This window comes from Desulforhopalus vacuolatus, from assembly GCF_016918505.1.
In the GTDB taxonomy this organism is placed as follows: Bacteria; Desulfobacterota; Desulfobulbia; order Desulfobulbales; family Desulfocapsaceae; genus Desulforhopalus; species Desulforhopalus vacuolatus.
On record NZ_JAFFPZ010000004.1, the window covers coordinates 1 to 57,671 of the forward strand.

Here is a 57,671-nt window from a genome sequence, read left to right on the forward strand (position 1 = left end):
TACGGTTAGTTTCTGCAAGTAGATCAGCATTTCAGAATTGCTGAAAAAAAAGAGAGTCCTGACCTAACCATGCCGAGAGCATCTGTGGGTATTAGGAATAATATTTTCACAAAGTGCGAAATATAAGCTGACAGGATCTTTGTCCTGCCTTTTCCGTGACGCTCACCACCTTGACTCTTCATCAACCCAGCTCACGGCAATTTGGCAACTTCTTCTGGAAATCTTCGACACGGAGGGCCTTCCTCCATCTTTCCTGCAGTTACGAGCAAAATTCCTGCTCTCATGGCACACACCACCACCCGGCATACGGATCGCGTACCAGCGCGGTTTGGCTGATATGGGCAGGAGACCCGGGGATATACAGCTTGAGATTATGCGTGAAAAACCTGTTCTGCAGTGCAATTATCATCCACTTGACCTTACTCATCCGCCACTCGTCTTTCCTGGAGTTACCCGTTTTAACGGCGTGGTACTTATAGATGCCTCGCTTCAGGCTACCCTGTAGTAGTTGCCGAACCCGGATTCTCGGGTTCTTCTACCGTTTCTAAAGAATTTCCCATAGCCGTCTCATTATCCAGCCGTTATTGAACGAAATATACTGTTGCTCTGAGTGATTAAATAAAATTCCACCACCCGCGCAGATGTTTGCTTTTGACGAAGATGACAAAATAATCAGCGTAACGGGTAAATCGCAGATTACGCTGTTCACGCTCATGATCGATCTCGTCCAATACTCTATTCAAGAGCAAGGGAGAAAGAGGTCAACCCTGTGGAGTACCTTCCTCGGATTCCTCAAAAATACTACCAATTAATACTCCGGTGGTAAGAAATGCTCGTATCAATTTCAGTAATCTTTTATCATGAATTGTGGTAGCCCTCTGTGTCAGGATACTTTTTACTTTAAAAAATCAGTATAAAGCCAGGGGCACCACCCTATCCAACATCTGTTTCAAAATTATGTAGAGAATTTAAAACCTTGAAATATACCGGCGTATCTCGCACAACATTTTAAAAAAAGTGGTGCTGCACGCCGGTGGGTTGCGACATTTTCTACCTGATATAACCATTGGCTCAGCTTCTGCTTTGGGCTCGTGATCAGCCTGGCAGGAGTCCGCGCTTTGGCAACCCTGGTGGAACCAGATTCGTTGGCAAACCTGAGCGAGAGGCACAGGATGTTTTTCTCATTTGTCGACGTTTTGTTGACGGGCGGAGTAATCGCTGGCGGCAGCGCGGCCATCGACAAGATCGGACGAGGTATCAGCCAGTTCTTCAACCTCAGCTCCGTAACCGACTCGAAGGCTCAGGCGAACCCTTCCGCCAGTCAGTAACCCCTGCGGGTTTGCTGTCACCTGGGACCACCAGATGCTTTCGGTGATGAATGACGAGAGGTAATCCGACTCTGTGTACAAAATGTAAATGGTATTACACCTCAAAGGATCGGATGAACAAAACCCGAAAGCCGTACAAAAGAGATTTTAAATAACTATCAGGTGAACTGAATTATAGGTAAAACGTATGCTTACAAAACCGACCTATGAAGAATTACAAGAAAAAATTGAGGGGTTAAAGAGAGAACTGCATAAGAGTGAATGCAGTACTCGAAAAATACAATCACTCGCTAAGATTGGTAATTGGGAATGGGATATAGAGCATCAATGTCTCTTCTGGTCCGACGAGATATACTGCATTTTTGGTTTAGAACCTGCCTCTTTCAAACCTTCTCCAGAAGTTTTTGAAGCTGCTGTTCATCCAGATGACCTGGAGGGATTCTTACAAAAACGCAAAAAAATGTTACGTGAAAAAACGAATATCAGTGTTGAACATCGTATTGTTTTGCCTGACAGCTCAATTCGCTATGTAAATGAACGTACACAGCAAATAATTAATAAACAAGGTGAAGTTTACCGTGTTATTGGTACAGTACAGGATATAACAGAGAGAATTCAGTCGGAAAAAGCCCTTAAAGAAAGTGAGGAAAAATATCACGCTTTGTTTGACAACAGTTTAGAAGCAATATTTTTAACTGCTCAAGACGGTAAGATATTTACGGCAAACAAAGCAGCATGTGAAATGCTCAAAATGTCTGAATCGGAAATTATATCTTACGGAAGAAATGGCGTAGTTAATTTAAATGATCCCAGGATTCATTCAGCATTGGAAGAACGACGCAAGAAGGGTAAATTTAGGGGAGAGCTCACCTTTAAAAAAAAAGACGGAAGCATTTTTCCCGTTAATGTGTCATCTGCAGTATTTCAGGACAGTTATGGAAATGAAAAAACGTGCATCTTTTTTCGTGACATAAGCAAGCGTAAGCTGGCTGAACAGGCATTGGAACAAGAAAAAAAACAATGGGAGATAACTTTTGATTCCGTTTGGGACTGGGTATCTATAATAGATAAAAATCATAACATAATCCGCTCAAATACCCCTCCTGAAAATTTTATAAATATTGAACCAGAAAAAATAAGTTGTATGAAATGTTATGAAATATTACACAAAATAAATTTTCCTATCCCTGACTGTCCATTAAAACGTGCTGTTAAAAGCCACCATCGTGAAAATATGGAAATTTATTTAAAAGACAGCGACCGATGGGTCAATGTCACAGTTGATCCTATTCGCGATGGAAGCAACCAGGAATTGTTTGTTCATGTCGTAAGAGATATTACTGAAATAAAAAATAGAGAATATGAAATATTATCTGCTCGAAAAGCAGAAGCCTTCAGCATCCTGGCTGGTGGGATTGCACATGATTATAACAACCTTTTGTCTGTTATTTGGGGAAATATTTCATTTTTAAGAGAAGAAATAACAGATGGTGTACACCAGAAATTCCTGGATGATACTGAAAATGCCTGCAGGCAAGCGAGAAATCTGACGCACCAATTTATCACTCTATCCGAAGGGGCTCTATTTAATAAAAATCTTAATTTTGTCGAAGATATCCTGAATACGGCCATAAAAAAGACTGAAAATACAAAAAACGTTAAAATCTCAGTTCATCTCCAAGACAAAATTCCAGCTATTGAAGTTGATCCTTTTTACTTGGAAATTGCCTTTCGAAATATTATACAAAACAGTCTGGAAGCAATATTAGATGATGGGAAAATAGAAATTCAGGCAGAAATAGAAACTTTTACTTCCGAAGATGAAATAAATTCCAAACGCCTTAAGTTATCCTTTACAGATAATGGCAGAGGGATACCAGAATATAATTTGGAAAATGTTTTCGACCCATATTTTACAACCAAAGAAATGGGGGCTCAGAAAGGGGCTGGATTAGGACTTTCTGTTTCCAAATCTATCATAAAAAAACACGGTGGAGACATACAAATATATTCTAAGATCAATAATGGATCCATGGTGACCATACGTCTTCCAGTGCCTGAGTTAAAGATGAGTTCATCAGCATCAGGCTCGAATACGGTGTCATCAACAGAAAAACCAATCATTTTAATAATGGAAGATGATCCTTCGAGAAGTAAACTGTGTTCTCTAATGCTTCGATGTTTAAACTGCACAGTTATTACAGCGAATTGTTTAAGGGAAACGATAGAAAAATATTTAGATGCGGTCAAAGATAATATAAAGATTGACTTGATCCTTCTAAATCAGAATATAACAGGTGATACTGGCGGTGTACAAACCCTCATAGAACTGCGGAAAAATGGTTATGATAACGAAGCTGTTCTTGTCACAGAATCACCTGATATCCCAGCAATGTTCAATTTTAGAAAATATGGATTTGATGCAATACTTTTTAAGCCATATACAAAAAAGGAACTTAAAGAAATCATAAGTCAATTTTTATTAATTTAAACATTTTTCTGCAGCTTGGATTTAAAGATAATTAGTGAGATATATGAAATTCAGTTCCGATGGCTTTTAGGGCCAGTTATCTCAAGCGTTATCTGTACCCAAAATTTACTAAGGAGAAAAAATGATATTCATTTACAGCTTAGAGCGGTATGAATTTATTCTCTTGCTGATTTTTTTTGCTGTTGTTGCAGCTGTTTGTTATTATTTTGCTGTAAAATCTCGCAAAACATACACATGTCCTGAATGTGGAGAGAAAGTAAAAGTTGAACAGATGGAAACTTCACGATGTGGCATGTGTGGTTCCCTCTTAAAAAAAGACAAAGAGGAATAGAAAATGGATAGAGTAGAACTCCTTTCCGGAACTCGGCCTGATATAAAAGGCGGGAAAAGTAAAATTATTATTACTGGAGCTGATGGTTTCGATGGCTACGAAATAATGGAATATAAAGGAATGGCCTGGGGAATATCTGTTCGAGCAAAAGATCTGGGGCAAGACTGCGCAATGGGCTGTAAACAGTTTACAGGTGGTGAACTTACCTCCTATTCACAGCTCGGTGAAGAATCTCGCCAAAGAGCCATTGATAAGATGCTTCAAATGGCCAACAGGCAAAATGCAAATGCTGTTGTTCATGTTGAGTTTGAGCTGACAGGGGCAGCTCAAGGTGCCTCTGAGGTTGTTGTCCACGGAACAGCAGTAGTCATTAAGCCTATTATTAATTATGTTCCAGCAGGTGCTATTGGTAACATTCTTGCTGATATGCAAGAAAATTTCGAAAAGAACCAAATTCTTGTAAAAAGCAAAAAATGAACTTAGCTGCCAGGGCATATTTAAAGTGGTTATGGATATCAAAAACATATCCTTTTCTATGGGCACATAAGCCGCTCTGTAATCATTTCAAAGAAGATACAATATTAATCAGAAATATTTACTTGTGTAGAAGCTGTTTTTTTACCTATCTGGGTATCTTTACAGGCTTTTCCCTTACTGTATTTACATCAATATCAGCAAATATAATTTCTGGAATTTTGGTATCGATATTATTCATAACACTACCGTTATCACATCCAGCAATTTACAAATCAACACCTCGACGACTGAGAGATATATTACGCTTTAACTTAGGTCTCGTTATCAGTTTCTCGCTATTATTACTTATCTGCCATCACAAATTCTATCTTCCAATAATATCTATCGGAATTTCCGTAATATTTTGGAAATTTTACTACAAAAAAAGGAGTATTCGAAAAATAAAATTCTGTGAAAAATGCAATGAATACCGAGCGAATTCCATTTGTTCTGGTTATCAACTGCAAGCAAATTTAATACGAGAATACGAGGATGAAGCGACAGCATTCCTCTATAAAATAGGATATACCCCAAAGATATCACAAGAAAAAGAGTAACAATAAACAGATAACAATGGGTTCAACGCCGACCTGCACTGTATCTTGTTATACCATTATTTCTATTAAATTACCCCCCGTCTTGTATCCTGTTTATTCATTCATGGTTACAAACGACAAAAGGAACCACGAATGGACACGGATAAACACGAATTATTACTGAAAGATGAGGTTTATCAGATTGTGGGATGCTGCGCCATGGCGGTGCTGAACACGCTGGACCATGGATTACTGGAAAAACCAGATGAGAATGCCCTTGTGGTTGAATTCGGTCTGTTGCCTGCTTTGAGGTAATTGATATATGAGAGCGTAAAACGCTCAACCCCGACTTTCGGATGACTCCCAAAGTTGAGTAATACTCCTGGGGCACTGTACGGCTTAACTTCGGATACAAACGTTTTCGTTTAATGCGTTGTTCCTGTTCGTGAAAATTCGTGTCCATTCGTGGTTACAAAATGTAAATGGTATTACATCACGCTGCTTTTTTCCTTGTCACCTTGATAATGAATTTTTGTTGCTGCCTGTCAACAGCCAACAGGTAAGCCACCAAATTGCGAGTTGCTTACTTCATTTAAATCAAAAAGGGAGGTTGAATTATGAGTGATGACAGTTTTACGGAGGTCACCAATCAATCCTATTTCCAAAGAATTGGCGGTGCGTTCAAGGGAATCGTTATCGGAATTATCCTTATCCTGGTCAGCTGCTTTCTCCTTTTCTGGAATGAGGGGCGGGCGGTCAAGCGATACAAGACCCTGGTGGAGGGGAGCAAAACTGTGATCAGTGTCGCCTCAGATATTGTGGATGCTGGTCATGAACAACAACTGGTTCATCTCACGGGCATGGCCACCAGCGACGAGACTCTCACTGATCAGGAGTTGGGGGTTTCAGCCGCATCTGTGATCAAGCTCAAACGTACGAGCACTCTATTTCAATGGCAAGAAAAGTCGAGCACCAGGACCGAGAAGCAGTTAGGCGGTGGTGAACAACAGACCACTACGTACACCTATTCAAAAGTATGGGCTGAACAGCTTATTGATTCTTCGTCATTTAAAAAAACTGAAGGCCATCAAAATCCTGCAAACATGCCTTTTCAGAGCCGCCAATTGACGAGCCTGCAGGTTTCCGTGGGCAGTTTTTTTCTTTCCCCATCCCTCATCTCCAACATCACAAACTATGAATCCCTGACCGTCGATGGTAGTCTGGCTCTTCCTTCAGCCTGGGAAGGCAGGAGCCGGGTTATGAATGATGGCTTTTATCTTGGGGCGGATCCTGCCAACCCGCAGGTTGGTGATATCCGTATCAGTTATCAGGTGGTCAAACCGCTGGAGGTAAGTGTCATTGCCAGGCAGGCTGGGAACCATCTTCAGTCTTACCAGGCCAAAGCCGGAGATACTATTGAGTTGTTAGAGTTGGGAGTACATGACGCCCAGACCATGTTTGAGCAAGAACAGCAAAGTAACACCATTCTCACGTGGCTGCTGCGGGCCGGGGGCTTTTTTCTGATGTTTATCGGGATCAGTCTGATCGTCAAACCACTGTCAGTCCTGGCAGACGTTATTCCTGTTCTGGGTTCCCTGGTCGCGGCCGGGACTGGCGTAATCACCTTTCTTCTTGCGGGGATACTCTCTTCATTGATTATAGCTGTCGCCTGGTTTGTTTTTCGACCCCTTATCGCTATCCTGGCCCTTTCCATGGCTGGCGTCCTTATCTTCCTGGTCGTGAACAAGATGAAAAAAGGAAAAAGCATTCAGGGGGCGTCAGGGTCACTTTGATCAGGGTCGAAACATGCCAGGTATTGTTTTTTATAACGTAATGTTTTTCTAAAAAGAGCCGTTTTAGTTCTTAGAGAGATTCTTTTTGAAAATTATGAAAAACAGATGATCTATAACAAGCCAATTAACGCTAACCGCAAATATCGGAGGTTTAACCAGGCTGAGCAATGCGCATCAATTTTCTATAAAGTCCAAATTTAATATTTTGCATTATCCGACAGATTATCGCAACGTTACATTTACAACTCATAATTGAAAGGAGAGTTTTATGAAAAGGATAAATCACCGGTTTTTTATTTCTCTTGGCACTTTTTGTGTTTGCTTCTTATTTTTCACTATTCCGGCATATTGTGATGGGTTACCTCTTGAGCTTCGCCACTCTGGGGATCGTTATACCGTTTACAACAGAGGAGAATGCACTATTTACAAACTTCATGTAAAAAGTGTCCCACCAAAAAAAGAGGGAGTGGTAAACTTCTTTTCAAGACTTGGAGCTGAAGTAGTAAGTATAGGTTCATTTTCAAAGACTTTAGATAATATTGAAAAAGGGGAAAGCCTTTCTTTCAACAGATCTGAATTGACGAGTTCTAAAGGAGAAAAACTTATTACCGATTTTGTAATTGGTAGCCTTATTTTCGAAGGAAGTACCTGTGGTGAATGTGGTCTCACTATAGAGTTTGAGGCAGAATAGTCTTTTTTAAAATATAAGGGAATGCTATGGTAAACACACCTTAAGAACGTGTGCCATGCCCGGCATACAACCAATCATTTTACTGGATTTCGCCAACAGCGCAAAACCAGTGTAGACAACGTTATATTGCAAAAACATAGAGAGGTAATATGAAAACAATCGGTCTTTTAGGTGGAATGAGTTGGGAAAGTACTATTGGATATTACAAAGCAATTAATGAAGGCATTAAAAATGCTCTTGGAGGTCTGCATTCAGCAAAAATCGCTATGTATAGTGTCGATTTCGATCCAATTGAAAAATTACAACACGATGGTGATTGGGAAGGTACTGCAAAAATACTTACTGAAGCAGCTAAAAGCATACAATCTGCTGGAGCTGATTTTTTACTTATCTGTACAAACACCATGCATAAAGTAGCTCCACAGATAGAAGAGTCTATTAATATCCCTTTAATTCATATAGCGGATGCAACGGCTGAAGTTCTTGTGAAAAAAGGAATTAAAACTGTGGGATTATTGGGAACTTCTTTTACAATGGAGCAAGATTTTTATAAGGGGAGGTTAAGTGAAAATTATGGTTTAACCGTTCTGACTCCTGATGCACCAGATAGAGAAATAGTTCATAACATTATTTATAAAGAACTTTGTTTAGGGAAATCACTGCCAGCTTCTAAAGCTGAATATTTACGAATTATTGAGTCTTTAGATAACCATGGTGCTGAGGCTGTGATTCTTGGTTGTACTGAAATTGGAATGCTGGTCGACCAAACTGACACTGAAGTGGAACTTTTAGATACAACATATATTCATGCGCAGAAAGCTGTTGAATGTGCGATATAACAAGTTATGCAACAAGGTCAAACATTACTGCTCTGAATATCTTTCTGTATTACTTTCCCGAATTTCTTCCTCCGGTGGTTCCTTACAACCATAAAAAAGATACTCAGAGCTCTTTTTTTTAATCTATTTTTATCGACTTTAATCAGATTTCTGGGCCAGATAACGTTTGATCAATGTTTCTTTTTCTCTACCATTTTCAGGTTAGAATTTAGATGATTATTGATTTCTTGTATATTTTTTATGTTTTTCTATGCGGTTATTTTTGAAGGATATGATTTATGAACTTTGTTAAGAATTTCGATCCCAGGGGCTCACAACTTTTGATAATTATTTCAGCCATTCTTGTGATAAACCTTGTGCTTACAAATTCTATTTCTTATGTAACAATGAAGAAAAATATTAAAAAATCTATCATTGAAAATGATCTGCCTGTTCATTCCGCATTGGTTTATTCAGAAATAAAGCAGGAACTGCAACCTCCAATAATTGCTTCAGCCACTCTTGCAGATAATTTTTTCCTCAAAAAATGGTTAAAAGAAGGTGAGAAAGATCCTGAGTTTATCAACAGATATCTGGAGTCGATTCGTAAACAATATGGAGGAATGACCTGTTTTTTGGTTTCAGAGAAGACAAAGACCTACTACAATATGCAAGGTGCTTTTCCTATAGCAGAAAATGATGTCGATGCTCAGTGGTATTTTGATTTTCGCAATGAGGGTAAGCAGAGATCTATAAACTGTTCTATAAATGTTGATATGGACAATATGCCAACAGCTTTTATTAACTACAGGATTCTAAGTAAAGATGGAGAAACTCTGGGGGTTTCAGGAATTGGTTTGCGTCTTTCTACTATTCCGAAACTGTTGAGTCGATATAGTAAAGATCTTGAACGTGACATATACTTTGCCAGTTCAGAAGGTAAGATCATCGCCCGATCATCCGATGCCATAATAAAATCAGAGAGTCTTTCGGGTGTTGTAAATCTTCGAGATTCATTAGAAAAAATATTGTCGGATGAAAACAGCATTTATGAATTTAGTATTGGTAATGAACCTTTTATCATGCAGTCCATGTATCTCCCAGAACTTGGCTGGTGGTTAATAAATATTCAAAGGGAATCAATTACCCTGAACAAGATGAATCGAATGATCTATTCGGTTATTGCAATCAATATTGTAACAATACTATTAACATTATTGTTGGTCTTTTTTTCAGTAAATATCTTTCAAAAGCGTTTAAAGAGTATGGCAATGACAGATGCACTGACCGGTATTTCCAATCGGCAGATATTTGAACTCTCTCTAAAGAAAGCCTTTATTCAATATAAACGCAGAAAGCTACCTTTTTCTCTTCTTATAATAGATATCGATTTTTTCAAAAAAATAAATGATTCTCTGGGACATCTGGAAGGTGATCAGGTTCTGATCAAAACTGTTGAAACGATTAAAAATAATATTCGTAAATCTGACGAATTCAGTCGCTGGGGAGGTGAGGAATTTATTGTTCTTGCTTCTGACTGTAATCACTCACAGGCTATCGATTTGGCGGAGAAGATAAGATCATCTATTGAAGACAGTAATATAGCTCGGTACCCAGATGGAAGCGTATTGACAATCAGTATCGGTGTGAGCGAAATAAAAGAAAATGATAACAGTTCTTCTCTGATTCAAAGAGCAGATTATGCATTATACACAGCAAAAGAAATGGGGCGGAACTGTGTTATATTTAGTAGTTCCGGGACGTAAAGATATTACGTATTTACACCATTCCTATTGAGTTGTGACCTCACTAAATGCCATTTTCATTTTCTATTGGCGAATTGAAAGACAGGGGGACGGGAGACAGGGAAAAGCAAAAGGCGGAACAGCGAAAAACTTTTTGCCAACGAATAAAGGCAAAAAAAATTACTCATCTCTACGCAGCCTTTTTCTTTTTTCTTTATCCCTTTTCCCGCCTCTCTCAAATGTAAATAAGATCCTTGTATTTGTCGGAATGTAAAAGATGGTACGTTCCTGTAGCTTTTGTGCAAACAGTCCCCTGACTGTTTGTAAGTATTGCCTGCATATATATTTTGGGGCCTTTCTTTGACGTTATCCGACATGTAACATTTAATTTATTTCCATCTATATATGCCGGGTGCAAAAAATCGATGTTAAGATGAGATGTAACCGCCATTTCTTGTGTGAAAACATAGCTGGTCCACCCCATGATTTCATCAAGGAGACCCATTTGAATTGCTCCATGGAGAATGTCACCCTGGCCAACGAAATGCTGAGCAGGTAAATATTCTGTATATACCTCTTCCTTCTCTTTATCCCAATAGAATTTAAGCTTTAATCCCTCATTGTTACTCCTTCCACAAAAGAAGCAATCATTATCAGGATAGGGATTCTGTATTTCTTCTTTCATTAAATGCTCTCCATATAATAAACAAGGGGCTGTTTGTTAAAGACCAACATTGATTTCATCGGCGAGATTCCTTCTCCCGCCCTTCCCGCTTGTAAATTACAAAATATTTATTCTCAAATGCTTTTGCCTTCCTTCGCGTTCTTCGCGGTAAAAAAATGTCCTACCGCCTTTTGCTTTTCCAACGATTCCGGTCTAAAGGCTACCTTGAATAATCAGTCTTTCGCCCATCTTCTTCGTTACAGTAAAAAATTTATCCTCGGAATATCAATCATATACCTGCGGTAAATTTCTTCCTGTGCCTCGAATATGAACGAAATACAAGATTATTCAAGATACCCTAAAGAACAGATTTCCCTGGGTGCTGCAGGTAAAAAGAGCGAGAAACATAATGTTTTCCGCTCTTTTCAGGTCAAGAGAAGGAGAGATTCGATGAAAGTGTACCCGAAAGTCAGGCCGCTGGCTTTTTACCAAACCATGAATGTATCCAGATACCGCTGAGTATATAGGAGTAAAGCCATGTGCCCAATATAATAAAAATAAAGGCCTTGATAATGTTCAGTGCCGAGCCGTCGAGTGAAAAAGCGGGAACATAGGCGAACAGCAGAGGACCAAGATAGAGAAACTTGGCAAACTTGAAGGAGGCAAAGGCGGTCTTCCACATATTGGCTTTGGCGATAGTAGCCCCGGCAAAGGCGGCAATACAGACCGGCGGGGTAATATTGGAGTCCTGAGACAGCCAGTAGACGATCATGTGGGCAGCAAGCTCATTGACACCCAGATGGGTCAGGGCCGGGACCGCAACAACGGCGGTAATGAGATATGCCGCTGTAACCGGAACCCCCATACCGAGAACCAGCGAAGCCAGGGCAATCAGCAGGATGGTCATGAGCAGCGAGCCGCCAGCGAGTTCAATGACGATATCGGCAAAGGTCAGAACCAGTCCGCTGTAGGTCAGGACACCGATAATAATACCGATAACACCTACCGTCGCACCAATTTTGAGACTGCTCTCGGCACCGCTGCGGGCTGCTTCGAGGAATTTTTTCGGGCCGATCCGGGTGTCTTTACGAACCCATGAGACGACAATACAGGAGATCAGGCCGAGAATGGCGGAATAGCCGGGTGAGTAACCAAGCAGCATGAATATGGTGATAACAACAAGGGGAATGGTGTAGTACCACTCCGCCTTTAAAATCGCCATGGGGCTGTTTTTCGATTTTTCGCCGACGATATTCAGTTTTTTTGCTTCGTAGTGAACCATGACAAAAACACTGAAAAAATACATCAGGGCCGGAAACAGGGCAACGAGCATGATATGCGAGTAAGGTTCTCCGGTCAGTTCCGCCATGATGAAACCGCCAGCACCCATGATCGGCGGCATGAACATTCCGCCGATCGATGCAGCAGGCTCAATGCCGCCAGCCTGGTGTGGTTTAAAGCCAGCCTTTTTCATCATCGGAATAGTGAAGGATCCGGTTGAGACGACGTTGGCGATGGCGCTGCCGGAAATGGAACCAAACAGGCCGGAGGCGATGACCGCAACCTTGCCCGGACCGCCGATCTTATGTCCCACAGCGGCCAGCGGGAAATCGATAAAGAATTTCTGGGCGCCGCATTTTTTCAGAAAGGCGCCGAACAGGACAAACAGCAGGATGTAGGTGGCCAGGACATTGGCCATGATGCCGAAGATGCCGTCGCTTTTATAAAAAATCGAGACGCACAACTCCGGGAAGGTCGCCCCGGCGTGCGAAATGAGATCCGGCATGTAATCGCCGTAGACGCCATAGGCAAGCATGACAACGCCGATCATGACAAAAATATTACCAACGACCCGCCGGGCCAGTTCAATACTGACCAGGACACCGGCGATAGCAATAACCGTATCAAGATGTGTTTCGGCTCCAGTGCGGTAATTGATGGCTTCAAAGTTGTAAATCCAATAAGAGATGGTCACAACCGAGACACTGATCAAGAGATAATCGACCACCCGCATTACTGTCGATTTTGATTTGTACAACAAAAAGACAAGGATGTAGGTGATAAGGACGTAAACCCCCCGATGATACTGGGTGGATGCCGGTGAGATTACGGCTGCATAGGAGTAGAAAAGCAGAAGAATGAGGGCACAGACATCAAACAGAATCTGTTCAAAACGATTCAATTGTTGATACACGGGAAACCTCTGGGCGGTTGAGGATTGATGTTGCAAGCTGGGAAACACAGAAGAATAAATAAAATTGTGAGCCGAATTTATTCCCTGTTCCCGATGCGCGAATTGAGCATCAGCCGCATATTTGAGGCAGGGTTGGAAAAGCACAAAAACACCCTGCCTCAAATACCCTTTAGCCTGCAGTCAGATCAGATGACCCCTTTCTCTTTCCAGAACTTGATTGCACCCGGATGCATTGGAGTAACGATGCCATCGATTCCATTTTTAACCGACATGGCTTTAAAGGTTTTCTTCTGTGAAACCATGTGGGCCAGGCCTTCGTCGGTGAAAATTGCCGCGAGCATGTTGTACACGACGTCATCGGGAACGTCTTTGTTGGCAACCCAGAGGGTCGAATCCTGAAAGGACGGCGTGTCGGTCTCAACACCTTTATAGGTTCCTGCCGGAATGGCGATTTTTGTGAAGTAGGGGTATTTTTTGTAGAAACCGGAAGCTTCGGCGTCGGCATTCAGATCGATCATTTCAATATCGTTGGTCTGGGCAGCCATGATCACGGCTCCCGACGGGAATGCGGTAAAGAGCCAGAACGCATCAAGCTGATTGTTGCCAAAAGCGGCCGCAGCATCGTTGTAGCCCATGGCATTACGCTTGATTGTGTCCCAGACGCCCATGTGGCGGAAAAAGAGCTCACAGTTGGCAAAAGCACCGGAGCCGGCATTACCGACGCCAACTCTTTTCCCGACCAGATCCCTGGTTGACTTGATTCCGGAGCCCTTGCGTACAATCAGTTGTGCGGGGGCGCCATAGAGAAAGGCGACCGCACGGACATTGGTGTACTTTTTGGTATCATTTTTCATCTGGCCATTGGCACCGAGGTAGACGTGCCCGGAATAAATAGTGGCAAAGTCCATTCTGCCTGAATTGACCTTACGCAGGTTCTCCACCGAGCCTGCCGAGGATTGTGCCTTGACAGTGACGTCCTGCATATCCTTGATCGGCTTATACACCTGGATCGCATTGGCCACGGTCTGGAATGTGCCGCCAGCCGGACCGCCACCAAATACAATACGTTCCCTGGCGATGGCCGGAACACTGAAAACGACGGTTGCTGAGATAAGCAGTGCTAAAATTTTGACGATTTGTTTCATCTGCTGCGTCCTCCTGCGTGGGGGGTGATGAAGTCCTTTTTTCAGTGCAACGCTGTCGCTATGAAAAAGACTTCAGATAAATACTGTAAGAGCAGGGAAAGGGATAAAAATTTTATCCTCGGCGGGAAGCGTCAGGCTCCAAGGTAAGCGCTAGGCTCCGATATCAAAAGTATACCTGCGGTAAATTACATCCTGTACTTCGAATAATATGAACGAAATGCAGGCTGTTTCAAGGTGCCCTGCAGTCATTGTCCCCAACAAAAACGGGATGTCGGTTATGACCGCGCTGGACGATATGATGAGGTGTATTTGGAAGAAGTATTCGTAATGGGCGAGGAATGCTGTATCCGCTGCAAACTCTCGACAAATAATTCTGCCTCTCTTTTTCGGACCACAGCATTGATAAGACAACGCTCCTGTTCAGAAAAATAAAAAGCCGAACCACCTTATTGAAAAGCAGCACGGCTGTCATTTTTGACCCGTGGCTTTCTGTCCCTGCCTTGCGACAGGTTTAGCTTTCTCTAAGCTTTCTCTATATCAACATAAATGATATATTAATGAAATTAATAAGATACCAGTTTCTAACGAAAAGAGTCAAGAAAGAATGATCTCAAGACTGGGAAATAAAAAAATATGATGTTGATTTTACGATATTTTCTGTGTAATTTCAAGTGATTACGCAGCAGCGAAAATATCAATACTGAATGTATCCCTGCCGTCAGTTGCCGTAGTCTCCGCCCCCTTTCCCCTTCCCTGTAATACCATTTATACTAATTCCATTTTGTATGGTGAATTCAAAGGCAGGTGGGACGGGAGGCAGGAGACGGGAGACGGGAAAAAGCAAAAGGTCTTTGTAGAGACGCCCAATTTGGGCGTCTTCAGCACAACAGGTGGTTCATCTCACAACAGACGTTTCTGCAATGAAATTATCATCCTGTTTGTCCATTGGTAATCGCCAAAAAAGATGTCCACGCAGTCGCGTTCTCTGGTTGGTAAAAAAATATAATTGGGATAATGACTCTGTCAGATCATAGAGAAAGTCTCAGCAGTCATAATGACGAGAGCATATCGAAAGGCCTTTCCTAAAATTACCCAAAAAGTAAAAATATACAAATTAAGGTTAAAGCCTCCTGCCACCATTGTTAAAGGATCTCCCACTACTGGCACCCATGAAAAAAATAAAATAGGAGATCCCCATTTCTGGTACATTCTTTCAATATTTTGTCGTTTCTCAGAATCCACTTTAAGATAACGTGAAAATATAAAATTCGCGCCGTACTTGCCAACATAGTAATTTGTTGCAGCACCAAGGGTATTTCCTGTCGTTGCTGTCGCAAAGATGGCCCATGGATTACTGCCAGAAAGAGTCATAGCTGCTACGAAAATTTCAGAACCAAGAGGAATGAATGTTGCTGCTAAAAAGCTGACGATAAAAAGACCCAAATATCCAGAGTGAAAGACTACATCTTCTATCAATTTACACCATTTCTATTAAGTTATGCTCGTTTTACATCCTGTTTATCCATTGTGGTTACAAACGACAGAAGGAACCACGAATGGACACGTATAAACACGAATTATTAATCATTTATAATCGCCAAAAAAGATGCCCACGCAACTGTATAGACATTTTTTTTGGCGATTATGAAGGGATACAGGCTGTAAAATTGATCTCATTGTAGAAACGTCTGTTGTGCTGGAGACGCCCAGATTGGTCGTCTCTACGGAAATCTTTTGCTTTTTCCTGCCTCCCGTCTCCCTGCCTTTGAATTCGCCAATAGAAAATGTAAATGGTATCACTATATTTTAAGGGTACCTTGAAGAATCATTCTTTCAAGGTACCCTTATCCTTAAACCAGCTGCCATACCCATTTTATCCCGAGGAACACTGTGACACCCAGGGCAGTGGCACCGCCAATGTTGAGAAGAATACCGTTCTTATTTTCCTGTGCAAAGGATCTGTCATTGAGCAGTTTCATGAAAATACCCACAAAAAGGGGCGTGCCCACAAACGCCAGGGCAAGCATAATCATCAGAAGGTTGATTGGTTTTCCAGGAAGAAAGGCACCAGGCAGAGCAATAAGACAGCCGATCAAAATGATCAGCCGATACATCTTATCCTCAGGTACCATCTTCCGGTTCATCTGATCTCCAACCACGTAGGCGGCCGCAATAAAGGTGGGCATGATGGTGGAAAATACAGCACACCAGATACCCAGGCAGAAAAACCCATAAGCATAGTCTCCCAACAGGGGTTTAATGGCTTCGGCCATCTCAAACAGGTTCGCTACCTGTATACCTGCAGGATGAAGAACGCTGGCCCCCGTCAGGTAAATGGCAGTACAATACAGACCGAATGCCCCGAGAAGGGAAACCGCCGTATCAGCCAGAGCCAGCGGTAAATCTTTTGTTGTCCATCCCCGCTCATGAACGGTATAGGTCTGCATGGAAAGAATGGTCACATGAATTGAACCGCCCATGATGGCGGTCATCATCAAAACTTCAGCCTTGCCGAAATGGGAAAGGTCTGGAATCAGCCCGGTTAATGCAGCTCCAAGATCAGGTTTGGCAATAAACAGGGTGGCGACAAAACAGATGACCAGCAGTGAAACAATGAGTTTGCAGAAAGTTTCAATGATTGCATACCCCCCGTGGGCCACCAGTCCATAAAACAGAGCGACAAACAATATTCCCCACAGCGGGCTTTCTATGCCTGTAACGAAGCCGGTAACAGCAACCAGGACTTTTAAAAGCACTACATTGCACAGCCAGATGACGATCAAGGCGTCCAGGGCCACAAAAGTGGCAAACTCTTTTCCCCATTTTTCCCGGACAATGCCCACGATACCCTGCCCTCCGATCAAGGCGGTTTTTGCTGCCATGTACTGGCAGACAAAGGCCAGAACCACACTGAGCACTATTACCCATAAAAAGTCGTATCCAAAGGTACCACCAGCCTTGGCCACGCTCAAAGTGGTGCCTGGACCGGCGGCCACGGCGCTGATAATCCAGGCAGGCCCAAATGAGAGCGCAATTCGTTTAAACCGGGGAAGAGAACGTATGTTTTCCATGTCTTTTTTCCTTATTTTAATGCAAAATTTACAGGGTAATGGGTATCTTGAATAATCTTGTATTTCGTTCATATTCGAGGCACAGGAAGAAATTTACCGCAGGTATATGATTGATATCTCGACGTCTCGTTCCTCGCTTTGTCGGAGGATAAATTTTTTACTGTAACGAAGAAGATGGGCGAAAGACTGATTATTCAAGGTAGCCTGATATATTCGGCACGAAGCCGGGAAGTGATGGCAGGCAGGTCAAGGGTGTACAGGACGTCTATGAAATTTGAAAGAAACGTGCCAGGACCTGCTGATTTTTCAGCAGCAAGCTCGCCTGCAATGCCTGCAGTGGCACAGGCTGCTGTTGCCGCCTCAAAAGGAGTTCGACTCACAGCATAAAAGGCAGCGGTCATTGCAGACAGGATACATCCGGTTCCTGTGACTACATTCATGAGAGGTGAACCATTTTTTAAAATCAATGCCTGAGAGGCATCTGTGATCATATACTCTTTCCCGCTGACCAGAAGGCAGGACGCGTGTTCCTTCAGCAGTTGCCCACTCTTTAATTCCAGACCCGGCCCCTGGCCCCCGGCGGTATGCTCCCCCGTCCGGCCATGGTTGATAAGGATTTTCTTTGCCTCGGCCGCACTCACGGCATTGTTTTCCCCCTGGGGGGATGAATTGTCATCTGTAAGAGAAGAGAGTTCAGAGATATTGCCCCGAATAATTTTATGGGGCGCGACAGCCGACAATCTTCTGGCAATCTTTGTCCTGTATGGGCCAGCTCCGGCCCCCACAGGATCGAGGACAAGAGGTTTGTCTGATGCTTCGGCCAATTCCATGAGGGTTGCCATGGTCTCAACCCGCTCCCGGGTCGGTGTGCCGATATTCACGCACAGCCCATCTGAAATCCCGGAGATGTACTCAAGGTCTTCAGTGGCCCAGGACATGGTAGGAGCGGCTCCCATGGCCAGCAGGACATTCGCCGTCTGGTTCATGACCACGAAATTGGTCACCACATGGATCAGAGGCCGCTGTTTTTTAAGTTTTAGGCAGAGTTGATAAATTCTGACTGCGAGGTCTTCCGGGTTGTCCATTTTCTCCCCTTTTATGAAAATTCAAACCAGAACTCTGAGTCAATGGACCAGGGTGCCGGCAGATAAAACAACAACGGGGGGAGGAAGCCATGCAGAACATACCAGCAAGCATAATAGGAAAAAATGAAGTGAATGATACATGATCCGCTTCCCTACGTCGGTATTACCCGCATCAGGTTCCAAGGGTCAGGACGTTTCGGTCCTTCTCAGCTGTTAAAGCTCCCCCAGCAAAAAAACTATGTCGTCTATATTCCCTGTGGTGGATCGATTTGTCAACCGTGTACAAGAAAAAAAGGAAAAAGGAGGCAGGAGGCAGGAAAAAGCAGGGCAACAACACTTGATAACATCCGTTGTGGAATGAGACTGTTTCGAGGTGCTCTTATGAAAGACGGAACAGCGAAAAAAGGCATTTTATTCTTGGCTCATGTTGCGTTTCGGGGTCGTAACCTGGTAAAATACCATTTTTCTTTTAACAACGACTGAAAAGAGTTCAACACTATGAAGGTAAAGAATGTGGTAAACGCTTTGACGAAGTGCAATATCAATTTTTTAGATTACATCTAAGAGGTTAAGAGTGTCTTTCAGCAATCTTTTTAAATACTTGACCTGCAGAGTCTTTGCTCCCGGTGCGATACTGCGCTCTACTTATGAAGCTTTTCAGGAACTCCTGGAGTATGACACCCTGACCCATAAGGAGATGGCAGAATTGGAGGCTCTGTACTATCAGGGAACAAAAGAAGATTTCAGCAGCATACGGAATCGATATGAAAAATTTTCTGCAGATGTTCTGGGTATGGTGGAAAGTCTGGAAAGAATGACTCCCGGATCCCATGCCAGCCTGAAAAGCTATTATAAAAAGTTTGACTTTTACAGCACATTTCTCCTTGCCCCTCCCCCGCTTGATACGGATCCTCCCTATGTGTGTTCTCTTCAGGAAGGGGTTGGCAGGGAAGAACTTGTCGGAGGCAAAGCTTCTCAACTGGCAACATTGGGATCAGAGCTCAATCTTGATATTCCTGAAGGCTTTGTGATTACAGTGAACAGCTTCAATTATTTCATAGAGTACAACGACCTTCGCAAACCCGTTGATGATATTCTCTGTGACATTAAGAGCCGGGAACCCCGCAGCCTGGAGGAGGCCTCTGTCCGACTCAGCAAATTGATCAAACATGCTGAGATTCCTCCTGATATCAGTAAAAAAGTGACTGCTGCCTGGAAACATTTTGCCAGTGGATTTGACGATCCCCCACTTGTGGCTGTGCGCAGCAGCTGTCTCAATGAAGACGGACCCTGTTCTTTTGCTGGACAGTACCTGACTCTGCTCAATGTTGCCGGTGATAATATCCTTGATGCCTGGCGCAGGGTGATCAGCAGCAAATACACCCCGGAAGCCCTGGCGTATCGCATCTCTTCCGGCCTCGGAGATGAGGAGACAGGAATGGCGGTGCTGGTCCTTGAGATGGTTGCCGCAAAGACCAGTGGAGTCTTGTATACGGCTGATCCCTCTGGAGAGGGAGAACAGGATATTTCCATCCATGTTGTTCGTGGGGAAGGAGACGCACTGGTCAGTGGGCGTATTATTCCTGAATCCTATGGGTTGCATGAAAAGAGTGACAGCTCCCCAGGAGGTACAAAGATATTAACGGACCATGAGATTGACACTCTTCGACAAATGGGGCAGATCATTGCTGATCATTTTCATTCCCCAAGAGATGTTGAATGGTTAATTACACAACAGCAACATCTTGTCTTTCTCCAGTGCCGGCCCCTTGGTGTGCAGCATTCCATAACAGCTTCTGAAAAAACAGCACCTCTTGAAAATAAAGGCCGTCTGCTGTTCAAGGCTGGTGTGACCGCAGCGATGGGACAGGCCTGCGGTCCTGCGTACATTGCCGGTCCCGGGTATCCTCTGGAAGATGTTCCCCTGGGATCTGTGCTGATCCTCGGGGAGGCCCTGCCTTCTGCTGTTCGTGTTTTGAAACGAGTGAGTGGAGTGGTAGCAGAACTTGGTTCTGTGGCTGGTCATTTTTCCACAGTCTGCAGAGAATTTGGGGTGCCCCTGCTCCTGGCTGTGGGCGACAATATTCAAAAAATTACGCAGGGTGAAAAACTCAGCCTTTTTACAGATATCCAGGAACTGTGGCAGGGAGATTGTCTGCCGCCACAAAAAACCGTGGCACTGTATGAAAAGGAAGCAGCTCTCCCCTATTTTCGAAGACTGCATGGTCTTCTGGGTTTTGTAACTCCACTGAATCTACTTGATCCAGACTCTAAAAATTTTGTTCCTGAGTCCTGTCGTTCCCTTCATGATATCATACGATTTTCTCATGAACAGGCAGTACGGACGATGTTTTTTCTTGGTGACAGAGGCAGTGGCAGGTCAAAAGAAAAAAGAAAATTAATTTCCAGGCTGCCCCTTGATATTTTCCTGCTGGATGTCGGTGGCGGCCTGCAGACAAAAGACAGCGAAAAGGAGGGTATAGAGGTAGAGGAAGTGTGTTCAGCCCCCTTTCTTGCTCTCTGGGAAGGGCTGACCCACCCTGCTGTGAAGTGGGAGGATCGTTCCCATTTTGATTGGAAAAGTTTCGATGATATTGCACTGGCCGGAGGAGTTGCCTTTAAAAGCGGATCAGAATTTGCCAGCTTTGCAGTAATCGGAGCCAATTACGTGAATTTCAACTTACGTTTTGGATATCATTTTACTCTGGTAGATGCCATCTGTGAGAAAAATGCCGTGAAAAATTATTGCCAGCTGCGCTTTGCGGGAGGAGGTGGTGATTTTTCCGGACGCAGCCTGCGAATTGAGTATGTTGCGACTATTCTCAAAGAGAGTGGTTTTCAGGTGACTGCTAATGGAGATCTTCTGGATGCCAGGCTCCAGCACAAAACCGCAGAAGAAACATTAAAACAGTTACAGGTTGTGGGACGCCTTCTGGGAATCACCAAATTGATGGATATGCGCCTCAAAGATAAACGTATGGTGCAGGAACAGGTGAGAGCATTCTGGGAAGATGCCGCGTAAAATGAGAGGATCAGATATGTCATATAAAATTACCTGGCTGACAAGCCAGCTGGCGGTGGGATATGCTCCCATGTCTTACGAAGAGCTTGATTCTATCAAAGACCAGGGGATAGGGGCCATTGTCAATCTCTGCGGAGAGTTTACTGATCTTCATGAGATTGAAGAACAAGCAGGTTTTGAAGTATGTTTTCTTCCCACTCCGGATGAATGTGCCCCGGATATGGAAAAGATGAAAGAAGCGTTGGAATGGCTGGATGAGGCCCTCTATTTAAAGAAAAAGGTTCTGGTTCATTGTCGCCATGGACATGGGCGTACAGGGACTTTCATCTCTGCCTATTTGCTGCGGCGGGGGCTGGCACTGAAATATACGGAGAAGAAGCTCAAAGGAACCAGGGCAAATCCCACCAACTACAGCCAGTGGAAGCTTCTCAAAAAATACAGTAAGCAGCAGGGACAGCTGGATGCAAGAGAAGCAAGCATTGAAAACCCCGCCACCATTGATTTGCTTCCGTTCTTCGGTGATTACGAAACCCTGCTGGCAGAAGCAGGAAATCCGGCAATTGATACTGCCGTATGTCTGCAGCCTTTTCAGTTACAGCTGATTGAGGCGGTGTATCTCAGCCATACCGTAAACTCAAAACTCAGTCGTAAAAAACGTAATGATGTCCTTGAAAAGGCACTCAAAGATGTCCCCCCGGAGCAATACTCCTGCCCTCTTTTTGCAGAGGGAAGCTGTTTGATATGTGATCAGCGGCCGTTACATTGTCGCAGAATTGAAAATGAAGAACAGAAAAATACATTTAAAAAGAGAACAACACAGATTTCGAGAGAGATATTTTTTGCCCTGACCGATTCTTTTCTGTCGAGTGAAACATTACATTTTTCCATTATTGATACAGTGTCCGGGCGTTTTGTGCAGCAGTATTTCCAGGCAATGCGGGATGGAAAAAAGGAGTAGCAGAAGATGAAAGAGGAAACGTCAAAACGGTTACTTATTGTAGATGATGAAAAGGATTTACTCGTTCTTCTGCGTAAGGTTTTTACAAAAAAATGTGCCTGTGATGTCTCCTTTGCCCAGTCTGGTGTAGAGGCTCTGGAAAAAATAAAAACCTGGCACCCGGATGTGATCATGACTGATATTGTCATGCCCGATATGGACGGGCTGGAACTTCTTGCCAAAGTCTCCGAGTTGGATAGAACTGTCAGTATTGTTATTATGACGGGCTACGGCACCATAGAAATGGCGGTTACAGCGCTGAAGAATGGCGCATATGACTTTTTAGAAAAACCTTTTGATAATACGAAGATATGTCTCATTATTCAGCGAGCCTTTGAACGGACACTGCTGTTGCGTGAAAACCTTCAATTACACAAGGAGTTGCAAAAAAGTGACAGACCCACTGAATTTATAGGTCAGAGTAATGCTCTGCGGCGTACCATAAATCTTTTAACGAGGCTCGGACAGAGCGATGCTACTGTTTTGATTCGTGGAGAATCCGGAACCGGGAAAGAAGTTGCTGCACGGACAATCCATCAGATGAGCAAACGCCGGCAACAAAAAATGATCACAATAAATTGCCCCGCCCTGCCGGAACAGATTCTTGAAAGTGAACTCTTTGGATATGTAAAAGGAGCTTTTACCGGAGCGGATAGAGATAAGGACGGACTCTTTCTTGAAGCATCGGGCTCCACCATTCTTCTTGATGAAATTGCTGATATTCCCGTTTATCTTCAGACCAAACTCCTTCGCGTTCTGCAGGAAAAAGAGATTCAGCCTCTCGGCCAAACCAGCACTGTAAAAGTGGATGTAAGAGTCCTTGCCTCAACGAATCAGGATCTTGAGGCGAAGATAGCTCAAGGTGAATTTCGAGAGGATCTTTTTTATCGCTTGAATGTAATGACTGTAACCATGCCGTCACTTGATGAAATGCAGGAGGACATTCCTTTGCTGGCTCTTCATTTTTTACACGTTTATATGGAGGAATATCAGCGTAAGGGGATGGAGTTTTCCCCGGAAGCGCTGCAATGTCTGGAGCGCAGGGAGTGGAAGGGAAATGTCCGTGAGCTGCAGAGCAGAATCAACCGTGCTGTTTTATTGACACCGGCAAATATTATAACTCCCGACAACCTTCTCAGTCCTGAAGAGTTCGCAGAAAATGAATCCACAAACAATGCAGGGAGCGTCGTTCCCATCTGCATCCACCGACTGCCGTATAATGAAGCCAAAGTGGAAGTGATGAAGTATTTCACTACCACCTACCTCAAGAAAGCCCTGACTGGGAATAGTGGAAATGTATCGGCTGCAGCCCGTGAAAGCGGTTTGGGACGTCAATCGTTTCAGCGCCTGATGCAGCGTTTCAATATCCAGTCTGAATCCTTTAGAAACTGAGTACAGACCTTTCATCCAGGCAAAAGACCTCGACCCGGCCATGCATCCATTATGAGGCACCCCATTTTTCATGGCTCAGCACCTCTGTAGTTCAGTCACGTTCAGCCGTAAAAAGGTATCTTTAAGAACCTTCTTTTCTGTTTATATTTAAGGCACAGGAAGAAATTTCCCGGATCTATGACTTTGATATTACAAAAATAATTTTTTTACTGTAACGAAGAAGGGAGACGAAAGATTGATTATTAAAAATACCATGAATTCGATATCCGATGGTGAAAGATCTACAGGTGCATCATAAATAATGCTGTGCATCATTTATGATGCACTTTTGGTCCCATATTTTTCAAATCCTCTTTACCTCCAGTTGTACATCATCAGCAGTAACTCACTGATTATCCGAGTCAGTTCTTTTTATTACAAAAAAAAAATAACTTTTGGTATTGTATATGCTTACAATAAAATAAATGCAAACCATTGCTCCGTTGTTGTGGCCCAGATCTGAACAAATTCAGGAATAAGCCTGATACCGGAGATGACGGTAAGCCAGCATACGTACCTTCACGAAATTCTTTTCACAAAAGCACGGAAATAATTTCTACGTACTCACACTTTGGATGGTTACGATATGAACGTTCAAAAACGACTCCACAGGATCTTTCCCTTTCTCCTCTTTTTACTGCTGACGATGTTTCCCGGAAGTGCGTGGGCTGTTCAAAGTCATGGTGCTCCTGAAGGTTTGTATGTCCATCAATTTGCCCACATCTTTTATACTGCGGCATTGTGTTATCTTTTCTGGGGTATCCGACACGCTGTATTCAAGTCAAAAGGATGGCGTTATCTCCAGATTTTCTGTTTTTTCATGATACTCTGGAATGTGGTGGCCTTTACCGGGCACGCCCTTGACGCATTGGCAGGCAGTGTCACTTTCAGCAGTGACACTGGATACCTGGGCACCCGCATCCTGGGTCCTTTTACCAGTTTGAAGTTCTGGTATTATTTCACCAAACTCGATCATCTCTTTAGTATTCCCGCACTCTTTTTCCTTTATCTGGGAATGAAAACATTATACCGCAACACCATGGAGGAGAAAGAAGTATGACCAGTCTTCCCATGCTTCCTGCCATTCTCGTAGATATGGCAGGATCTTTTATTATTATCGTCCTCTCATTTCTTTCCCTTCGCTATGCCTGGCTCCTTATTCGCAGGCAGCCGGAAAATTTTCTCTGGGGTTTTCTTTTCTATTTTTGTCTGACTCTGGGGTGTTTTTCTGTTTCTCGAGCCCTTGGACACCTCCTTAAACAAATTCTGCTGATTTTTGGTTATACAGAACAGTGGCATGTACTCGCCCCATACACCGGGGGCTTCAACACCCTGCTGATGACTTCCCTTGCAGCCGTAACTATTTATTATCACAAAGGAATAGAAGGATACCAGGCTATTCAGAAAAAAGCAGACAGTTTGAGAATTGCCAATGAACAGCTTGAAGTATCAGCAGACAAACTTCTAAAATTGAACGAAAATTTAGAGAAAATAGTAGAAAATCGAACCCAAAAACTCTCCGAATCAGAAAAGAAATTCCGGAATTTCTTCACGAATTCCAAGGACATGGTTTATTTCTGCGACGCAACAACCAGAATCGGGACCATGAACCCTGCAGGATTTGAGATGCTTGGATATTCCATGCAGCAGGCGCCGCAACTGGGATTACAGGATATCTTCTATAACCCGGAAGATTTGGAAAAGTACACCGAAGCCCTCACCACCATGGGGTTTGTACAAGACCTGGAAGTGGAATTTGTCCGGGCCGAGGGTACAGTTATTTATGTACTTCTCTCTGCCACGGCTATCTTTGATGAGAATCAAAAATTTAGCGGCTGCGAGGGTATTGCCAAGGATCTCACCAGAGTCAGGACCATGATGAAGCAACTGGCCTCCAGTGAAAAGATGGCCTCTGTCGGACAGATGGCGGCCGGTGTTGCCCATGAAGTCAACACACCACTGGGGGTTATTCTTGGGTATGCCCAGTTGATGATGGATGACTTCAGCCCTGAAAGTGAAGAAGGGCAAAACCTGGAAGTTATCGAACGGCAGGCCAAAGCATGTCGAAAAATTGTTGCGGACCTCCTCAAATTTTCACGCCAGTCAGAAAGTGCCCGGGAAAACATTTTGCTCAATGAAATCCTGGAGGATGTCCTGGCAGTGACAGAACATTCCCTGAACATGGACCATATAAAGGTCTCCCGTGATTTCGACGAAGACCTGCCGATCATTGTGGGAGACCCCGAGAAATTGCGGCAGGTCTTCGTCAATCTTGTCAATAATGCCCGTCATGCCATGGAAGAACAGGGAGGCGGTAAATTGTTCCTGTCCTGCCATTATGAAAAAGAGAGGGACCAGGTGACAGCCACCATAAGGGATACCGGACACGGTATTCCCAAAAAAGTTATGGCACAGATTTTTGATCCTTTCTTTACAACAAAATCCGTAGGTAAGGGAACAGGTCTCGGCCTTTCTGTTTCCTATGGCATTATCAAAGAACATGGCGGGGTTATCGAAGTTGAGAGCCCGGTGCAGACTGCAGATGGAGAATTGAAAGGAACGGCTTTACATGTAAAACTTCCGGTACCACCACTGGAATCAGCGATTGTAATAAAGGATAACCACAGGGAACCTTGAACACTCTGCATTCGTTCATCTTCGAGGCACCCCTCAGTGAAAAGAGTAAAAAACATTTGATGGTGAAAAAAATTACACAACAAGAGGAATCTCATGGCTGAAATATTATCTCTGGATGATGTACAGGACGCAACGATACTGATCGGGAAAATTCTTTCCAAAAAAGGACATACCGTACACAGTTTTACCGATGAAGATGAGGCTATAGCCTATGCGAAGAAAAACAAGATTGATCTCGCTATTCTCGACATCAAACTGGAGAAAATGAGCGGCGTTGAAGTGCTGGGCTTTTTGAAAGAGGCACAGCCGGCCATGAAGGCTATTATGCTCACCGGTTACCCTACCGTTGAAACAGCACGTGAGGCAATCAGTCTCGGTGCTGATGAATACTGCGTTAAACCCATTGACCGTGATGAGCTGGAAGAAAAAGTTGAAAAAGTTCTGCAATCACGAAGCAATAAAAGTGCGATGAGAGTCTAAAAAAAAGGGACACATAATGGATATTAAAGCAACAAATCTGGCCCGAGCCAAAATCTATCAGTTTCTTTCCACCCTCTATCGCGACGAAATTCCTCTGCAGCTTATCAAAAAGATGGGAGAAAGCTCCTTTCTTGACCAGATAAAAAAACTCCAGGATGCCTGCACTATTCAGGATTTCTGCTCCGGTCTGGATCGAATGTGCGGAGGCATAACGTCTTCATCGGCAGAGAACGTTTTTAACGAACTCCGCTACGAATATGCCGATCTGTTTCTCAATGCCGGCAACAATCCCGCATTTCCCTATGAGTCCTGTTATACCACACGGGACCCCCTGGTAATGCAGGAACCGGTGGTAAAAATTCGCGAAGTCCTGAACAAGGCTGGCCTGCACAAAAACAAAGACTATCTTGATCTGGACGACCATATCGCAGTGGAACTTGAACTCATGCGTTATTTGACCGAACAGGCGGCCTGTAAAGAAGTAAGTCAGGAGGCTGAGTTCGAATTTCTGCGCAATCATCTCATGGGCTGGGTGGTAGAATTTTCAGCAGTGCTCACCAGTGCATCCCGGACTGCATTTTATCGAGGCCTGGCAGAGATCACCATGAGTTTTCTCTTCCACGAGCGTATGTTCAGCTTTGCCATGCTCTCCCAGCAGGTCACTGATGATTCCTACGGATTTATCCTGGAACAGATGAGTTCGGCCATTGCAGCATTGGAACTTGGCGATGAATACGTCACTCTTGCTGAGGGAGCAGTTGCACCGGAAAAAGCAAGAAGTGTCAAATCCCATTGTTACATCTGTCTGGGCCTCTGTGGTCAGGAAGTGCGGGTTAAAGACAATATCATCACTGGTTGCAAGGGACTGGCCGGGGACCCGAAGGGTGCTGGCAGACTCTGTATTAAAGGCGGAAACGCCCACAATAACACGTACTCCGCCTACAGGCTGAAAAGCCCCCTGATTAAAGAAAACGGGAGATTTCGCAAGGCTGGCTGGGAAGAGGCCCTTGATCGTATCGTGGAGAATCTGAAACGGATTCATCCCTCAGAAGTTGGCTTTCACCGGGGCAATGACTTCAACAGCTGGTGTCACGAAGCGGTTATGTCTGCCTACGGTACTCCAAACAAGACGACCCATCGACAAATGTGCGACAATCCGGCACGTATGGCAAATGAAAAAAACTTGAGCGAGAAGCGTCCCTGGATTGATTATGAAAATTCAGAATTTATCATGCTGTTTGGTATGAATGAGCTGGCAACCTCTGCCGGACAGCGAAAAGTTGCTGATCTGAAAAAGGCGGTCAAGCGTGGCTGCAAGCTGGTGGTAATCGATCCCCGGTGCAGTGAGACGGCCGATCTTGCTTCGGAGTGGATTGCCATTAAGCCCGGAACCGATGGCGCCATGGCAATGGCCATGTGCTATGTGCTGGTCAAGGAAGATCTCTATGATAAAGAGTTTGTTGAAAAATGGACGTATGGCTTTGAGGCCTTTAAGAAACGTCTCTTTGGTGAAGAGGACGGTATCGTACGTTCACCCGAATGGGCTGCCGAGATCTGTGGCATTTCAGCAGGCACCATTACCCGCCTGGCCCAGGAATTTGCCAGTGCAGCCCCGGCGGTAGGAACCAACAGCTGGACCGGGGTCAGCCAGGGAGCGAACACCTTCCACGCCACGCAGGCACTCATGGCCATGAACGGCCTGATGGGCACCTTTGATGCACCTGGTGGACCGGCCCTTGTCCGGAAGAAAAAACTTGCCTCCGCCTGGGGCGATAACCAGCCCACGCCACCCAATAATGAACCCAAAACCAAGCTTGACAAGGGACGTCTCTGGAGTGGCTGGATTCCTGCCTATTTTGAAAAAGATGTGGATGAAGGCAAACTCAAGGCCATGCTCTGTTACTTTGGTAACCCGGTTATGTCCAGCGGCAGTGAGCCATCAATAAAACGAGCCATCGAAAAACTGGAATTCTCCTGTTCCATCGACTGTTATATGTCCAACACCACCGAACTCTGTGACGTGGTTCTGCCCGACTGCACGTATCTCGAACAGAGCAGAGTCATTGCCGACTGGATGTATGAGTCCTTTATCTCACTGTTTCAGCGGGCCATCGAACCCATGTATAATTCCAGGTCTGTTGTCTCCATCTTTCAGGAGATTGCCAAACGGCTGGGCTACGGGGAGTTCTTCAACTGGAAGGATGAAGATGAGTTCCTGGAAAATCAGCTCAGGAATCAACCTGTCACCCTGGAAGAATTGCGCAAGGTTGGATATTACATCACGGACGAGCAGGAGTATTACAAATATAAGGAATGGGGGTCTATGAACCCGCCAGCCGGATACGGTTCATCCGGAAACACGACGACCGGCAAGTACAACTTCATAAATCCTCTGGCTGAAACAAATGGAGTGGATGGCCTTCCCGACTACAAAACCCCCTGGGAAGACTGGCCGGAACTTGAGCCGGATGATGACCACCCGATGGTCCTTGGATTTTTCCGGGTACTCGAACATGAACACACATCAACCTTCTGGAACGTCTCTTTGATGAAGGCCTGCGGCAACAATCCGGTATGGATCAACTATGTGGATGCCAAAAAGCTGGGAATTGCTGATGGTGACGCAGTGAAGGTCAGTTCACCGTGGAACTCTGTTGAGGCAACAGCCAAAGTCACCTGGGGAATTCGCCAGGGTGTCCTTGCAACTGCCGGAGGCTTTGGCCATAAGTATGGCCTTGAAGGGGATCCCAAGTATCCACAGTACAAGGGCTTTAACAGCAACACGCTTTTACGGCCGAATACAGCCTGCAAATGGACGGCAACACCGCCCTTGAAATATATCAAGACCAGAATAGAAAAAATCTGATCAAAGCCAGACAGGTCCATGCCCTTGTTACAGGAACAAAAATATCTCAAGGTCCTTCAGAAGGTAACCAAACTGACTTCCATGGTCCTGGACCATCAGCAGGTGATGGATACCATCGTCTGCAGTCTTCCAGATCTCATGGCAGTGGACGCGGCGACCATTCGCCTCCTTGATTCCGAGACCGGTCAGTTTGTTATGGGTGCTGCCCATGGCCTGTCTGTAGAGTATCTCTCCCGCTTCAGGATTGATACAGAAGAGACCATAGAGATGATCCGTTCCGGGTATCCAGTTGCCAGAACAGATATGGACCAGAAGGCTGATTACCATGATCAGGAACTGGTGCAGGGTGAGGGTGTAAAATCCGTACTCACCCTGCCCATCATTTTTCAAGACTCCATCATCGGGATGCTTCGGCTCCTGACTCGGGAAAAGCGAATTTTTACGGCCGACGAAATTTCTTTCTCCATGGCCCTTGGTGAACAGGTAGGAATGGCCATCTCCAACAGCAGGATGTTCAACGAGATGGACAACCAGGTGAATTTCATGAAAGAGATTCAGGAGATCTCTACTCTCGTCAATTCCAGTCTCGATCTGTCAGCAATCCTTGATACCATAGCCGAGCGCCTCCCCCGGTCTCTGGGCTGCAAGGGTTGTACTATCCGTCTTGTACAGACTCAAACCAATCAGCTGGATCTGGTGGCCTCCCATGGGCTGTCAGAGACGTATCTGCAGCGGGGGCATGTGGAAAATGAAAAGAACGTAGAGGCGGCCCTCTCCGGTTCTCCGGTTTCCATCTATAATGTGAGCCAGGACGACCGCATTTCCTACAAAAAACACATGGAAAGAGAGGGTATTAAATCTCTGCTTTCCGTACCCATCAAAGCAAGGTCTGAGGTTATCGGGGTGCTGCGCATCCTTTCCGAGAAATCTCACTGTTTTACCAGCAGTGAAATTAACTTTGCAGTCACTGCGGCAGAGGTTGGGGGACTTGCCATCCGTAACGCCAAAACCTATCAACAGATCAGCCTGCTTTGTAACCAGATTGAGGAAAATGAGCATTTTCTGACAAATATTCTGGACTGTATCAGGCCGAAACTCCTGGTTGTTGACAGGGACAAACGCCTGGTGCTGGTGAACAAGGTTTTACAGGAAGAGATGGGCCACTTCGAAACAGAGCTGCTGGGCTCCAGCTATGATACACTCTGGCAGAATCAGGATTGTGATATAATGGAGTGTCCGATAAGCCGGGTCTTGAGAACTGAAAAGAGTACTGCCTTTACCCACAAAACCATCCAGAACGACAAGGTAAACTGGTGTGAGCGTACTGCTTCGCCTATACGTGGACCGGATGGAAAGATTGAATATGTGATTGAAGTTATACGTGATATTACGGCCCAAAAACAGCTGGAAGAAGAACAGCTGGAACGGGTTAAGCTTCAGGGAGTTGTGGAGCTTGCAGGAACAGTTGCCCATGAAATCAACTCACCACTGTTTGCGGCCCTGGGCACTGCTCAATTCCTTGAAGAAGATCTGAAGGAACAGGAACTCATTGATGACATGGGTACAATTATCAGGAACCTTAAAGAGATCAGGGTCCTGACGGGAAAAATGACCAGTATGACCGGCTTTGAAAGCCGTGACTATGTCGGTGATACCAAAATTGTCAAAATAAAGTGATGTTTAAAAACGCTGGTTAACGAACCAGCCCCAAAAAGGAGAAAGTATGAAACGAATTTTACTGCTCTTTATTGTTCTTGCAGGCGCAGTGTTTGTGAGCAGCAATGCAATGGCCACTCAGGCCACATTAAGTGCCGATAAGGTAAAAGCAGGGGGAGCCATCGGGGTTGAAGGTACTATTGATCCCGGCCAGGATCTCTTTGTGGTTGTCTCTACCGACAAATTATTTTCTGCAAAAGATGCCCTCGGCCCCAAAGAAAGAGAACGGTTGATACATGGCCAGGATGGGAAAAATGCCTTTGGTGATACAGCCATCCCTACATCTTTTTACGTGGTTACAAATAGTCCGGATAAACTGGCGACGCCTACAGTCTCTCCCAAAGGCCAGACTTCAGGCATATTTGCGTTCCCGCCATTCAAGTATGATGTCAAGGTGAACAAAATTAAGGCATGGGGTGATATTGATCCTGCTGTTCAGGCCATGATGGGACCTGTCAACAGTGAGAGTCAATGGAAAATGCTCACCTTCACTCATGAAAACAAGTTCGGAATAAATACCGTTGTCAAGGAAAAGCCGAGTACTGGCGGTAATGCCCGAATGATCATGAGTGATTATGCTGCGCAGACCGAGCAATGGAATAAAGGCGTCTCTCTGCAGCTGGACAAGGCCACAGGCAAGTTCTCAGTTACTGTTGCTCCTTACAAAAACATCGCCCCTGATACGGTAATGGCGGTTTATGTAAATGGTCAGAAGATTAACACCTTCAGCATTGAGAAATCAGGATACTTCTTCAAGACAGGCAACGTCTACATGAACCCCCTGGTTATCTTTTTTGGTGCTTTTATCATCGGGATTCTTTTCGTTATCATGGGTGCTGCCGGTGGATTGTTTACCGCAGCTTTTCAGATTACTGCCATTGGCACCAATGGCCCTGTTGGTATCAACGCCGGGAACACCATAAAACCCACCAACCTTTTTCTCACTTTGTGTTCTCCTATCAGTGGACTGCTCAGTTATTTTAAAGAAAAACGCTTCGCCTATCCGGTAGCGATTCCATTTGCTCTTGGAATCGTCATTGGCGCCTTCTTTATTGGACCCCCACTCTCAGCAAAGTATCTCAACCTTGCAGCATTTAAATTTTATCTTGGAATAATCTGCCTGGTTATCGGTGTCAAATTATATATCGAGTCTCTGCCTGGTTCCATTGAAAAGAAAAAGGCAATGAAGGCCATTGTCCAAAAGTTTAATGCAGCAGTGAAAGAAGCCAAAGTATCAGGCAAGGCCATGCAGCTTGGTTCCATTGAATTTGATAAATTTAATCCCGTTAAATTTGAAATGCGGTTCTGGGGCGAGACATTTGTTGCCCAGCCAATGCTGATGCTCTTTGGTGGTATTGTCATGGGCATTATTGCCTCCTCCTTTGGTGTAGGGGGCGGATTCATGTTCATGCCTTTTATGACCACCATGGTTGGCTATCCCATGTATCTGGCAGTACCCATTGCCCTGGCAGGCGCCTTTGCAACCTCTATTGGCGGCATTGCCAAATATGTTATGATGGGATACCAGCCTGACTGGATTATGGCAGCTCTGATCGCAGCCGGTGCCATGTGCGGTGGCCTCGTAGGACCAAAACTTCAGAAAAAGATGCCTGAAATTTTTCTGAAGCGTCTTCTCGCCGGTGCCTTGATCCTGACCTGCTTGAATTACACTGGACTCATCTGGTTCATGCGTTAAGGACCTTTCAGTACATTCCGACAATAAGGGTGAGAGGAGACTCTCACCCTTATTGTTTTTTGTAATGCACACAATACCTTATGGAAGTGTGGATTTATGGAACTCTTGAATACTCTTCTTGATTACATCTTTTACAGAGGAATTCAACCACTGATACTCTGTGTTCGAGACCTGTTTACGTTCATCTTTCTCGACACCATGTCTCTTGCTGGCATTCCTTATAGCGGGCAGGTTGTAATTATTGCTGTCAGCACTGTTCTCTTTGCATTTCTTCTTCGCAAATGGCTCGATGTTGAAACCAAAGAAAAAATATTTCAAAAGAAATTTGCTGCCCAAAAAGCTGAACGAGACAATATCACTGTTATCCCTGATAAAAACAACAGGGATGCCATGTTTACTTCAGCGGATCAATCCATCGACGAAGATTTTAATATCTATCTGGCACAACACTATTTTCGCTATGTCCTGATCTATCTCTTACCAATATTTCTGGTTATGGCCTGGTTGAACAGCACCCTGGATGAAAAGGTTCTCCCTGTCGTTTCAGAACACCCTTACCTCTTTCTACTGCCCTCAAAACCCTTTGGCATGGAAGGTGTCTCAGTAACCCTGCTGTTCCTGTTCAGCTATCTTGTTTCTCTAATCGCTGGTTTTCAACTAAAAAAGCGATACTTTTCACATAAGCATGAGAGTGAATCGTAATATCATACCATTCCTATGAAGTTGTGACCTTACTCAATGCCATTTTCACTTTCTATTGGCGAATGTAAAGGCAGGGGAACGGGAGAAAGGAGACGGGAGACAGGGAAAAGCAAAAGACGGAACAGCGAAAAACTTTTTGCCAAAGGAAAGATCGAAACATGCGAATAAAGGCAAGGTACCTTGAATAATTAAGTTATGCCTCTATTTAAGGAGGCCCAATCCCGGTTGCATCTGGCGTGTATGTTTCGCGGGTTATCGGTGTTCCGTATTCGGTTACGGTTGCACCGTTATCGTTACGTTTATTGTCACCGTGTAGACAAGGCATGCCTTGTCTCTACATCATTGCTGGAATCACTGTTGTGCCGATTTTTCACCAATGAGGTGTAATTTTACATTTTGTATCGGCGGATTCAAAGGCAGGGACGGGAAAAGGGAGACAGGAGGCAGGAGGCAGGAAAAAGCAAAAGATTTCCGTAGAGACGCCCAATTTGGGCGTCTGTCCCACTGTGTCAGCTGCGATCCGCAACAAGAAAAAGATGCAGCTCCCGCGGTCCATGAGCGCCATGCACCATGACCAGCTCAATGTCACCCGTTTTACTGGGGCCGGAAACAAGCGAGAGGTTGTTGGTCAGGCCCTCGGCCTGTTCTGCCTCGTCCCACTTGAGCAGAGTATAGAGCTCTTCCAGTGTTGCAAGCAGTTTGCTCTCCTCTACCACGGCCAGATGAATAGAAGGAACAAGGGAGACAGATCGTGCCTGCCCCGGGCGTGTCTTCATGGCCAGCGTGGCGGTTGCCGCAATACAGTAATCCGCTGAGGTGATGCCGATAAACGATTCCTCAACCTCTTTTCGTGTCTGCTGCCGCTGTTGCTGCCGCTCCTCAGCGGACAATGTCGCAGCAACAGGGCTGGTAGTATAAAGAGAGATATCTTTCAGCTCTGCGGCGGCTTCCAAATTCAGGCTGTTGAGCAGAGGATGGTCCCAGCGAACCACGCTTTTTTTTGTACCCCATTCCGGATCCTTCTCAAGAATGAGTGTGATAATGGCCTGCCTGATATCTTCAAGGCTGCGTTCAGGATGAAAATCAAGGTGCAGAGGGACGGAGACTTCCTGCAGCGTCTTTATGAAAGGCTGACGCTCACCGGGGCTTCGCTGCCTGATATTCTTTAGAATATCCTGCTCTGCTGTGGTCGGTGCTACGGTAAACAAGTCGACTGCCGCGGGTGTTGGACGCCCCAGTGCTGTACTGATATCCCCAATAAAATCTTTCTGAGTTGTCATGAGTCTTTTTTCTCCTTTGTCTCTTTCCATTGCTGCATAAACGTTTTTGGTGCCAGCTTCTTCATGTTGCGGTTGGCAGTCCAGCCGGAAAAGGGCCAGGGCAGACGAGTGATCATCCCCTGTTTTGCCGGGAGCAGATGCTGCAGCATCCTCATGAGGTCGAGCAGTGTATCATAGATTTTACGGTTGTTGTTCAAACGCTGCCAGCCAGAAAAAAGCAGGTTTTCTCCTTTGCTTTTTGGCTGTACCTGCCAGTCGGGATCGCCGTCGGACAATTTGGAGCGAAGCGCCAGCAGCATCCTCGGCAGATTGATTTCCAGCGGACATGCCTGTTTGCAGGCACCGCACAACGTCTCGCCAGCACAAAGGTCGGCAGAAGTATTGATCCCAAAGAGAAGCGGTGTCACCACGGCGCCCACAGGACCGCAATACGGTGAGCCATAAGCCTGGCCGCCAATTTTACCATAGACCGGACAGACATTGAGGCAGGCACCGCAACGGATACAGCAGAGCATCTCGCGAAATTCCGGGTCAGCCAGTATCTTTGAGCGGCCATTATCAATGATGATCAGATGGAATTCCTGTGGGCCGTCGCTGTGGTCTGCCTGAGCCGGACCGCCAACATAGCTTACATATCCGCCAATCTCCTGTGCGGCAGCGCCCATGGACATCAACCGGAGAATACTTTGCTGCTCCTCCAGATTGGCAACGATACGTTCCATCCCCATGAAGGCCACATGGATTTTCGGCAGGGTTGTCGACATGCGGATATTGCCTTCATTGGAGACCGTCACGATATGGCCGGTTTCCGCACAGGCAAGATTGCAGCCGGAAATCCCCATGTCTGCCTTTAAAAATTTTTCGCGCAGGGCCTTCCGTGCGTACCTGGTAAGTGTGGGCGGATCTTCGGTGTAGGGTGTTCCCAGCTTTTCGGTAAAGAGTTCAGCAATCTCTCGACGTGTTTTATGGATGGCCGGAGCAACAATATGGGTCGGGCCTTCACCTGAGAGCTGGAGGATATATTCACCGAGGTCGGTTTCATAAACCTCTATCCCCTCTTTTTCGAGGGCGAGATTGAGGCCAACCTCTTCAGTAACCATGGATTTACCTTTAACCACAGTTTTGACGTCATTCTCCAGCGCAATTTTTTTGCAGATTTCCACAGCTTCTTCTGCCGTTTTTGCAAAATGGACAATACCGCCATGTCCCCGGACCTTGTCAGCCAGAGTTGACAGCAGGACATCAAGGTTATCAATGGCCTTACGTCGAAACTGGTGTGCCCTGGGGCGCATGTCGTGGCCTTCGGGCTGACTGTTGTACAGTTTTTCAGTGGCTGGCCCGAGCCGGTCCTGCAGGCCACCCAGCGCCTTTTGCAGTACGGGATCAGCAATGCCTTTGGAGGCGTTCTCTTTATATTTTTCTGGTGCGATTGTACTCATGTCATTTCTCAGCAAGCAGTTGCGCTATATGTTTAACTTCAATCGGAATATTTTTCCGACTGAGCATTCCCTGAATATTCATCAGACAGCCCATGTCACATCCCGTGACAACCTCAGCACCGCTGTCAACAATATTCTGTACCTTTTCTTCCAGTACCGCTCCGGAGATCTCCGAGTATTTTACGGCAAAGGTCCCGCCAAAGCCACAGCAGGTATCAGCGTCCTTCATTTCTATCAGAGTCATATCATCGATGTGGGCCAGCAATGTGCGCGGCTGCCTGTCAACGCCGAGAAAACGGTTAAGATGGCAGGACGCATGATACGTGACCTTGTGGGGGAAACGCGCTCCCACAGATTCAACCCCAAGGACATCCACCAGGAATTCGGTAAACTCGTAAATCTTCATGGAGACAGCCTGAGCCCTGACAAGCATTTTGGGATCATCTGCAAAAAGTTCAAGATAGTGATTCCTGACCATGTTCACACAGGAACCGGATGGACAGACAATAACCTCCGCATCTTCAAAAATATCGAGAAATTTTACTGCTGCCGCGCGGGCTTCCCGCTGATGTCCCGCGTTAAAGGCAGGTTGACCGCAGCAGGTCTGGTTGGAAGGACAGTCCAGTTTCAGGCCGAGGCGTTCCAGCACTGTCACCATAGCCGCTCCCGTCTCCGGGAAAACAGTGTCCACAAGACACTGGATAAAGAGTGTCACTTTTTCAGGTTTATTCATGGTGTTATCTGTCAGTTAATAAAATTATTGGGGAGCCAGGTGATGATTTGCGGAAAAATCACTAAAAGAATAATAGCCAGTATCTGCAGACCGACAAAGGGCATTACTCCACGGTAAATATCAGAGGTCTGCACCTCCGGAGGCGCAATCCCTTTTAAGTAAAAAATCGAATAGGCAAAGGGTGGTGAAAGAAAGGATATTTGCAGATTGACCATGACTAAGACCGCAAACCAGATCGGGTCAAAGCCCAATCCTGCAGCAATCGGTGTAATCAGCGGTACAATAATAAAGAGAATCCCCATCCAGTCGATAAACATGCCGCAAAAAACGAGCAGCAGCATAATAGTTGCCAGCACGCCCCATTTGCTCAGGGGCAGGTTCAGGAAAAGATCGGTGATGACATCATCGCCGCCCAGCGCAACGAAGACGGTGGAAAAAAACGATGCGCCCACCGCGATCATCATGATCATGGCAGTGATTCCCAGGGTCTGTTCACATGCCAGCCTGACAACGGAAAAATTGAGTTTTTTGTAACAGGCCGCAAGAAGCATACTTGCCACCGCACCCACGGCAGCAGCTTCAGTAACGGCAGCAATTCCAAAAAAGATGCTGCCAAGGACCGAAAAGATAATGAGACCCGGCGGGATCACCGAGGTGAGCAGAATCTTAAGCTTTTCAATGTTGGAATGCTGATGTTCTTCCTGAGACAGGGGCGGACCGTCCTCCGGGCGCAGATGGCAGCGAATAGCGATATAGAGCATATAGAGCACTACCAGCAGGAGACCGGGCAGGAGGCAGCCGAGAAAAAGCTTGCCAACGGACAGCCTGGCAATAGGACCGTAAATAATGATCATAACACTGGGTGGGATAAGAATGCCGAGTGTCCCGCCAGCACAGATCGTTCCACAAGCCATGGACCTGTTATATTTTTTCTCAAGCATGGCGGGAAGTGCCATGAGACCGATGGTAATTTCTGAGGCACCGACAACGCCTGTGGCAGCAGCGAAGACTGCGGAGATTGCAATAGTGGAGATACCAAGCCCCCCACGAAAACGCCCCCAGAGAATGTGCATGGCGTTAAAAAGCCGCTCAGCCATGCCCGATTTCTCCATAAAAACACCCATAAAGAGAAACAGCGGCACAGCCAGCAGCGTGTAATTTTTCATCAGCCCCAGAAGACGACCGATGAAGAGCCCGAAGATATCAGGGCCCATGGCTCCAAAACCAAAGAGAAATGCCACCCCGCCCAGCACAAAGGCTGTGGGAAAACCGAGAAAAATCCCGACAAACAGCGTGATGAACATCAATATGACAGCAATTTCAGGACTCATGCTGTTCACCTCCATCAAGAACAATCTTAAAATTTTTCAACAGCTCGGCCACTCCCTGCAGCAACAAAAGTCCAACACCTATGGGCATAACCGTTTTAAAGGGATAAATAATTGGCCGCCAGTAGCCCTGCATGGATCGTTCCCCCATCTCCCAGGAAAAAGCAACATAGGGAATAAGTGCATAAAGCAGGCCTCCCCACAGGGGGAAGAAGAAGACACAGAGCAATATAATGTCTGTTATGGCCCGCGTTTTTTTAGAGAAGCGGCTGTAGAAAATATCGATCCGCACATGTTGTCGCCTGCTCAGGGTCCAGGCTTCACCCATCAGGAAAAAGGTGCCCCCGATCATGTAGCTCAGATCAAAACACCATTTAGTCGGGTTATTAAGGACATAACGACAGAATATTTCGTAGCAGATAATGAAGGAGAGCACCAGCACAAGCCACATACAAACCCTGGCCATAAAACTGCTGATCGCGTCAATACCCTGGATAAGACCCTGGATTATTTTCATTGAGAGTTTCTATGTAGAACTTTAGAAGGACCCTGCTCTCTGGACAACTCTGCAGGACCTGTTGATCTCAGCGGATACTGCTGGATGTATTGAAAAAAACGTCATCCACCTGCAAAAAAAAGCGGGTGCATTTTCTGCAGGTGAATGACGTTTGGCTGATTACCCTGTCTCTTTATTTGTAGGACGGGGTCATGAGCTCTTTATATGCATCATATTTTTTTCTGAATTGCTTCTGGGATTCCCACACCTTTTTAAAGAAAGGATCTTTCTCGCTCTTTTGCTGCATAACTTCTTCTGTCTTCGCGGCAAGCTCTCTCTGGATAGCCGGATCAAGATACTGAATTTTCACCCCTCTTTCACGGAAAAAATCGAGTGCCGGAACATCTGCGCTGATGAATTTCGTCAGCATTTCAAGTGTGGTTGCCTCGGCAGCGGTGCGTACGATTTCCTTGAGATCATCCGAGAGTTTGTTCCAGGAACGTTTATTGACGCGCAGGTCTGTGATGGTGCTGGTCTGGTGGATTCCTGGTACGAGCAGATATTCAGCAATTTCATAGAAAGCCAGGTTTTTGTCTATGCTGGGAGTACTGAACTCACCTGCATCAATAACATTGCGCTGAAGCGCTTCATAAACCTCACCGGCGGGCAGCATGACAACAGATGCACCGGCAGCACTGAGAATCTCTCCCCAGTAACCGGAGGTTCTAAATTTCAACCCTTTGAAATCTTCGAGTTTGGTGATCGGTTTATTGGACCAGGCCAGGTCTTCGCTGGGGATAATCCCGCAGGGTGCAATAAAGCCAAAATCATATCTCTTATACAGCTCAGGAAAAAGAGTCTTCCCCTCACCCTCATAAAACCAGGTCAGGTATGGGATAGCTTCCATGCCAAAGGGGATATAACCGAACAACGCGGCAGCCGGGATCTGGCCGACGACGTATGCGGGAGAACTGTGAGAAGCATCAATCGTTCCCATGCGTACTGCATCAGTGACTTCAAGTGCACCCATGAGGACACCGGCCGGATAGCTTTTGATAATCAGCCGCCCACCACTCATTGTGGTAACCCGCCTGGCAAAGCTGTCAGCCATATCCTGCAGCAAAGTACCCTTGGGCCAGGAACTGGCCATTTTCCAGGTGATGGGTTTGTCTGCAGCAGATGCACCTGTACCCGCGAACGAGCATAGAAAAAGAACGACCGACAACACCAAGATGATGTTTTTCCTCATGTTTACTCCTTTTTTAATTATAGTTGGACATCGTCTAAAAAGACCTGCATAACTAACTGCTGACAGAAAAAGATGTCAATGCTTTTTGCACACAGGGGTTCCTTGAAGAAGTGATTCCTTTCAGTTCCCCTTCTAACAAAAAAGCAGGAAAACCAGTATGATAAGGCGAAATTGAGTTCTAATTTCGGCCAAATCCATCTTCTTGCAGGAGCACATCATGAAACAACTCGGTATTCTCTGCTGCGCTATACGTCTCAGCCGCATTGCGAAAACAGGTCTGCCACTGGTCAAACGGGATGGGAGATATTCCGTTTTATTCTCGAAGATATTGGGAACAACCCCGGAAGAAGGATACAGGGCGGAGATGATTTGAGGCGGTTTTGCTCTTCAAAAGACTCATTCTTCAACCGCGTTATAAACTGACGGATGAAGCGTTAGAGTTTCAAATACTCGATAGATATTTATTTTCCCGCTTTCTGGGACTTCATGCCGGTAAAGGCCCTGTCCCGCGTAACACTCGAAAAGAAAACCAGGAAATCAAGAAGGGAAATATTCCTGAAAAATGGTTTGCGAAAAATCATAACAAGGTCATTCGGAGATTAGCGGAAGAATCCATAAACGATTATTTTCATAAAAACGGTAAAAATTGCCACTTGCTGTGGTGCCACAGTGCAAGCACTCTGGATGTGGATGAAAATGTTGCCATAATAACAGAGACCGGATAGATTAGGCATGTGTTGATAAAGCGATTACTTATCATATTTTCTTCATGGGGAATATCTTGTCCTTGACAAGGATCCTTTTAATTGGTGCCTCCTGGCAACCATTATCGGAAAGGAGAATATATTCATGAAACGCTTATTAATGGCTGTAGTGATAATACTGCTGACAGCAATTACCAGTCAGGGAGCAGACGGTTGGTCATTGAAATGCAGTCCAGCCGAATTGAAGAGCCAGACTTTCGCATCTACTAAAAATTCGTATATTGTCTCATGGGAGTGCTCAAGTCCAGGCAGCAGTGATTACGGATGGACAATAAAACTCAATTATTACGGATCCTTTGATAAAAATACGAATACGGCCACCGAACATGTCATTAATCATGCCCGGTGGAAAGAAGATGGTTTAGTCAATGATCAGACGTATTCTTATGACATAAGCGTGCAATGCATCGATGACCCATGGTTGTCTGGCAGTTCGTGCCATGCTTCAACGTACAGCGCAAATCCAGTCTATCCTGTCTGGAATGATGAGGTGCCCCACGACAAGCCAAATCCCCGCAGCGCAACTCTGCTGAGCATTTCGGATCGACAGGCTCTGGTCCAGGACTACATGGGACAGCGAGCTGCACCGACGTTAGTAGAGCCTCAAAACGGACACATCTATAACTTTCCGGTTGAGTTGCCGGTTATTGTTCATCACAATCCAGATCATCCAATACAATTCAAGATTGAGTGGCGCCCTGACCTGCAGCATTCCCTGACTCAAGTGACCAATTCAATTCTGACCAGCATCCAGACCATAAACGGTGTCACGTCGGCGAAACTGCATCCGATCAAGGAAGGGCTCTGGACAGTTCGTGCACAATTGCAGACGAACGCTGACCCTTTCTGGAGTGATCCATGCACTTTTACTGTCAGACCCGGTGGAACCAGACGATTCACTATCCTTTCTCCTTCGCAGGGGCAGCACGTGACAGGAAATGTCCGTATTTCACTTGCGGTCTATGACCTTCCGCCGGAAATTATGGCAGAGGGTCCCAGGGTAGATCTGGATTGGACCTGGTCCCCGCCACCCATCCCCGGAGCATGGCTGGAAATACCGAAAGATATGAACGTAATCCCGGTCATGACCGGAACGGAGCTGGTTATTCCCAGAACAGCATTTACCAAAGACGGTCTCTGGTCTTTGACGGCTATTATCAAACTAAGTGCCAACCTTACTGTTACTGACAGCGTATCCTTTAGCATCGATACACTGGAAAAACACCTTGTATTTAAACCGCCGCTGCCTACAGCCATTACCACTGCACCAACTTTAAAAAACGCAATTTCCACAACCACTCAGCATGTAGAAGATCAACTGCTGAAACCCGTGATTTCAACACAGAAGATTCAGCCTCCAAACTATAAAATTATCCCAATCACTGCACTTAAGAAGCCACGGATTAAACAAAAAACTACTTTGGTCTTTTTGCAACCGCAGCAACTGCAGGAGATTGCCCATCGTGGCTCGGTTCGTCTTCAAGTCAAGGGGGTTGAAAATGCCCAACAGCTTGACTGGCAAATTGCGTATAAAAAATTCGATTCTTCCAGATATAGCAAGAGTGAATTACTCAACCCCCAGGTTGTCGGTAGGAGAAATCAAATAACGGGTTCTTTTCAGGTAACCAGGGAGGGAGATTACCGGATAAGGGTACGATCAAAGGAAAAGGGAAGCCGTTGGAGTCCGTGGCGTTTATTTCGTGTTGGTAAACCCAATGCTAGAAAATTGACAGAAAAACCTTTGAGGCCCCGCTTCCAGCGTCCAAAAGCCGCTGAATAATATTAATACGGCTGGTAAATAGATCCACATTGCATGCTTGATCGCCGGATGCCTGAAATCACTTTTTCAGATACTCGTCAGGGTTGAGTTCTGGTGAATAAGAAGGGAGATACAAGACCTCGATCTCATCCTCGTTCCGTGCGAGCCAGGCTTTGACTAACCTGGCATGATGCACACGTAAATTGTTCAGGATCAAGAATACTGTACGCTTTGCATCTTTAACCATGAGACTGTTTCGAGGTGCTCTTGTGGAAGACGAAACATGCGAAAAAAGGGATTTTATTCTTTATACCGGGGCACTGCATCACACAAGGGATCGGTGAACGGGATAAGGAGAAGGTTACCCATGTCAGATACAAAATTTACACATGTACCCTGATGATAACAAAGGAAACATGTGTAAAAATACAGGAGTCAAGGTGGTGAAAGCCTGTTCAGTTTACTCCGGATGTAAGTCGGAGCAATGCCCATTATCACCAGTTTTGTCGGTACAGTTTCCGTACTCCGCATACGTCGGATCGTTGCTGACAGCATCGCACGCCTTCTTAAAGGATTTGGCGTCAGCTACTTTGACCGTTTCAGTTGCTCCTGACCATTCGCTTGTACAAACCAACTTCCACGAAGCCCATACGGGACTGCTGGAGACAAGAAGCAGACCCGTCAGAACTACAGTCAGAACTACAAACCGTGAGATTGATTTCATTTCATACCCCCTGAATTCATAGAATAAGTACATACCTGTGCAAGTATCTGAAGAAAAATACATCTTTGGAGAAAGCAAAACTCAAGGTACCCTCAAGTGTATTCTGGAAAAAGTTATCAAATTATTTCCAGAGGTTATAACTGACTTTCCAGCACCTAACCCTTACAGAAATATATTATATCAAAATAAATCAAAAAAAAAGAAGTTAATTTGAAGAAAAATATATACTGGGCACTGAGAATGATCTTACTTAATAAATAATAAATAAACTTTATGTTGCTTCGTTTTGATGGTGCCTGATTTATATTGACTACCGTCTATAGTCATTCCTTTAGCAACACTGACTTTATATGTGATGGCATCCTTGTTGTTACAACCTTTAGCTGATCCAGCACTATGCACACCAACTATTTCAAGCTTGTGTTTACCACGACTGATTCCTTCTATATTAAATGATCTCTTGTTCCCAGCAGGAGTATTGCCTTTATACTTCCCATCAATAATAAGACCAATCGTATCATCATCACATTGATTGTCGTCTAAAACGATTTCTCGTTTATAACAACCTTCATCAATCTGATTGTTCCCGTTGTTGTCAATCCCATCACCACATATTTCATATTTACTGTACGGTTGAGGATTTATTGGTTTTGGTTGATTTCCGTCACTATTTGAAGTCCATACATTATAAGAAACCTGACTCCTTGCTCGCAATCTGTTCCCATCCCTTAAATCATATTTACCAGTAATCTCTTTGACGCGACCATGATATCGTTTATCTGGATTGTAGATTTTTCGATTCAACCGAGGTATAAGATTCCTCATTCTCAATTCAACATTTGCTTGATTGATCGTAAGGTTAACGATTGGAACTGCCTTGGCATATACTTCAAGTTCAATGACCTGTCCGTAATATGTTATCCATCGACTCAAAGCAGCATTTACAGTCCCATCATATAACTTTCCACCTCCATACCCTATAGCAGCTCCAACAAGAGTTGATTCAGTCAATGCCATTTTTAAAAAGGTTGCATATTCACTTCTATATGCATGAATAAAATTCCTGAAATCATATCCACCCCACATGGGATAAATCATTGCACCAACCCTGATACGAATCTTTTTCCTTTCTGGTTTGAATCCTATCGGAATGTGAATGACAATTAAATCATTACGTCCCTCGTATGTGTATTGTGGGGTTGGATTGTCATTGTATATCGACCAATACGGATCACGACCGACAACTGATGCCCAATAATACAATCTGACATTTTGATTAAACTTTCGCCACAACGCTACTCCATTCCCGTTATCAGAACTTGGTCTGGAAACAATTAACTTGTATGTGTAAAAAATATCACCATTAGATATTAATTCTTGTGTCAATTGAACATCTCTTACAACAAGATGCTTTCCTATAATGTCTGAATCATTTCCATGATAAACAATACGCCAGGGATCACTTGCCTGTGCTAAGCCAGCAACGATTAACATCAGCACTAAACTTGCAAATACGATAAAAATACCTTTCTTCATTAATCCCTCCTAAATATTATTTATCTTTTGAACTCCCCCGTTGATTTTGCAACATTCTCTCTACAGACTTTGAATGGAAAGGTTTCTCCCTTGTTCGTTGCTGAATCCAGCTTCCCTCCACTCCAATCACGAATACCAGTCAATATCCTCCACGGACGAATATTATGCGTTCAGCCGCTTTTTTTTGACTGTATGAAACGATACCGGAGGAGATATCGTGTAAATCCCATGCCTGGGATACGCCGGGAGGACTCCTGAACATAGAGGTAGAAGACCAGACGGCACCGGGAGCCTCGTGGGTCGCTGGCTTGGCATAGGGAGATAATGTGGTAAAATCGAAAACCGAGCTGTCAATGCAGGGGGCCATTTTTGTCACATCGACGAGAGAAAAAAGTTCTCTAATGTTTGGCAGCCGCCAATCTGTCATTCCCGCATAGCCACCGGCCGCATTGAGTGCGTTGACGCAGGCGAGCGCTTCTTCCCATGTATATGTATCCCTGGAAAGCGCCGACAGCCAGACAAGCCCTGTATAGTTGTCTGTCACAGTACCATTTCCGTTATTGGTGAAATGTGTGGCAGGTATATGCGGAATGACAACGGTACGCACCGCACGGACATGAAAGTACCTCACCCTGCCGTCGCGACCGACTTTACCCGGAGCGGCGCTCGCAGTTTCGCTCTTTATATGGGCTCCTATACCTCCACCCGCATTTGTAACCCATGCTCTCAGATCCGTATCGGCACGTGGATCCGAACTCCACCAGTAGAGTTCACGAATATAGTCCGCCCCATAGAGCTCTTCGTAGTCTTCTGTAAAAGCTTTCTTTATCTCAAGAGCAGGGTTAATTGCCCCCAGGTCATTAATCGAGAAAAGCTCTTGCGCTGTGGGGAGCCGCCAGTCGTCGTATTCACCGAGATGTAATGCTTCGCAGTACAAGAGGGCTTTTTCACAGGTCATCTCCCCTGCATCTGCTTGTTGCCACATCAGGCCGGTAACGTTGTCTGTAACCGTTCCATCGTTATTTACAGTGTATGAAAGTGCATTGATGGTGAAATCAGAATCCTCCCCGTATGTATCAGTATATCCAGTTATCTGACCCGTATCGGGAAGGCCAAATGGATATGACACGGCTGCTTTCGGGGGAGTGTTATTTATGGATACAGGGATATTTTGGGTATACCTGCATGAAAAACTCAGCACCGCAGTAATCAGGATCAGTGTGCAGGATATTTTACGCCCCATTATTTCATCTCCTTCGGTTTATCTGGACTTCTTAATGTATTCTCATGGGAGACCAAACGGAGGTCTATGATTTAATGCCTTCAAGGAAAATTGAAGGTATCAACATATCGTTTTCTGGTTCCGGCCACTTCGTATTCACAGATAAATTTATGTTTTACATCAATCATTTCCTCTTTGCGAGCTGCGAATCCATTGTCTCGTACAAATCCATCAAAAGTTAAGAATAATTTTTCACCTTTGCCTGCCCTTGCAAGGTCTTCACGAAAATGCCGGATGATAAAGTAAGTGAAGAATGTAAAGAATTGACATATCCTTGTTTTTGTGTTTAAATTCTCTGTAATGCAATGGATTGCAGAGGTCAGCAATTTTTGTTTTTTCCAGCTCTTCAAGATTGATTTCCGGGAAAGTATCTGGCTCGATTTATTGCCGATCGTTTCTCCTCTTACTTTTCGATCTCTTCCGAAAATCTGTGCAGAGAAAGAACTCAAAACCTGTTACTCTAAAATCAGGTATATCTTGAATGATCGCCCTTCTTCTTCGTTACAATAAAAAAAAATTTTCAGAGGTACGCGCCAGATTCCAGGTAAGTGCCAGGCTCCGATATCAATCAGGGCTGTAATAAATTTCTTCCTGTGCCTTGAATATGAACAAAATATTTTACTGCCCGGTGGAATCCTTGAATGTAAATTTAAAATCCGACAAACTCCTGGTGGAGAAATAGAGTGAAAAATGAATTTTATAAATATTCTTACCGTATTGCTTTATCGGTGGGAGTATCAGCGCTGTTACTTGCCATCCTGATTCACGGTAGTTTGTCTTCTACCTCTTTTTCCTTTTTACCAAAACTCATCGCTGTTATTGCTGCAGTCCCTGCCAGCGCTATTGCGGTGTACATTGCAGCTTCCATCTTTCGCACCAGCTTGAGAGCGTACCGGTATCGTATTATAGTTGCCTCCTCGGAGTCCCATATCCCCTCATTTTTTCACTTTTTTTTAGTAACAGCATCAAGGAATATGTTTGTTGACATGCTTCCCGCCCGGCTTGGAGAGTTAAGCTATGTTGCCATGTTAAACAAAGGATATGCTGTTTCCGGTCCGACGTGTCTCTCTTCACTTATCATCAGCTTTGTCTTTGACCTTATCGCCCTGACACTATTAATTGTTGTTCTTGTTCTGGTGCAGTTGTTTGCAGCTGGGAATTTTTTATGGCTTGTACCTGTCCTGTGCCTTTTGTGTGTGCTGCTGACATGCTTTTATCTCTTTTTCCTTCCTGTTTTACGTTGTATCACCACTGCGCTTGACAGGTTGAGTTTTTTCCAAAAAGGGATGGGAAAAAAAATCACTCTTTTTGTCAAAAAAAATATTACAGCATTAGAGCAGGCGAAGAACGCCGGAATTGGATGGCGCCTTTTAGGTTTATCCCTTGGGATAAGAGTCGGGAAATATATTGGTCTCTACGCATTGTTTGTTGCTGTTGCCGTGAGTTTTCCCCTGGTGAATACTGCTCCTGCAGCAGCGGTTATTGCCTTGATCAGTGCAGAAGCCGGTGCTTCGCTGCCTCTTCCTGTTTTTATGGGATTCGGGGTCTATGAGGCTACTGGCAGTCTGGCAATGGTTGCTCTTGGTGCAACGGCATCTGTTTCCCTTATTATGATGCTGGCATTGCATATAGTCAGTCAGATTGTTGATTATACTTTTGGAGGTATTGCTCTTGTCCTTTTTTTAATTACCTCTACTCAACCTGTAGTGAAGAAACAGTTTGAACAAAAAAAGTTTTTCAAGCGTTCTGGACTGGTTGCATTCATTATTCTGGCAGCAGGTGCATTATTATTAGTCCCACAGCTCAGAAAAATAAAGAATCTGGGGACCATTCAACCACCTGACAGCGGGCAGATGATAGAACGTGGAACTGATGAGCCCAAAACGGAGCAGCAAAAAAACCTCCACGGATTTATCGTGTGGAGTTCAAATCGGAATGGGAATCATGATATCTTTAAATATTCTTTCGACAGTCAGAAAATTATACCGCTCACGTCTCACCCGCATACAGAATATTTTCCCCGAATATCTCCGGATGGTAAAAGAATAGTTTTTGCCAGATCGCAGGTTCCATGGGTTTCGCAGCGCAATCATTATCCCTGGGATATATATGCGTTGAATCTGGCTGACGGTGTGGAAACCCTGCTGGCTCGAAACGGTACGTTTCCGACATGGTCTGATGATGGGCAATATGTTTATTTTTTACGGGAAGCGCATCAGGTTGTTCAGCTGGATATTGCATCTGGTAAGGAAACGGAAATATTGCGAACCGGAGGAAAAGGGATATTACCCAAAACAGTACAGTTGGAAACACCCTCTGTTATGCCGAATAACAATCTGGTTGCCCTGACGTTACGCGGCAGTGAACGAGCCGTGGTTATAGCTGCACCGAATGGAAAAATTACGAAACTTGGTCAGGGGTGTCAGTTGAGCTGGTCCCCGTCAGGAGAGTATCTCTATAAAATTGACCATGGTGGCAAACAGCAAAATGCAGTTTTTTTTATTGACGCTGCAACCCTTAAACAGAAGAAATGGTTTGACTCTCCAACCCGTTACAGTCACGAATATTTCCCTAAAGTATCCAATGACGGCAATGTATTGGTGTACGGTGCCAGTAAAAGAGGGCATGAACACGATACCGCCGACTATGAGATCTTTGTATGGGTCATAGGAACTCCCTGGGAGACAGCCCGGCGAATTACCCATCACACCGGAAATGATTGCTGGCCTGATGTCTATATTACACGAGCAGATTAAGACAGGAACAAAGGAGGAAGGAGACGGGAGAAGCAAAAGACGGAACAGCGAAAAACTTTAAAAAATATTTTAAAATTAAACAGATAATTGCTGTTGTTCTATTTTTACTCTTTGCGTTCTGTGATCAGTAAAAATGTAATTGGTATTACTGTTTCTTGATGAAGTATTCGCTGTAATATTTTAACTCAGCGATCGACTCCTTGATGTCGGCACAGGCCTGATGGCAGTTTTTTTTCTTGAATTTCTGCAGGTTGGGAGCCCAGCGATAAGACAGTTCCTTGAGGGTGCTGACATCGATATTGCGATAATGAAAGTAATTCTCAAGGTCAGGCATAAACCGGGCAAGAAACCGGCGATCCTGACAGACCGAATTGCCGCACATGGGAGATTCCTGATATCCCACCCACTGACGAATAAAGGCCAGAGTTTCCACTTCAGCCTGTTTATAATTGCAGGTACTCTTGCGAGAACGTTCTAACAGACCAGATTTCCGATGCTGCCTGGTATTCCAGGAATCCATTGCATCCAGCACCTCGTCCGGCTGATGGATAGCACAAACCGGCCCCACTGCAATGATCTCCAGGTGGATATTGGTAATAATTATCGCCGTCTCTAAAACTCTGTCTGCAGCACAGTTCAACCCTGTCATTTCCAAGTCAACCCATGCGAGATTGTCACAGTCTTTCATAGAGATCCATCCTTCAGAAAAATTCAAGTACCTGGTACGAAGATAAACACAGGTTAACATAGAACTCCATCTGTGAACACAAAACGAAGATAAAACAGTTTTTTTTATCACGAAGGTGGCGAAGAAAAACAGAAAAAGACAAAAAGGGAGAAAGGAGGCAGGAGACAGGAGACAGGAAAAAGCAGAAAATGTAAATGGTATTATTTTCCCTGGCATTGTCCCGGCTGATCATGGACGGGCCAGCCACCACCCAGGGCCTGGTAAAGCCGAATGGTCGCCTGCGCCATGTTTAAGCGTGTCTCCACCCATCTGTTCCGATATTGCAGAGTAGCCAGCTCGGCATCGAGCACATCCTGAAAAGCCTTCTCGCCGTGCGTATAAAGCATTTTCGCGGCGTGCGTTCTCTCTTCTGATTTTGATATGGTCTTGTCCAGGAACGTACTGCGGGCGTTCAGTGCGGATCGCATTTGACAGGTACTGTCTACCTCGGATAATGCCTTCAATATGCTCTTATCATATTGCCGCGCGGCCTCATCAAGACGCGCTTCAGACGCACGAATATTGGCCTGGATACGCCCGGATGTAAAAATTGGCAGATGCACTCCCACATCTAAAAGGCCCATCCAGCCATCGACATTGGGAAGGTCACTCAATCCGATATGCCCATCCTCAGCCAGAAAACTTATATAAAAGCGCGGGAGCAGATCAGCCCTGGAACTCGCCAATCTGGCTGAAAACGCATATAATGCCAACGCTCTGGCCCGGATATCCGGCCGCCGCAGCAACAGATCACTGGGGACCACTCCCCGGGGAGCAGGTGGTAATTGGGCCAGCACATCGCTTTTGCTTTCCTGCAGGGTAAATGTTTGCGGAGGTTCTCCAAGGAGCACGGCAATCTGACGCACATGCAGGTCATGCAAGGCCTGAAGCGGTGCACGCTGTGCATACAGGGCAGTCAGTCTGGTTTCCACATCAGCCAGCTCAAAACGGGTTGTCTGACCGGCACCGAAACGGCCCGCGACATAATGTTGCATTTCCGTTACCGTTTTTATGGTGTCATCCATGAGCTGCATCTGTCTGGCGATACTGCGGGCCTGAACGTAATGATCGGCAACATTGGCCGCCACCACTATCCGGGTACCCCAGGCAATTTCTTCAACTCCGAGGGCCGCGTATCGTGCAGCATCGGCATCGCTCTGTTTTTTTCCGAAAATGTCAGGTTCCCACGAGGCGGCAATCCCGTAAGCATAATGAATACCATTCACGGAGAACGAGTCCGAAAGATCCTGGCCTAGAACCGAGGTCGAAAGGCTGTTCACCTCTGCGCCGAGATTGTTGTCGACTTCTCCGGCCTGCCCGCCGAAATGAGCATTGACACCCACCATGGGACCCAGATCAGCGCGGGCGAGATCGGCAAAAGAACGTGCCTCCAGGACCCGTGCCTGTGCGACCTTAATGTCGATATTATTGTGCAGGGCTTTTTCAATCAATTGGTTTAAACAGGTGTCACCCCAGCTTCGCCACCAGTGGGCGATATCAACCTCCACACCGTTGTCGGCCAGGCCGGCAAAGGTATATTGCGCCGGGAGTTCTATCTGAGAAGTGGTGTTTACCGTGGTGGGCTGGCATGCTGTCAACAACAGCCAGACGCCTGCCAAAAGCCAAATACATGTCTTGAAGTTCATCATTTTTTCATTTCCTTCCCCTTGAACCACTCTACCCTGAAATGACTCTAAAATACGTGTGACATTCATCTCTTCATCCCTGCCGGGCCAGCATGGATCGGAATTTTCCCAAAGCCAGTATCATAAACGCCACTCCCATGAAGCCCATGGCCGCGAATTCCGGCCAGACAATACGAAAACCAGCCCCCCGGAACAGAATATTCTGGGCCAGAGCGACATACTGGGTTGTGGGAAAGACCTGGGAGATATATTGCATCGCTATCGGCATACTTTCCAGGGGCGTCGCCGCACCGGAGAGCAGATACAGAACCAGAATCACAATGGAGGCGAGGAGCCCAAACTGGGGCATGTTGGGCGCCAGAGTCGCTAAAAATATGCCCAAAGCCGTGACGGAAAACAAAAAAAGGGCCGTGCCGACGGCAAAGAGCAACCTGGAGCCGTGAATGGGAACCCCCAGTCCAAGGTGAACCACGAGGGCGATGGACAGCAGGGACGCCACCAGGATAACTGCAGCGTTGGTGAGAATTTTGGCAAAGGCGATTTCACTTGCCCGTACGGGCATCACCAGCAAATGTTCAATAGTGCCATGTTCCCGTTCTCGAATAACGGCTGCTCCCACGAGGATAATACCAAGGATCGTGATTGTTATTACGATGTGCATCACGGAAGTAAACCAGGCTGTTTTGGTGTTGGGATTATAGAGCATCCGAATGACCGGTTGTACAGGCAACATCGAATCAATACCCTGCATCTGCAAAAAAAACAGAATTTCCCGGGTAAAAATTTGCTGAAAGTAGAAGACACCCACCCCGGCCTGCGTCATGGCGGTTGCATCAACCAGCAATTGCACCACAGGCTGCCTGCCAGCAAGAAGATCTTCCTCAAAATTTGCAGGAATATCGAGGACAAAAATAACTGCACCCTTGTCCATCAGCCCATCAATCTGGCCATGGGAAATTATCTGGGGAGTTTTGAAATAGGGTGGCAAAATGGCATCTCGAAGACGCATCGACAAGGTGGAGTGATCGTTATCGATAATGCCCACGGAAGCGTTGTCTACCTCTGCCTTTACGCCTTTGGCCACGCTGACCACCGCAGCGGACAAAGTGAAGGCAATGAAAAACATCAAGATAACGTCAGTGAGCAGGCTGCTTAATTCCTTTCTGCTCAGACGAACTACATTCCAACACCACTGTTTCATAACACTCAGACCTCCTGCTTTTTCAGAAGTAAACAGGCGGCCAGTAAATAGGTCGCGGCAAAAGCGGCCAGCGCCGCATACATCGGGAGAAAGCTTCGCCAGTCCAGCCCTTTTGTGAAAGCGCCCAGACTGATGAGTTGATACCACGACGAAGGAAAGCCCAGCCCCACCACCATGCTGGAGCCGGTCAGCGTCGAGACGGGGTAAAGCAGGCCGGAAAAATTAAGTGAAGGGATCAGGCAGATAATGGCCGAGGCAAACATCGCGGCCACCTGTGAGCGAACGAAGCAGGAAATCAACAGCCCAAACGCGGTGGCGGCCATGACAAAAAGCAGTGCTCCGAAACTCATGCTCAAAAAAGAGCCGCGAACCGGAACACCCAATACCGAGATACTCAACAGTACCAGGATGAGATAGCTCACCATGCCCACAGCTACATAAGGAAGCTGTTTACCAATAAGATACTGGCTGACTCCAGCTGGAGATGCATAAAGATTGATAATGGAGCCAATCTCTTTTTCTCGCACCACGCCCAGTGCAGTCAGCATGGTGGGGATCAGAATCAAGGCCAGCATGACAAGACCAGGAGCGATGGCATAGATGCTGCGGAACTCCTGGTTGTAGACAAAACGCGGTTCCAGTGAGGCGGGTAAAACTGCCTGCTGAGGAGAGCCCACGCTGCGCATGAAATTTTGAGTGAACTGCAACAAAATCCCGGAGATGAAACCGCGGACATTTTCGGCGGTGAAGGGCTGCGCACCGTCTATATAAAATGCCACCGCCGGTTGACGCCCGGCGAGCAGATCTCTGCCGAAATCCGGTGGAATTTCAATCACCATGCGGACACGGGACCCCCGGAGCAGGGTATCAACCTCGGCTGTATCACGGATTGGAGGGCGTATATTGAAATAATGCGATCCGCTGAACTGTTCGATCAGTTCTCGACTGGAAGCACTCTGGTCGTGGTCGAGAACTGCGAACTTTACGTTTGCCACATCAAAGGAGACGTTCCATGCCGCCACCAGAAGCAAGACAACAGGTCCTGCAATGGCAAAAGTAAGTCGAATTCTATCTCGCAGCAATTCCTTCGTTTCCCGACGGGCAAAGGAGCCGACAATTTTCCACCACTGTCTCCACCCGTGTGAAGAGCTTTCCCCCCCAACAGGAACCAGCGACGGCGTGCTCTCTTCAACAGCTCCCGCCGTCCTGGTTTCATCATCATTTTCTTTTGCACCCTCCTGCTCCAGAGAGCTGATAAACGCCTCTTCCAAAGTTGGAGAACCTGCTTTCTCCTGCAGTTCTTTTGGCGTGCCCATTGCCAGCACCCTGCCCTGATGCATGAAAGATATCCGGTCACAGCGCTCGGCTTCATTCATGAAATGAGTAGAAACGAAGATGGTGACTTTTTCTTCGCGGGACAGCTGGACAAGGCGTCTCCAGAACATATCCCGGGCCGCCGGGTCCACCCCGGAAGTCGGTTCATCAAGAATCAGTATCTCTGGTTTGTGAAGACAGGCAGCCGCCAGCTGCAGCCGCTGACGGATGCCCAGGGAGACCTGCATGGGAAGACTGTCTGCCACCTCATTCAAATCGAAATCATTCAACACGCCCTTGACCACATCCTCCCTTTGCTGCGAAGGAATTTGATAAAGCTGCGCATGCAGCACCAGATTTTGCCGTACCGTTAACTCTTCATACAGTGAAAAGGACTGGGACATATACCCGACCCGCATGCGTGTGCGCATATTCCTGGAGTCAATCGGCTGGCCAAGCAGCATGGCAGTGCCGCTGGTGACCTCCAATAAACCGGTAAGCATTTTCATGGTAGTGCTTTTACCGCAGCCGTTGGAGCCGAGAAAACCGAAAATCTCCCCCCGTTCGATGCGGAAATTCACCTTGTCCACGGCTGTGAAATCGCCGAACTTCCGGGTGAGGTTCTCCGCCTCTATGGCTGGAGGAGAATCTTTTTCCGGCACAAACGGTGGAATTTCCAAACCAATCCCGCTCCCCCTCCTCTCTTTGGGCAGCAATTTCACATAGGCTTCTTCAAGGGTTTTGCTTTTTGTGTCTTCCAATACTTTGGAGGTAAGATCATTGACGAGGATTTTACCGTTATCCATTGCAATGATATATTTGAAATTCTGTGCTTCTTCGATATAGGCCGTGGCAACGATGACCGACATCTCAGGCCGATCGGCGCGCATCGAATCCACCAGCGACCAGAATTGACGCCGGGCCAGGGGATCCACGCCCGTGGTGGGTTCATCAAGAATCAACAGATCGGGGTCGTGGACCAGCGAACAGCACAGGCTCAATTTCTGCTTCATCCCCCCGGAGAGTTTTCCCGCCGGACGATCAGGAAAAGGAGCCAGGCCGGTGGCATCGAGCAAATGCCTGATGCGTCTTCCCCGCTCGCGTTCCCGCAGGCCAAAGAGACTGGCGAAAAAATCGATATTTTCGTACACGGAAAGGGTTGGATAGAGGTTCTTGCCCAGCCCCTGGGGCATGAATGCAATCCTGGACGAATTCTGCCGGCGGAAACGTTTATCCGCCATATCCCCCCCCAGGACCTTCACCTGACCCTGTTGAATGATTTTGACACCGGCAATGACGGACAAAAGTGTCGATTTGCCCACGCCATCCGGACCAATGAGGCCTGTAGTTTCGCCAGACGCCAGTTGAAGGGAAAGATTCTCCAGAGCAGTGACTTTACCATAAAAATGCGACAACCCATCGATGTGCACACTGAGATTTTTTGCTGCGGCTTCGGGCTGTAGAGATGCACTCATCTCAGTTCTCCCGTTCCTGCGGCAGATGTTCGTCAAGGTACGGCGGCCAGGGAACCTCGTTTGTCAGCCGTACATAGCCGTTGCCCGTAAGCCCGCCCTTGAGCAGATCCTTGTATTGCAAGGCAAGATCGGCCGCCAGCTGCAATTTAACGCGATACATCATTTTGGTACGTTCATCCGCAGTTTCTACATACTTGGGAGTAAATTGTGCTTCTGAGGCGATAAAACTGACTTTTGCCGGGAAGACGGCAGTGATGCCATCCAATATAATTCTGGCGTCGCTGCCGATACGAACCTGTCCCAAAGTATATGTGGGTAAAAAGAGGCTCATGCAGGCATCAGAAGGATCCAGCATTGTAACTACCTTGCCGCCAGCGGGAATCACCCTGCCCAGCTCGGCAATACGATATTCAATGCGTCCCGCCCGGGGTGCGCGAATTTCCAGATCTTCCTTCACGGAATTGATCCGCCGGACCTGGGCTTCGGCTTCACGGATGGCAGCTCTGGCCTCGGCTTCCGCAGCCTGGGATGCTTTCACGGCAGCGGTTTCTCCAGCAAGAACTCTTTGCCGCCGCTCTACTTCCACAGACGAAACCAGAGAGTCCTTTTGAAGTGCTTTGGCGTTTTTAAATTCCAGCTCAGCCAGCCGCTGCTGTTCTCTCCGGGCCGCAGTTTGTGCCTCGGCACGATTCACGGTCTGAGTGACCCTGTCTCTTGCCGCCTGGGCTGCCTGGAGCAGGGCCTGTGTCTCTTCGGATGAGAGTCTGGCGACCACTTCCCCTGCTGCTATCTCCTGTCCCTCTATCACCGGCAGGGCTTCAATACGGCCCGGGTACAGGGAGGCAACATCCATCCGTCCCAGCTCAAAACGACCGTTTACTTTAACGATACCTTCCGGCAGCTGCTCCATCTGACGTTGATACCACCACCATCCTCCTGCGGCAGCGACTCCTGCCAGAAGTATCAGGGTTATAACAATAACGAGTTTTTTCATGACAAAACCTTGAGGCAACTTCGGCCATATTCAGCTGCCTTCTCAAATTTTCACCCAACATCGCCTGCACCGTGGCCAGGGCAATCAAGGCATTCCTGAATTTCTGTCACAAGAAAAAAAACAGCCACTGCTTGAGAAATCAATGCAGTGGCTGTCTGATTCCTTCACAGCGGACAATTCTTTAAGCCGATCGGCTGCTGTCCCTTTGTCGCAGATTCTCTGTAAAGAAAATTATATCACTTTCCAAAAATTTTGCCTCTGATCTGAGGATTCTCTACCTGTTCTCACGAAGAAGAGAATCCTCAGCACTCAGCAAGCCTGGCAGCGGGTACAATCAGGCCGCTGCAAAAAAAGATTTTACCTGAGCAACCAGCTGGTTTTCAGTGAGACTGTCGCAGACTTCGACGGCTGCAATTCTTTCGGGCTGGCCTTTTATTTTCTCAATTTCTTTTACCAGTTCACCCTTTGCTTCCCCTGGACCAAAAATATAGAGAAGGCTGGCGTTGCGAACCTGCTCGATTACCTCTTGATAGAAATTGCGAAACTGGTGTTTGCGGCGCTCGTCCGCTGTTTGTTCTTTTGATACAGATTGAGCCACGTTCGTTCCAGAGGACTTCCAGCCACCTGATGGCCGAAAGTGACTTTCGGCGTTAGACTCGATCCGCTCAACCGTTGTCTGGCCGTTTTGCAATGAGACTAAAACCGCCTCTTTATGATCAATCCAAATCCCCATCTTCTGCATCATGGTGCGGTCTGATTTTGTCATGTTGCCTCCTGTGGTTTATTTTGTTCCTGCTTCCACTCCTCTTTCCTCACACGACACATCAACCTTCCGGCTCATTTGACGTGTGATTGTGTATCAGTTCGCCTCCCCGTTCAACGCTTCAAAGCCGGAGATAACGTCGAAGAGTTCCTCATCAATATTACTCTGGCGTAAATGATGAAATGTTCTATTGAGCTCCTCCAGTAATTCACTGATGTTATTGTCGGCACGTTGCATCGCTGCCAGACGG

Annotated in this window: 47 protein-coding genes, 2 pseudogenes and 2 riboswitches (1 of these 51 running past the window's edge); of the genes and pseudogenes, 24 read left to right on the plus strand and 25 right to left on the minus strand. The window is 45.8% G+C overall.

What is annotated here, in order from left to right; genetic code table 11:
- Positions 1-139 precede the first annotated feature (139 nt).
- A complete protein-coding gene (locus tag JWG39_RS03680; protein WP_205218012.1) occupies positions 140-505 on the plus strand; it encodes a hypothetical protein in 366 nt (121 codons plus the stop codon).
- A 676-nt stretch (positions 506-1,181) separates the two neighbouring features.
- Here the strand turns inward: JWG39_RS03680 and JWG39_RS03685 are convergent.
- Positions 1,182-1,349, minus strand: a complete 168-nt coding sequence (locus JWG39_RS03685; protein ID WP_205218013.1) for a hypothetical protein — start codon at positions 1,347-1,349, stop codon at positions 1,182-1,184.
- A 166-nt stretch (positions 1,350-1,515) separates the two neighbouring features.
- On the opposite strand from JWG39_RS03685, the gene JWG39_RS03690 reads away from it, so the two are divergent.
- From JWG39_RS03690 to JWG39_RS03725, 8 genes are all read left to right on the plus strand, one after another.
- The gene (locus JWG39_RS03690; protein WP_205218014.1) at positions 1,516-3,819 is read left to right on the plus strand and encodes a hybrid sensor histidine kinase/response regulator; all 2,304 of its coding nucleotides are present in this window, start codon (positions 1,516-1,518) and stop codon (positions 3,817-3,819) included.
- Between the two features lie 121 nt (positions 3,820-3,940).
- Entirely contained in the window at positions 3,941-4,150 is a 210-nt protein-coding gene (locus tag JWG39_RS03695) for a hypothetical protein (RefSeq protein WP_205218015.1), read from the plus strand.
- Between the two features lie 3 nt (positions 4,151-4,153).
- Positions 4,154-4,627: a YbjQ family protein gene (locus tag JWG39_RS03700; protein ID WP_205218016.1), complete on the plus strand. Its 474-nt coding sequence runs from the start codon at positions 4,154-4,156 to the stop codon at positions 4,625-4,627.
- A 728-nt stretch (positions 4,628-5,355) separates the two neighbouring features.
- On the plus strand, positions 5,356-5,517 hold the full coding sequence (locus JWG39_RS03705; protein WP_205218017.1) for a GxxExxY protein: 162 nt from the start codon (positions 5,356-5,358) through the stop codon (positions 5,515-5,517).
- 302 nt (positions 5,518-5,819) lie between these two features.
- Positions 5,820-6,995 carry a TMEM43 family protein gene (locus JWG39_RS03710; protein WP_205218018.1) on the plus strand — a complete coding sequence of 392 codons (1,176 nt, stop codon included), beginning with the start codon at positions 5,820-5,822 and terminating at the stop codon, positions 6,993-6,995.
- A 268-nt stretch (positions 6,996-7,263) separates the two neighbouring features.
- Positions 7,264-7,686, plus strand: a complete 423-nt coding sequence (locus JWG39_RS03715; RefSeq protein WP_205218019.1) for a hypothetical protein — start codon at positions 7,264-7,266, stop codon at positions 7,684-7,686.
- A 149-nt stretch (positions 7,687-7,835) separates the two neighbouring features.
- Entirely contained in the window at positions 7,836-8,525 is a 690-nt protein-coding gene (locus JWG39_RS03720; protein WP_205218020.1) for an aspartate/glutamate racemase family protein, read from the plus strand.
- Between the two features lie 278 nt (positions 8,526-8,803).
- The gene (locus JWG39_RS03725) at positions 8,804-10,270 is read left to right on the plus strand and encodes a sensor domain-containing diguanylate cyclase (protein WP_205218021.1); all 1,467 of its coding nucleotides are present in this window, start codon (positions 8,804-8,806) and stop codon (positions 10,268-10,270) included.
- A gap of 214 nt (positions 10,271-10,484) precedes the next feature.
- On the opposite strand, the gene JWG39_RS03730 is transcribed toward JWG39_RS03725, so the two are convergent.
- The 7 genes and pseudogenes from JWG39_RS03730 to JWG39_RS03755 all read right to left on the minus strand — a co-directional run bounded on the left by JWG39_RS03730 (position 10,485) and on the right by JWG39_RS03755 (position 18,408).
- The gene (locus JWG39_RS03730; protein ID WP_205218022.1) at positions 10,485-10,934 is read right to left on the minus strand and encodes a PaaI family thioesterase; all 450 of its coding nucleotides are present in this window, start codon (positions 10,932-10,934) and stop codon (positions 10,485-10,487) included.
- Between the two features lie 448 nt (positions 10,935-11,382).
- Positions 11,383-13,107, minus strand: coding sequence for a TRAP transporter permease (locus JWG39_RS03735; RefSeq protein WP_205218023.1), 1,725 nt, complete (start codon positions 13,105-13,107; stop codon positions 11,383-11,385).
- Between the two features lie 185 nt (positions 13,108-13,292).
- On the minus strand, positions 13,293-14,252 hold the full coding sequence (locus JWG39_RS03740) for a TAXI family TRAP transporter solute-binding subunit (protein WP_205218024.1): 960 nt from the start codon (positions 14,250-14,252) through the stop codon (positions 13,293-13,295).
- A gap of 244 nt (positions 14,253-14,496) precedes the next feature.
- Positions 14,497-14,592: pseudogene (locus JWG39_RS17345) on the minus strand (transposase); the annotation flags it as partial.
- Between the two features lie 112 nt (positions 14,593-14,704).
- Positions 14,705-14,778, minus strand: a riboswitch (cyclic di-GMP riboswitch).
- A gap of 497 nt (positions 14,779-15,275) precedes the next feature.
- Positions 15,276-15,728: a YqaA family protein gene (locus JWG39_RS03745; protein WP_240191973.1), complete on the minus strand. Its 453-nt coding sequence runs from the start codon at positions 15,726-15,728 to the stop codon at positions 15,276-15,278.
- 374 nt (positions 15,729-16,102) lie between these two features.
- The gene (locus tag JWG39_RS03750) at positions 16,103-17,323 is read right to left on the minus strand and encodes an Nramp family divalent metal transporter (protein WP_205218025.1); all 1,221 of its coding nucleotides are present in this window, start codon (positions 17,321-17,323) and stop codon (positions 16,103-16,105) included.
- A gap of 194 nt (positions 17,324-17,517) precedes the next feature.
- Positions 17,518-18,408, minus strand: coding sequence for a hydroxyethylthiazole kinase (locus JWG39_RS03755; RefSeq protein WP_205218026.1), 891 nt, complete (start codon positions 18,406-18,408; stop codon positions 17,518-17,520).
- A gap of 132 nt (positions 18,409-18,540) precedes the next feature.
- Positions 18,541-18,644: riboswitch (TPP riboswitch) on the minus strand.
- Positions 18,645-18,982: 338 nt separating this feature from the next.
- Between JWG39_RS03755 and JWG39_RS03760 the strand changes: the two genes are divergently transcribed.
- The 10 genes from JWG39_RS03760 (at position 18,983) to JWG39_RS03805 (ending at position 33,955) form a co-directional block, all read left to right on the plus strand.
- A complete protein-coding gene (locus JWG39_RS03760; protein ID WP_205218027.1) occupies positions 18,983-21,430 on the plus strand; it encodes a PEP/pyruvate-binding domain-containing protein in 2,448 nt (815 codons plus the stop codon).
- A 16-nt stretch (positions 21,431-21,446) separates the two neighbouring features.
- Positions 21,447-22,388 carry a protein-tyrosine phosphatase family protein gene (locus JWG39_RS03765; protein ID WP_240191974.1) on the plus strand — a complete coding sequence of 314 codons (942 nt, stop codon included), beginning with the start codon at positions 21,447-21,449 and terminating at the stop codon, positions 22,386-22,388.
- 6 nt (positions 22,389-22,394) lie between these two features.
- The gene (locus JWG39_RS03770) at positions 22,395-23,819 is read left to right on the plus strand and encodes a sigma-54-dependent transcriptional regulator (RefSeq protein WP_205218029.1); all 1,425 of its coding nucleotides are present in this window, start codon (positions 22,395-22,397) and stop codon (positions 23,817-23,819) included.
- A gap of 625 nt (positions 23,820-24,444) precedes the next feature.
- On the plus strand, positions 24,445-24,918 hold the full coding sequence (locus JWG39_RS03775; RefSeq protein WP_240191975.1) for a hypothetical protein: 474 nt from the start codon (positions 24,445-24,447) through the stop codon (positions 24,916-24,918).
- Positions 24,915-26,495: a two-component system sensor histidine kinase NtrB gene (locus JWG39_RS03780; protein WP_205218030.1), complete on the plus strand. Its 1,581-nt coding sequence runs from the start codon at positions 24,915-24,917 to the stop codon at positions 26,493-26,495. Before JWG39_RS03775 ends, JWG39_RS03780 begins: the two co-directional genes overlap by 4 nt.
- Before the next feature lie 93 nt (positions 26,496-26,588).
- Positions 26,589-26,975, plus strand: coding sequence for a response regulator (locus JWG39_RS03785; protein WP_205218031.1), 387 nt, complete (start codon positions 26,589-26,591; stop codon positions 26,973-26,975).
- Positions 26,976-26,991: 16 nt separating this feature from the next.
- Positions 26,992-29,841: a molybdopterin-dependent oxidoreductase gene (locus JWG39_RS03790; protein ID WP_205218032.1), complete on the plus strand. Its 2,850-nt coding sequence runs from the start codon at positions 26,992-26,994 to the stop codon at positions 29,839-29,841.
- An 18-nt stretch (positions 29,842-29,859) separates the two neighbouring features.
- Positions 29,860-31,518 (plus strand): GAF domain-containing protein, encoded by a 1,659-nt coding sequence (locus tag JWG39_RS03795; RefSeq protein ID WP_205218033.1) that lies wholly within the window; start codon positions 29,860-29,862, stop codon positions 31,516-31,518.
- A 46-nt stretch (positions 31,519-31,564) separates the two neighbouring features.
- Positions 31,565-33,253: a sulfite exporter TauE/SafE family protein gene (locus JWG39_RS03800; RefSeq protein ID WP_205218034.1), complete on the plus strand. Its 1,689-nt coding sequence runs from the start codon at positions 31,565-31,567 to the stop codon at positions 33,251-33,253.
- 96 nt (positions 33,254-33,349) lie between these two features.
- Positions 33,350-33,955, plus strand: a complete 606-nt coding sequence (locus tag JWG39_RS03805) for a hypothetical protein (RefSeq protein ID WP_205218035.1) — start codon at positions 33,350-33,352, stop codon at positions 33,953-33,955.
- A 509-nt stretch (positions 33,956-34,464) separates the two neighbouring features.
- On the opposite strand, the gene JWG39_RS03810 is transcribed toward JWG39_RS03805, so the two are convergent.
- From JWG39_RS03810 to dctP, 6 genes are all read right to left on the minus strand, one after another.
- Complete coding sequence (locus JWG39_RS03810) at positions 34,465-35,235, minus strand: LutC/YkgG family protein (protein ID WP_205218036.1); 771 nt, start codon at positions 35,233-35,235, stop codon at positions 34,465-34,467.
- Positions 35,232-36,674 (minus strand): LutB/LldF family L-lactate oxidation iron-sulfur protein, encoded by a 1,443-nt coding sequence (locus JWG39_RS03815; RefSeq protein WP_205218037.1) that lies wholly within the window; start codon positions 36,672-36,674, stop codon positions 35,232-35,234. Before JWG39_RS03815 ends, JWG39_RS03810 begins: the two co-directional genes overlap by 4 nt.
- A 1-nt stretch (position 36,675) precedes the next feature.
- Positions 36,676-37,407 carry a (Fe-S)-binding protein gene (locus JWG39_RS03820; protein WP_205218038.1) on the minus strand — a complete coding sequence of 244 codons (732 nt, stop codon included), beginning with the start codon at positions 37,405-37,407 and terminating at the stop codon, positions 36,676-36,678.
- An 11-nt stretch (positions 37,408-37,418) separates the two neighbouring features.
- Positions 37,419-38,738 carry a TRAP transporter large permease gene (locus JWG39_RS03825; RefSeq protein ID WP_205218039.1) on the minus strand — a complete coding sequence of 440 codons (1,320 nt, stop codon included), beginning with the start codon at positions 38,736-38,738 and terminating at the stop codon, positions 37,419-37,421.
- Positions 38,728-39,252, minus strand: a complete 525-nt coding sequence (locus JWG39_RS03830) for a TRAP transporter small permease subunit (protein ID WP_205218040.1) — start codon at positions 39,250-39,252, stop codon at positions 38,728-38,730. The genes JWG39_RS03825 and JWG39_RS03830 overlap by 11 nt, the downstream gene beginning before the upstream one ends.
- Positions 39,253-39,424: 172 nt before the next feature.
- Positions 39,425-40,480, minus strand: a complete 1,056-nt coding sequence (gene dctP / locus JWG39_RS03835) for a TRAP transporter substrate-binding protein DctP (RefSeq protein ID WP_205218041.1) — start codon at positions 40,478-40,480, stop codon at positions 39,425-39,427.
- 217 nt (positions 40,481-40,697) lie between these two features.
- Between dctP and JWG39_RS03840 the strand changes: the two genes are divergently transcribed.
- The 3 genes from JWG39_RS03840 to JWG39_RS03850 all read left to right on the plus strand — a co-directional run bounded on the left by JWG39_RS03840 (position 40,698) and on the right by JWG39_RS03850 (position 43,024).
- Positions 40,698-40,853 carry a hypothetical protein gene (locus JWG39_RS03840; RefSeq protein WP_205218042.1) on the plus strand — a complete coding sequence of 52 codons (156 nt, stop codon included), beginning with the start codon at positions 40,698-40,700 and terminating at the stop codon, positions 40,851-40,853.
- A 7-nt stretch (positions 40,854-40,860) separates the two neighbouring features.
- Positions 40,861-41,205 carry a transposase gene (locus JWG39_RS03845; RefSeq protein ID WP_205218043.1) on the plus strand — a complete coding sequence of 115 codons (345 nt, stop codon included), beginning with the start codon at positions 40,861-40,863 and terminating at the stop codon, positions 41,203-41,205.
- A 124-nt stretch (positions 41,206-41,329) separates the two neighbouring features.
- On the plus strand, positions 41,330-43,024 hold the full coding sequence (locus JWG39_RS03850) for a hypothetical protein (RefSeq protein WP_205218044.1): 1,695 nt from the start codon (positions 41,330-41,332) through the stop codon (positions 43,022-43,024).
- 73 nt (positions 43,025-43,097) lie between these two features.
- On the opposite strand, the pseudogene JWG39_RS03855 reads toward JWG39_RS03850, so the two are convergent.
- A pseudogene (locus JWG39_RS03855) lies at positions 43,098-43,229 on the minus strand (transposase); the annotation flags it as partial.
- Between the two features lie 258 nt (positions 43,230-43,487).
- On the opposite strand from JWG39_RS03855, the gene JWG39_RS16685 reads away from it, so the two are divergent.
- Positions 43,488-43,616, plus strand: coding sequence for a hypothetical protein (locus tag JWG39_RS16685; RefSeq protein WP_275888953.1), 129 nt, complete (start codon positions 43,488-43,490; stop codon positions 43,614-43,616).
- Between the two features lie 357 nt (positions 43,617-43,973).
- Here JWG39_RS16685 and JWG39_RS03860 read toward each other — a convergent pair whose 3' ends face one another.
- From JWG39_RS03860 to JWG39_RS03870, 3 genes are all read right to left on the minus strand, one after another.
- Positions 43,974-45,263 (minus strand): hypothetical protein, encoded by a 1,290-nt coding sequence (locus JWG39_RS03860; protein WP_205218045.1) that lies wholly within the window; start codon positions 45,261-45,263, stop codon positions 43,974-43,976.
- A gap of 139 nt (positions 45,264-45,402) precedes the next feature.
- Positions 45,403-46,506, minus strand: a complete 1,104-nt coding sequence (locus JWG39_RS03865; RefSeq protein ID WP_205218046.1) for an Lcl C-terminal domain-containing protein — start codon at positions 46,504-46,506, stop codon at positions 45,403-45,405.
- A gap of 80 nt (positions 46,507-46,586) precedes the next feature.
- Entirely contained in the window at positions 46,587-46,895 is a 309-nt protein-coding gene (locus tag JWG39_RS03870) for a hypothetical protein (RefSeq protein ID WP_205218047.1), read from the minus strand.
- A gap of 333 nt (positions 46,896-47,228) precedes the next feature.
- On the opposite strand from JWG39_RS03870, the gene JWG39_RS03875 reads away from it, so the two are divergent.
- Positions 47,229-49,301 carry a lysylphosphatidylglycerol synthase domain-containing protein gene (locus JWG39_RS03875; RefSeq protein WP_205218048.1) on the plus strand — a complete coding sequence of 691 codons (2,073 nt, stop codon included), beginning with the start codon at positions 47,229-47,231 and terminating at the stop codon, positions 49,299-49,301.
- A 145-nt stretch (positions 49,302-49,446) separates the two neighbouring features.
- On the opposite strand, the gene orn is transcribed toward JWG39_RS03875, so the two are convergent.
- The 7 genes from orn to JWG39_RS03910 form a co-directional block, all read right to left on the minus strand.
- Positions 49,447-49,989 carry an oligoribonuclease gene (gene orn, locus JWG39_RS03880; RefSeq protein ID WP_205218049.1) on the minus strand — a complete coding sequence of 181 codons (543 nt, stop codon included), beginning with the start codon at positions 49,987-49,989 and terminating at the stop codon, positions 49,447-49,449.
- A 200-nt stretch (positions 49,990-50,189) separates the two neighbouring features.
- Positions 50,190-51,677: an efflux transporter outer membrane subunit gene (locus tag JWG39_RS03885; RefSeq protein WP_205218050.1), complete on the minus strand. Its 1,488-nt coding sequence runs from the start codon at positions 51,675-51,677 to the stop codon at positions 50,190-50,192.
- A gap of 70 nt (positions 51,678-51,747) precedes the next feature.
- On the minus strand, positions 51,748-52,875 hold the full coding sequence (locus tag JWG39_RS03890; protein ID WP_205218051.1) for an ABC transporter permease: 1,128 nt from the start codon (positions 52,873-52,875) through the stop codon (positions 51,748-51,750).
- Positions 52,876-52,880: 5 nt separating this feature from the next.
- On the minus strand, positions 52,881-55,664 hold the full coding sequence (rbbA, locus tag JWG39_RS03895; RefSeq protein ID WP_205218052.1) for a ribosome-associated ATPase/putative transporter RbbA: 2,784 nt from the start codon (positions 55,662-55,664) through the stop codon (positions 52,881-52,883).
- A gap of 1 nt (position 55,665) precedes the next feature.
- Positions 55,666-56,658, minus strand: a complete 993-nt coding sequence (locus tag JWG39_RS03900) for an HlyD family secretion protein (protein WP_205218053.1) — start codon at positions 56,656-56,658, stop codon at positions 55,666-55,668.
- Positions 56,659-56,992: 334 nt separating this feature from the next.
- Positions 56,993-57,424: a hypothetical protein gene (locus JWG39_RS03905; RefSeq protein WP_205218054.1), complete on the minus strand. Its 432-nt coding sequence runs from the start codon at positions 57,422-57,424 to the stop codon at positions 56,993-56,995.
- A 93-nt stretch (positions 57,425-57,517) separates the two neighbouring features.
- Positions 57,518-57,671, minus strand: partial view of a F0F1 ATP synthase subunit gamma gene (locus JWG39_RS03910; protein ID WP_205218055.1) — the 3' portion only. 746 nt of this gene lie beyond the right edge of the window; the window shows 154 of its 900 coding nt (coding positions 747-900); its start codon lies beyond the right edge, outside the window; its stop codon occupies positions 57,518-57,520.

Excerpts from the sequence above, each read along its gene's own strand:
- JWG39_RS03860 (WP_205218045.1), bottom strand. The coding sequence starts at position 45,263 with ATGAAGAAAGGTATTTTTATCGTATTTGCAAGTTTAGTGCTGATGTTA.
- JWG39_RS03795 (WP_205218033.1), top strand. The coding sequence starts at position 29,860 with ATGCCCTTGTTACAGGAACAAAAATATCTCAAGGTCCTTCAGAAGGTA.
- dctP (WP_205218041.1), bottom strand. The coding sequence starts at position 40,480 with ATGAGGAAAAACATCATCTTGGTGTTGTCGGTCGTTCTTTTTCTATGC.
- JWG39_RS03705 (WP_205218017.1), top strand. The coding sequence starts at position 5,356 with ATGGACACGGATAAACACGAATTATTACTGAAAGATGAGGTTTATCAG.
- JWG39_RS03805 (WP_205218035.1), top strand. The coding sequence starts at position 33,350 with ATGGAACTCTTGAATACTCTTCTTGATTACATCTTTTACAGAGGAATT.
- JWG39_RS03830 (WP_205218040.1), bottom strand. The coding sequence starts at position 39,252 with ATGAAAATAATCCAGGGTCTTATCCAGGGTATTGACGCGATCAGCAGT.
- JWG39_RS03715 (WP_205218019.1), top strand. The coding sequence starts at position 7,264 with ATGAAAAGGATAAATCACCGGTTTTTTATTTCTCTTGGCACTTTTTGT.
- JWG39_RS03840 (WP_205218042.1), top strand. The coding sequence starts at position 40,698 with ATGAAACAACTCGGTATTCTCTGCTGCGCTATACGTCTCAGCCGCATT.
- orn (WP_205218049.1), bottom strand. The coding sequence starts at position 49,989 with ATGAAAGACTGTGACAATCTCGCATGGGTTGACTTGGAAATGACAGGG.
- JWG39_RS03800 (WP_205218034.1), top strand. The coding sequence starts at position 31,565 with ATGAAACGAATTTTACTGCTCTTTATTGTTCTTGCAGGCGCAGTGTTT.
- JWG39_RS03900 (WP_205218053.1), bottom strand. The coding sequence starts at position 56,658 with ATGAAAAAACTCGTTATTGTTATAACCCTGATACTTCTGGCAGGAGTC.
- JWG39_RS03890 (WP_205218051.1), bottom strand. The coding sequence starts at position 52,875 with ATGAAACAGTGGTGTTGGAATGTAGTTCGTCTGAGCAGAAAGGAATTA.
- JWG39_RS03850 (WP_205218044.1), top strand. The coding sequence starts at position 41,330 with ATGAAACGCTTATTAATGGCTGTAGTGATAATACTGCTGACAGCAATT.
- JWG39_RS03720 (WP_205218020.1), top strand. The coding sequence starts at position 7,836 with ATGAAAACAATCGGTCTTTTAGGTGGAATGAGTTGGGAAAGTACTATT.
- JWG39_RS03780 (WP_205218030.1), top strand. The coding sequence starts at position 24,915 with ATGACCAGTCTTCCCATGCTTCCTGCCATTCTCGTAGATATGGCAGGA.
- JWG39_RS03775 (WP_240191975.1), top strand. The coding sequence starts at position 24,445 with ATGAACGTTCAAAAACGACTCCACAGGATCTTTCCCTTTCTCCTCTTT.
- JWG39_RS03825 (WP_205218039.1), bottom strand. The coding sequence starts at position 38,738 with ATGAGTCCTGAAATTGCTGTCATATTGATGTTCATCACGCTGTTTGTC.
- JWG39_RS03725 (WP_205218021.1), top strand. The coding sequence starts at position 8,804 with ATGAACTTTGTTAAGAATTTCGATCCCAGGGGCTCACAACTTTTGATA.
- JWG39_RS03790 (WP_205218032.1), top strand. The coding sequence starts at position 26,992 with ATGGATATTAAAGCAACAAATCTGGCCCGAGCCAAAATCTATCAGTTT.
- JWG39_RS03810 (WP_205218036.1), bottom strand. The coding sequence starts at position 35,235 with ATGACAACTCAGAAAGATTTTATTGGGGATATCAGTACAGCACTGGGG.
- JWG39_RS03750 (WP_205218025.1), bottom strand. The coding sequence starts at position 17,323 with ATGGAAAACATACGTTCTCTTCCCCGGTTTAAACGAATTGCGCTCTCA.
- rbbA (WP_205218052.1), bottom strand. The coding sequence starts at position 55,664 with ATGAGTGCATCTCTACAGCCCGAAGCCGCAGCAAAAAATCTCAGTGTG.
- JWG39_RS03865 (WP_205218046.1), bottom strand. The coding sequence starts at position 46,506 with ATGGGGCGTAAAATATCCTGCACACTGATCCTGATTACTGCGGTGCTG.
- JWG39_RS03820 (WP_205218038.1), bottom strand. The coding sequence starts at position 37,407 with ATGAATAAACCTGAAAAAGTGACACTCTTTATCCAGTGTCTTGTGGAC.
- JWG39_RS03690 (WP_205218014.1), top strand. The coding sequence starts at position 1,516 with ATGCTTACAAAACCGACCTATGAAGAATTACAAGAAAAAATTGAGGGG.
- JWG39_RS03700 (WP_205218016.1), top strand. The coding sequence starts at position 4,154 with ATGGATAGAGTAGAACTCCTTTCCGGAACTCGGCCTGATATAAAAGGC.
- JWG39_RS03740 (WP_205218024.1), bottom strand. The coding sequence starts at position 14,252 with ATGAAACAAATCGTCAAAATTTTAGCACTGCTTATCTCAGCAACCGTC.
- JWG39_RS03730 (WP_205218022.1), bottom strand. The coding sequence starts at position 10,934 with ATGAAAGAAGAAATACAGAATCCCTATCCTGATAATGATTGCTTCTTT.
- JWG39_RS03755 (WP_205218026.1), bottom strand. The coding sequence starts at position 18,408 with ATGGACAACCCGGAAGACCTCGCAGTCAGAATTTATCAACTCTGCCTA.
- JWG39_RS03695 (WP_205218015.1), top strand. The coding sequence starts at position 3,941 with ATGATATTCATTTACAGCTTAGAGCGGTATGAATTTATTCTCTTGCTG.
- JWG39_RS03905 (WP_205218054.1), bottom strand. The coding sequence starts at position 57,424 with ATGACAAAATCAGACCGCACCATGATGCAGAAGATGGGGATTTGGATT.
- JWG39_RS03770 (WP_205218029.1), top strand. The coding sequence starts at position 22,395 with ATGAAAGAGGAAACGTCAAAACGGTTACTTATTGTAGATGATGAAAAG.
- JWG39_RS03765 (WP_240191974.1), top strand. The coding sequence starts at position 21,447 with ATGTCATATAAAATTACCTGGCTGACAAGCCAGCTGGCGGTGGGATAT.
- JWG39_RS03710 (WP_205218018.1), top strand. The coding sequence starts at position 5,820 with ATGAGTGATGACAGTTTTACGGAGGTCACCAATCAATCCTATTTCCAA.
- JWG39_RS16685 (WP_275888953.1), top strand. The coding sequence starts at position 43,488 with ATGCCCATTATCACCAGTTTTGTCGGTACAGTTTCCGTACTCCGCATA.
- JWG39_RS03885 (WP_205218050.1), bottom strand. The coding sequence starts at position 51,677 with ATGATGAACTTCAAGACATGTATTTGGCTTTTGGCAGGCGTCTGGCTG.
- JWG39_RS03785 (WP_205218031.1), top strand. The coding sequence starts at position 26,589 with ATGGCTGAAATATTATCTCTGGATGATGTACAGGACGCAACGATACTG.
- JWG39_RS03815 (WP_205218037.1), bottom strand. The coding sequence starts at position 36,674 with ATGAGTACAATCGCACCAGAAAAATATAAAGAGAACGCCTCCAAAGGC.